This window comes from Nonomuraea maritima, assembly GCF_900100395.1.
Taxonomy (GTDB): domain Bacteria; phylum Actinomycetota; class Actinomycetes; order Streptosporangiales; family Streptosporangiaceae; genus Nonomuraea; species Nonomuraea maritima.
In genome coordinates this window covers 115913-172535 of sequence record NZ_FNFB01000010.1, presented here as the reverse complement: position 1 = coordinate 172535, position 56623 = coordinate 115913, and the positions used below count along the sequence as shown (strand labels likewise).

Annotated in this window: 53 protein-coding genes and 1 riboswitch (2 of these 54 cut by a window edge); of the genes, 30 read left to right on the top strand and 23 right to left on the bottom strand. The window is 70.3% G+C overall.

Going from position 1 to position 56623, the window contains the following annotated elements; translation table 11 throughout:
* A protein-coding gene (locus BLR04_RS18730) for a cytochrome P450 (protein ID WP_090766551.1) crosses the window boundary here: on the top strand, positions 1-698 show its 3' portion. 496 nt of this gene lie to the left of the window's left edge; 698 of the gene's 1194 nt are visible here — the last part of the coding sequence; the start codon falls outside the window, past its left edge; the stop codon is at positions 696-698.
* Here the strand turns inward: BLR04_RS18730 and BLR04_RS18725 are convergent.
* On the bottom strand, positions 682-1644 hold the full coding sequence (locus BLR04_RS18725) for an SAM-dependent methyltransferase (protein ID WP_090766548.1): 963 nt from the start codon (positions 1642-1644) through the stop codon (positions 682-684). The genes BLR04_RS18730 and BLR04_RS18725 overlap by 17 nt on opposite strands.
* Positions 1645-1828: 184 nt before the next feature.
* On the opposite strand from BLR04_RS18725, the gene BLR04_RS18720 reads away from it, so the two are divergent.
* The 5 genes from BLR04_RS18720 (at position 1829) to BLR04_RS18700 (ending at position 7570) form a co-directional block, all read left to right on the top strand.
* Entirely contained in the window at positions 1829-2059 is a 231-nt protein-coding gene (locus tag BLR04_RS18720) for a chaplin (protein ID WP_245740328.1), read from the top strand.
* A 380-nt stretch (positions 2060-2439) separates the two neighbouring features.
* Entirely contained in the window at positions 2440-3330 is an 891-nt protein-coding gene (locus BLR04_RS18715; RefSeq protein ID WP_090766545.1) for a Rossmann-like and DUF2520 domain-containing protein, read from the top strand.
* A 21-nt stretch (positions 3331-3351) separates the two neighbouring features.
* Positions 3352-4179 carry a pantoate--beta-alanine ligase gene (gene panC / locus BLR04_RS18710; RefSeq protein ID WP_090766542.1) on the top strand — a complete coding sequence of 276 codons (828 nt, stop codon included), beginning with the start codon at positions 3352-3354 and terminating at the stop codon, positions 4177-4179.
* A gap of 79 nt (positions 4180-4258) precedes the next feature.
* Positions 4259-6784: an L-aspartate oxidase gene (locus tag BLR04_RS18705; RefSeq protein WP_090766539.1), complete on the top strand. Its 2526-nt coding sequence runs from the start codon at positions 4259-4261 to the stop codon at positions 6782-6784.
* Between the two features lie 3 nt (positions 6785-6787).
* Entirely contained in the window at positions 6788-7570 is a 783-nt protein-coding gene (locus BLR04_RS18700; protein WP_090766537.1) for a type III pantothenate kinase, read from the top strand.
* Between the two features lie 49 nt (positions 7571-7619).
* Here the strand turns inward: BLR04_RS18700 and BLR04_RS18695 are convergent, their stop codons facing one another.
* On the bottom strand, positions 7620-8078 hold the full coding sequence (locus BLR04_RS18695; RefSeq protein ID WP_143022096.1) for a hypothetical protein: 459 nt from the start codon (positions 8076-8078) through the stop codon (positions 7620-7622).
* A gap of 156 nt (positions 8079-8234) precedes the next feature.
* On the opposite strand from BLR04_RS18695, the gene lysX reads away from it, so the two are divergent.
* Positions 8235-9716, top strand: a complete 1482-nt coding sequence (gene lysX, locus BLR04_RS18690) for a bifunctional lysylphosphatidylglycerol synthetase/lysine--tRNA ligase LysX (RefSeq protein WP_090766531.1) — start codon at positions 8235-8237, stop codon at positions 9714-9716.
* A 3-nt stretch (positions 9717-9719) separates the two neighbouring features.
* On the opposite strand, the gene BLR04_RS18685 is transcribed toward lysX, so the two are convergent.
* Positions 9720-10910: a cytochrome P450 gene (locus BLR04_RS18685; protein WP_176903163.1), complete on the bottom strand. Its 1191-nt coding sequence runs from the start codon at positions 10908-10910 to the stop codon at positions 9720-9722.
* A 172-nt stretch (positions 10911-11082) separates the two neighbouring features.
* Here BLR04_RS18685 and BLR04_RS18680 point away from each other — a divergent pair, with 172 nt between their 5' ends.
* A complete protein-coding gene (locus tag BLR04_RS18680) occupies positions 11083-11295 on the top strand; it encodes a LuxR C-terminal-related transcriptional regulator (protein ID WP_090766528.1) in 213 nt (70 codons plus the stop codon).
* Between the two features lie 2 nt (positions 11296-11297).
* On the opposite strand, the gene BLR04_RS42380 is transcribed toward BLR04_RS18680, so the two are convergent.
* Complete coding sequence (locus BLR04_RS42380) at positions 11298-12314, bottom strand: C40 family peptidase (protein WP_090766722.1); 1017 nt, start codon at positions 12312-12314, stop codon at positions 11298-11300.
* A gap of 15 nt (positions 12315-12329) precedes the next feature.
* A riboswitch (cyclic di-AMP (ydaO/yuaA leader) is annotated at positions 12330-12482 on the bottom strand.
* Positions 12483-12760: 278 nt separating this feature from the next.
* Between BLR04_RS42380 and BLR04_RS18670 the strand changes: the two genes are divergently transcribed.
* From BLR04_RS18670 to BLR04_RS18625, 8 genes are all read left to right on the top strand, one after another.
* Positions 12761-13330 carry an amino-acid N-acetyltransferase gene (locus BLR04_RS18670; RefSeq protein ID WP_090766526.1) on the top strand — a complete coding sequence of 190 codons (570 nt, stop codon included), beginning with the start codon at positions 12761-12763 and terminating at the stop codon, positions 13328-13330.
* An 85-nt stretch (positions 13331-13415) separates the two neighbouring features.
* Entirely contained in the window at positions 13416-14885 is a 1470-nt protein-coding gene (locus tag BLR04_RS18665; RefSeq protein WP_143022095.1) for an RDD family protein, read from the top strand.
* Between the two features lie 118 nt (positions 14886-15003).
* A complete protein-coding gene (locus BLR04_RS18660; RefSeq protein ID WP_090766521.1) occupies positions 15004-15489 on the top strand; it encodes an RDD family protein in 486 nt (161 codons plus the stop codon).
* Between the two features lie 508 nt (positions 15490-15997).
* Positions 15998-16330, top strand: coding sequence for a histone-like nucleoid-structuring protein Lsr2 (locus tag BLR04_RS18655; RefSeq protein ID WP_090766518.1), 333 nt, complete (start codon positions 15998-16000; stop codon positions 16328-16330).
* A gap of 1035 nt (positions 16331-17365) precedes the next feature.
* On the top strand, positions 17366-19867 hold the full coding sequence (locus tag BLR04_RS18650; protein ID WP_090766515.1) for an ATP-dependent Clp protease ATP-binding subunit: 2502 nt from the start codon (positions 17366-17368) through the stop codon (positions 19865-19867).
* Positions 19868-20394: 527 nt separating this feature from the next.
* Positions 20395-21297, top strand: coding sequence for a DUF6011 domain-containing protein (locus tag BLR04_RS42785; protein WP_425413442.1), 903 nt, complete (start codon positions 20395-20397; stop codon positions 21295-21297).
* Positions 21294-21599, top strand: a complete 306-nt coding sequence (locus BLR04_RS18635) for a hypothetical protein (RefSeq protein WP_090766507.1) — start codon at positions 21294-21296, stop codon at positions 21597-21599. Before BLR04_RS42785 ends, BLR04_RS18635 begins: the two co-directional genes overlap by 4 nt.
* A 1384-nt stretch (positions 21600-22983) precedes the next feature.
* Positions 22984-23922 (top strand): TIM barrel protein, encoded by a 939-nt coding sequence (locus tag BLR04_RS18625; RefSeq protein WP_090766500.1) that lies wholly within the window; start codon positions 22984-22986, stop codon positions 23920-23922.
* Positions 23923-24498: 576 nt separating this feature from the next.
* Here the strand turns inward: BLR04_RS18625 and BLR04_RS18620 are convergent.
* Positions 24499-24963 carry a MarR family winged helix-turn-helix transcriptional regulator gene (locus BLR04_RS18620; protein ID WP_090766498.1) on the bottom strand — a complete coding sequence of 155 codons (465 nt, stop codon included), beginning with the start codon at positions 24961-24963 and terminating at the stop codon, positions 24499-24501.
* A gap of 59 nt (positions 24964-25022) precedes the next feature.
* Between BLR04_RS18620 and BLR04_RS18615 the strand changes: the two genes are divergently transcribed.
* Positions 25023-25400: a cupin domain-containing protein gene (locus tag BLR04_RS18615; RefSeq protein WP_090766495.1), complete on the top strand. Its 378-nt coding sequence runs from the start codon at positions 25023-25025 to the stop codon at positions 25398-25400.
* Positions 25401-25574: 174 nt separating this feature from the next.
* Here the strand turns inward: BLR04_RS18615 and BLR04_RS18610 are convergent, their stop codons facing one another.
* Positions 25575-26450, bottom strand: coding sequence for an HhH-GPD family protein (locus BLR04_RS18610; protein WP_176903162.1), 876 nt, complete (start codon positions 26448-26450; stop codon positions 25575-25577).
* A 79-nt stretch (positions 26451-26529) separates the two neighbouring features.
* Here BLR04_RS18610 and BLR04_RS18605 point away from each other — a divergent pair, with 79 nt between their 5' ends.
* Positions 26530-27225: a hypothetical protein gene (locus BLR04_RS18605; RefSeq protein WP_090766493.1), complete on the top strand. Its 696-nt coding sequence runs from the start codon at positions 26530-26532 to the stop codon at positions 27223-27225.
* An 83-nt stretch (positions 27226-27308) separates the two neighbouring features.
* Here BLR04_RS18605 and disA read toward each other — a convergent pair whose 3' ends face one another.
* From disA to BLR04_RS18580, 5 genes are all read right to left on the bottom strand, one after another.
* A complete protein-coding gene (gene disA / locus BLR04_RS18600; protein WP_245740327.1) occupies positions 27309-28385 on the bottom strand; it encodes a DNA integrity scanning diadenylate cyclase DisA in 1077 nt (358 codons plus the stop codon).
* Positions 28386-28425: 40 nt separating this feature from the next.
* Positions 28426-29832 carry a DNA repair protein RadA gene (gene radA / locus BLR04_RS18595; protein WP_090766490.1) on the bottom strand — a complete coding sequence of 469 codons (1407 nt, stop codon included), beginning with the start codon at positions 29830-29832 and terminating at the stop codon, positions 28426-28428.
* A 91-nt stretch (positions 29833-29923) separates the two neighbouring features.
* Complete coding sequence (trxA, locus tag BLR04_RS18590) at positions 29924-30229, bottom strand: thioredoxin (RefSeq protein ID WP_090766486.1); 306 nt, start codon at positions 30227-30229, stop codon at positions 29924-29926.
* 3 nt (positions 30230-30232) lie between these two features.
* Positions 30233-30601, bottom strand: a complete 369-nt coding sequence (locus BLR04_RS18585; protein ID WP_090766483.1) for a MerR family transcriptional regulator — start codon at positions 30599-30601, stop codon at positions 30233-30235.
* 40 nt (positions 30602-30641) lie between these two features.
* Entirely contained in the window at positions 30642-31340 is a 699-nt protein-coding gene (locus BLR04_RS18580; RefSeq protein ID WP_176903161.1) for a class I SAM-dependent methyltransferase, read from the bottom strand.
* Positions 31341-31447: 107 nt separating this feature from the next.
* On the opposite strand from BLR04_RS18580, the gene BLR04_RS18575 reads away from it, so the two are divergent.
* The 6 genes from BLR04_RS18575 to BLR04_RS18550 all read left to right on the top strand — a co-directional run bounded on the left by BLR04_RS18575 (position 31448) and on the right by BLR04_RS18550 (position 37491).
* Positions 31448-32257, top strand: a complete 810-nt coding sequence (locus BLR04_RS18575; protein ID WP_090766477.1) for a sugar phosphate isomerase/epimerase family protein — start codon at positions 31448-31450, stop codon at positions 32255-32257.
* Positions 32258-32270: 13 nt separating this feature from the next.
* Positions 32271-32870: a TetR/AcrR family transcriptional regulator gene (locus BLR04_RS18570; protein ID WP_090766474.1), complete on the top strand. Its 600-nt coding sequence runs from the start codon at positions 32271-32273 to the stop codon at positions 32868-32870.
* Between the two features lie 138 nt (positions 32871-33008).
* Positions 33009-35114, top strand: a complete 2106-nt coding sequence (locus tag BLR04_RS18565; RefSeq protein ID WP_176903160.1) for a (Fe-S)-binding protein — start codon at positions 33009-33011, stop codon at positions 35112-35114.
* A gap of 129 nt (positions 35115-35243) precedes the next feature.
* A complete protein-coding gene (locus BLR04_RS18560) occupies positions 35244-36068 on the top strand; it encodes a hypothetical protein (protein WP_245740326.1) in 825 nt (274 codons plus the stop codon).
* Entirely contained in the window at positions 36065-37129 is a 1065-nt protein-coding gene (locus tag BLR04_RS18555) for a glycosyltransferase (protein ID WP_090766471.1), read from the top strand. The genes BLR04_RS18560 and BLR04_RS18555 overlap by 4 nt, the downstream gene beginning before the upstream one ends.
* Before the next feature lie 80 nt (positions 37130-37209).
* Positions 37210-37491: a metal-sensitive transcriptional regulator gene (locus BLR04_RS18550; protein WP_090766468.1), complete on the top strand. Its 282-nt coding sequence runs from the start codon at positions 37210-37212 to the stop codon at positions 37489-37491.
* Between the two features lie 480 nt (positions 37492-37971).
* Here BLR04_RS18550 and BLR04_RS18545 read toward each other — a convergent pair whose 3' ends face one another.
* Positions 37972-39282: a hypothetical protein gene (locus tag BLR04_RS18545; RefSeq protein WP_090766465.1), complete on the bottom strand. Its 1311-nt coding sequence runs from the start codon at positions 39280-39282 to the stop codon at positions 37972-37974.
* Positions 39283-39335: 53 nt separating this feature from the next.
* Here BLR04_RS18545 and BLR04_RS18540 point away from each other — a divergent pair, with 53 nt between their 5' ends.
* Positions 39336-40238 (top strand): DUF1349 domain-containing protein, encoded by a 903-nt coding sequence (locus tag BLR04_RS18540; RefSeq protein WP_176903159.1) that lies wholly within the window; start codon positions 39336-39338, stop codon positions 40236-40238.
* Here the strand turns inward: BLR04_RS18540 and BLR04_RS18535 are convergent.
* Positions 40210-40731, bottom strand: coding sequence for a gamma carbonic anhydrase family protein (locus BLR04_RS18535; protein WP_090766459.1), 522 nt, complete (start codon positions 40729-40731; stop codon positions 40210-40212). The genes BLR04_RS18540 and BLR04_RS18535 overlap by 29 nt on opposite strands.
* Positions 40732-40878: 147 nt before the next feature.
* Here BLR04_RS18535 and BLR04_RS40730 point away from each other — a divergent pair, with 147 nt between their 5' ends.
* Positions 40879-41976, top strand: coding sequence for a hypothetical protein (locus BLR04_RS40730; protein ID WP_090766457.1), 1098 nt, complete (start codon positions 40879-40881; stop codon positions 41974-41976).
* Positions 41977-42136: 160 nt separating this feature from the next.
* Here the strand turns inward: BLR04_RS40730 and BLR04_RS18525 are convergent, their stop codons facing one another.
* From BLR04_RS18525 to BLR04_RS18515, 3 genes are all read right to left on the bottom strand, one after another.
* Positions 42137-42379, bottom strand: a complete 243-nt coding sequence (locus tag BLR04_RS18525; protein ID WP_090766708.1) for a hypothetical protein — start codon at positions 42377-42379, stop codon at positions 42137-42139.
* A gap of 118 nt (positions 42380-42497) precedes the next feature.
* Complete coding sequence (locus BLR04_RS18520; protein WP_090766454.1) at positions 42498-43250, bottom strand: GntR family transcriptional regulator; 753 nt, start codon at positions 43248-43250, stop codon at positions 42498-42500.
* A 152-nt stretch (positions 43251-43402) separates the two neighbouring features.
* Positions 43403-43945, bottom strand: a complete 543-nt coding sequence (locus tag BLR04_RS18515; RefSeq protein ID WP_090766451.1) for a VanZ family protein — start codon at positions 43943-43945, stop codon at positions 43403-43405.
* 153 nt (positions 43946-44098) lie between these two features.
* Between BLR04_RS18515 and BLR04_RS18510 the strand changes: the two genes are divergently transcribed.
* Both BLR04_RS18510 and kynU read left to right on the top strand, forming a co-directional pair.
* On the top strand, positions 44099-44896 hold the full coding sequence (locus tag BLR04_RS18510; RefSeq protein ID WP_090766447.1) for a 2-keto-4-pentenoate hydratase: 798 nt from the start codon (positions 44099-44101) through the stop codon (positions 44894-44896).
* A gap of 52 nt (positions 44897-44948) precedes the next feature.
* A complete protein-coding gene (gene kynU / locus BLR04_RS18505; protein ID WP_090766444.1) occupies positions 44949-46145 on the top strand; it encodes a kynureninase in 1197 nt (398 codons plus the stop codon).
* Here the strand turns inward: kynU and BLR04_RS18500 are convergent.
* Both BLR04_RS18500 and BLR04_RS18495 read right to left on the bottom strand, forming a co-directional pair.
* Complete coding sequence (locus BLR04_RS18500; protein WP_090766441.1) at positions 46138-46368, bottom strand: hypothetical protein; 231 nt, start codon at positions 46366-46368, stop codon at positions 46138-46140. The genes kynU and BLR04_RS18500 overlap by 8 nt on opposite strands.
* Positions 46369-46378: 10 nt before the next feature.
* Positions 46379-47425 carry a DUF2293 domain-containing protein gene (locus BLR04_RS18495; protein ID WP_090766438.1) on the bottom strand — a complete coding sequence of 349 codons (1047 nt, stop codon included), beginning with the start codon at positions 47423-47425 and terminating at the stop codon, positions 46379-46381.
* 83 nt (positions 47426-47508) lie between these two features.
* Here BLR04_RS18495 and BLR04_RS18490 point away from each other — a divergent pair, with 83 nt between their 5' ends.
* Entirely contained in the window at positions 47509-48315 is an 807-nt protein-coding gene (locus BLR04_RS18490; protein WP_090766435.1) for an FKBP-type peptidyl-prolyl cis-trans isomerase, read from the top strand.
* Here BLR04_RS18490 and BLR04_RS18485 read toward each other — a convergent pair.
* From BLR04_RS18485 to BLR04_RS40725, 3 genes are all read right to left on the bottom strand, one after another.
* The gene (locus tag BLR04_RS18485; RefSeq protein ID WP_176903157.1) at positions 48302-48700 is read right to left on the bottom strand and encodes an ATP-binding protein; all 399 of its coding nucleotides are present in this window, start codon (positions 48698-48700) and stop codon (positions 48302-48304) included. The two genes, BLR04_RS18490 and BLR04_RS18485, sit on opposite strands and share 14 nt — an antisense overlap.
* 105 nt (positions 48701-48805) lie before the next feature.
* Positions 48806-50152 carry a methylation-associated defense system protein kinase MAD6 gene (gene mads6, locus BLR04_RS18480; RefSeq protein ID WP_090766428.1) on the bottom strand — a complete coding sequence of 449 codons (1347 nt, stop codon included), beginning with the start codon at positions 50150-50152 and terminating at the stop codon, positions 48806-48808.
* Between the two features lie 316 nt (positions 50153-50468).
* A complete protein-coding gene (locus tag BLR04_RS40725) occupies positions 50469-50882 on the bottom strand; it encodes a C40 family peptidase (RefSeq protein ID WP_176903156.1) in 414 nt (137 codons plus the stop codon).
* A gap of 2159 nt (positions 50883-53041) precedes the next feature.
* On the opposite strand from BLR04_RS40725, the gene BLR04_RS18465 reads away from it, so the two are divergent.
* A complete protein-coding gene (locus BLR04_RS18465; RefSeq protein ID WP_090766418.1) occupies positions 53042-53383 on the top strand; it encodes an STAS domain-containing protein in 342 nt (113 codons plus the stop codon).
* Here BLR04_RS18465 and BLR04_RS40720 read toward each other — a convergent pair.
* Both BLR04_RS40720 and BLR04_RS18455 read right to left on the bottom strand, forming a co-directional pair.
* The gene (locus tag BLR04_RS40720; protein WP_245740325.1) at positions 53307-55547 is read right to left on the bottom strand and encodes a terpene synthase family protein; all 2241 of its coding nucleotides are present in this window, start codon (positions 55545-55547) and stop codon (positions 53307-53309) included. The genes BLR04_RS18465 and BLR04_RS40720 overlap by 77 nt on opposite strands.
* Positions 55548-55549: 2 nt before the next feature.
* Positions 55550-56623, bottom strand: partial view of a family 2B encapsulin nanocompartment shell protein gene (locus BLR04_RS18455; protein ID WP_090766415.1) — the 3' portion only. Its footprint extends 315 nt past the window's final position; 1074 of the gene's 1389 nt are visible here — the last part of the coding sequence; its start codon lies off the right edge, out of view; its stop codon occupies positions 55550-55552.

Below are 56623 nucleotides of genomic sequence, written 5' to 3'. Positions count from 1 at the left end.
GGTCGTCCGACATCTGCGGCATGTACGAGCTCAACCCGACGCCGGAGGTCCAGCACACCGCGGTCCGCGCGGCGAGCGAGTTCTCCGCCTACCTCAGCGACCTCGCCGCGGCCCGCCGGCGCGCCCCCGGCGACGACCTGATCAGCGCGCTCACGCAGGTCGAGGAGCTGACGGAGGACGAGCTCGTCGGCACGTGCGTGCTGCTGCTCAACGCCGGCCACGAGGCCACGGTGAACGTCACCGGCAACGGCTGGTGGGCGCTGTTCAGGAACCCGGCCGAGCTGGAACGGCTGCGCCACGACCGCTCGCTGCTGCCCACGGCGGTCGAGGAGCTGATGCGCTGGGACACGCCGCTGCAGATGTTCGAGCGCTGGGTGCTCGAGGACATCGAGGTGCACGGCGTACGCATCCCGCGCGGCTCGGAGGTGGCCCTGCTGTTCGGGTCGGCCAACCGCGACCCGGCCGTCTTCGCCGACCCCGACCGGCTCGACGTCGGACGCGCGGACAACCCGCACATCTCGTTCGGCGCCGGCATCCACTTCTGCCTGGGCGCGCCCCTGGCCAGGATCGAGCTCATCGAGTCGTTCGGCGCGCTGCTCGACCGGTCGGTCACGCTGGAGCTGACCGAGGAGCCGGCGTGGAAGCCCGGCTACGTCATCCGCGGCCTGCGGGCGCTGGAGCTCACCGCCACTGGCTGAGCCAGCCGAAGCCGCCGAGCCCCCGCGGGCTGATCAGCTCGGCCTCCTCCGACGCGCGGGCGAGCGCCCTGAGGTAGCCGCTCGGATCGGTACGGGCCAGCTCCAGCGGCGGACGGGCACCCGTGACGCCCAGCGCGCGCAGCGCCTCGCGCTGTGTGGACAAGGTTGTGGATATCGCGCCGGCCCGCCGCCCGGCCTCGGCGCACGCGTCGAGCGCGACGTGCGCGGTGATGTCGCAGCTCCCGTCGGGTACGGGCGTGACGAGCGCGCCGTCGCGGTAGCCGGTCAGCGTGCCGCACGGAGGACGGTTGTCCACAGGGTGTGCATAATCGACGGCGATCGCCTGGCCCCTGGTGAGGCGGGTCACGACCGAGGCCCACGCCTCGTCGCGCGGGCGGCCGATCTCGGCCCGCGCGCCCACGCGGGGCAGCGGCCACCACCGTTCGAGCCAGGCGAGGTCGTCGGGGCACGGCGGCCCGTCGACGCGCTCCTCGCCCGTGCGTACGTTGACCATGACCAGCCGCGGCCCGTCGGGGGTCTGCTCCACGACGTCGACCGGCACGTTGTCGAGCCACTCGTTGGCGACGGCCAGCCCGGAGATCCCGGCGGGCAGGCGCGGTGACCAGTGGACGCGTTCCGGCAGGGCGTGCGGGCGCGGTGAGAGGTCGACGGCGGTGACGCACAGCCGGTCGCGCAGCTCGGGCTCGGCGGCGGCCAGCACCTGGGTGACGAGCTCACCCTCGCCGGCGCCGATGTCGACCAGGTCGAGCGTGCCGGGGTGGCCGAGCTTCGCGTCCACCTCCGTGAGGAGCCGGAGGACCGCGCCGGCGAACGCCGTGGACGCGCTGACCGAGGTGCGGAAATGGCCCGAAGGGCGTTCGCGGAGGTAGAAGCCGTTCTCGCCGTAGAGCGCGTGTTCGGTCGCGGCGCGCCAGGTGAGCCACATGTCCTGGACTATCTCATGACTCGCCACGGATACGCACGGTCATCGTGTGACTACTCCGTGCCGCTTCCTTGCGCTATCGTTTACCCGTTGTCGCCAGGCGCACGCGCTGGGTGAGCATCGGCGCGTCCGTTTCGAGCATGCACTCTCGCGGTCCTGTACGGCCGCGCAACCTTAAGGAGCCCTCGTGCTGAAGAAGGTCCTGGTCGTCGCCGGAGCCGTGGCCGCGATGTCCCTGGCGGGCGTCCCCGCGCACGCAGACGTCACGAACGGCTCCGGCGGCGTGCTCTCGGGCAACCAGATCAGCATCCCGATCATCGCCCCCGTCAACGTGTGCGGCAACGGCATCGCGGTCGTCGGTCTCGCGATCGCAGGCTGCGAAGGCGGTGCCCAGGCCTTCTTGGGCCCCCGCCGCTGACCCCTCCGCCGGGGGTGCGTGAGTGCTGAGCCGTGAAAGAGCCCGGATCGGTCATGCCGGTCCGGGCTCTCCTTTCGGCAGGTCGGTCGGCGGATGACCAGCCGGCGCACCTCCAAGAGGTCCCGTCCGCCGCGGGCGTCGGTCCCAAACGGACCAGGCGCCCGCTAGCCGTGCGATGAACCCCTCTCCTCATCTCTTCCGACAGGGGGTGCACCATTTGTATGCCCTTGTCGCTTTTGTCGATAACTCATCCCGGGGCAAAGCCCCAGTCACGTGGGCACGCCCGCGCATCCGCGGGCGGTCGACGTGGCTTACCGTGGGCACGACGAGAGGCCACCACTACGCTGACGGTGCCTTCGGCTCTACAGGGGTGAGACGTCATGGACGCAGGGGATCGGCCGGCACGGCTGACTGTCGGCGTACTCGGGGCGGGCAAGGTCGGATCCGCCCTCGGGGCCGCGCTCGCGCAGGCCGGCCACCGCGTCGTCGCAGCGAGCGGCCTGTCCGACGACTCGCAGCGCTGGATGGCCGAGCGGCTCGGCGTCACGCCGTCCCGGCCCGACAAGGTGGTGGCGGCGGCCCAGCTGGTCCTGCTGGCCGTGCCCGACGACGTGCTGCCCTCGCTGGTCAGCGGGCTGGCCGCCACGGGGGCCAGCCTGCGGGGCAAGATGCTCGTGCACACGAGCGGGGCTCACGGCCTGTCGGTGCTCGACCCGGCCACGGCCATGGGTGCGCTGCCGTTCGCGCTGCACCCGGTGATGACGTTCACCGGACGTGACGACGACCTCAACAAGCTGACCGGCATCTCCTACGGCGTGACCGCGCCCGAGGCGCTGCGACCGGTGGCGGAGGCCCTGGTGATCGAGATGGGCGGCGAGCCGGTCTGGATCGCCGACGCCGATCGCCCGCTCTACCACGCGGCCCTGGCCGGGGCGGCCAACCACATGGTCACGCTCATCGCCGAGTCGGGCGACCTGCTCCGCCGCATCGGCGTCGAGCATCCGGGCCGCATGCTCGGGCCGCTGCTCGGCGCGGCGCTCGACAACGTGCTGCGGCTCGGCATCGCGGGGCTGACAGGACCGGTGGTCCGCGGCGACGCCAACACCGTGCGCAAGCACGTGGATGCCCTGATCCTGGCGGCCCCCGAGGCCGCCGACGCCTACGTCGCGCTGGCCAGGCTCACCGCCGACCGCGCGCTGGCGGCCGGGCTGCTCAAACCGGAGGAGGCGGAGCGGCTGCTCGACGCGCTGGGAGGCAATATATGGACGTAACCGTCGCGTGAAAGGGCAGCCATGGATCTGATCGTCGCCAGGAACCGGGAAGACCTGGTCGCGGCCCGCCGTCCCGGAACCGTCGCTCTGGTGCCGACCATGGGCGCCCTCCACGAGGGGCACCGCTCGCTGATCAGGCAGGCTCGCGAGCGCGCGGATCAGGTCGTGGTCAGCATCTTCGTCAATCCCCTCCAATTCGGCCCTAACGAGGATTTTTCGCGTTATCCGCGTACGTTTGATGATGATCTCGACGTGTGCCGGGCCGAAGGGGTGGACGTGGTGTTCCATCCTGGCGTCGACGACATGTATCCGCCCGGCCGGCAGGTGAGCGTCTCCGCCGGTCAGATGGGCGACGTCGTCGAGGGCGAGTTCCGGCCGGGCCACTTCGACGGCGTGCTCACGGTGGTGCTCAAGCTGTTCAACCTCGTCCGTCCCGACCTCGCGGTCTTCGGCGAGAAGGACGCCCAACAGCTCGCGCTCATCCGCCGCATGGTCGCCGACCTCGACGTGCCGGTCGAGATCCTGGGCGCTCCCACCGTACGCGAGCCCGACGGGCTGGCCATGTCCAGCCGCAACCGCTACCTGTCGGCCGAGGAGAGGAAGGTGGCGCTCGGGCTCTCGCGGGCGCTGCGGGCGGGCGCGGGCCGGCGCACCCCCGACGAGATCCGTACGGCCGCGCGCGAGGAGCTCGACCGGAACCCCGAGCTCAAGGTGGAATACCTGGTCCTGGTCGACCCGCGCACCTTCACCGAGGTGAAGGAGCCGTACGAGGGCGTGGCCGTGCTCGCGGTGGCCGCCCGGGTGGGCGGCACCCGGCTGATCGACAACGTCACCGTCACCCTCACCTGAACAACCCCCGGGGCATGGATGCGGCTCCTCGCGCGTTATCGTCATATTGACGAAATCGCCGTCAGTGAGGAGACCCCCAATGAGCGCACCGGCGATCCCCATGCGGCTGACCGCCCCCGACCCGGGCTGGACCGTCGAGGCCGACGTGGTCGTGGTGGGCTCCGGCATCGCGGGCCTGACCGTCGCCCTGCGGCACGCCGAGCTCGACCCGGCGGCCAGGATCCTGGTCGTCACCAAGGACGAGCTGTCGTCCGGCTCCACGCGCTGGGCCCAGGGCGGCATCGCGGCCGTGCTCGACCCGCGCGACACGCCGGAGGAGCACCTGAGCGACACGCTGCTCGCCGGGGTCGGGCTCTGCGACGTCGGCGCCGTACGCACGCTGGTGACCGAGGGCCCCGGCGCGGTGCGGAGGCTCATCGCCCGCGGCGCCCGCTTCGACCGCACCGCGGACGGCGAGCTCCAGCTCACGCGCGAGGGCGGCCACCGGCGGCGCAGGATCGTGCACGCCGGTGGCGACGCCACGGGAGCCGAGGTGCAGCGCGCGCTCGCCGAGGCCGTACGCGCCGCCTCCATCGAGGTGATCGAGCACGCCCTCGTACTCGACCTGCTGAAGGACGCCCGCGGCCGGGCGAGGGGCATCACCCTGCACGTGATGGGCGAGGGCGCGCGCGACGGCGTCGGGGCGGTGCACGCCAGGGCGGTGGTGCTGGCCACCGGCGGCATGGGACAGGTCTACGCGGCCACCACCAACCCAGCCGTCTCGACGGGCGACGGCGTGGCGCTCGCGCTGCGCGCCGGCGCGGTGGTGCGCGACCTGGAGTTCGTCCAGTTCCACCCGACCGTGCTCTGGCTCGGGGAAGGTTCGACGGGCCAGCAGCCGCTGATCTCGGAGGCGGTCAGGGGCGAGGGCGCCTTCCTCGTCGACCACGAGAACCGGCGGTTCATGGCGGGCGTCCACGAGCTGGCCGACCTCGCGCCGCGCGACGTCGTGGCCAAGGCCATCACGCGCACGATGCGGGAGGCCGGCCGCGACCACGTGTACCTCGACGGCCGCCACTTCGGCCGCGAGAAGTGGGAGTCGCGCTTCCCGACCATCTACGCCGTCTGCCGCGACCACGGGATCGACCCGGCCACCGACCTCGTCCCCGTGGCGCCCGCCGCCCACTACGCGAGCGGCGGCGTCCGTACGGACCTGCGGGGCCGTACCTCCATCGAAGGGCTGTACGCGTGCGGCGAGGTGGCGTGCACGGGCGTGCACGGCGCCAACCGGCTGGCCTCCAACTCCCTGCTGGAAGGGCTGGTGTTCGCCGAGCGCATCGCCGAGGACATCCACGCCACCCGGCCGGAGCCGGGCGAACCCGTCACGGGTGAGGCCGCGTCCGGGCTGGTGGACCCGCGCACCAGGCTCCGGGTCCAGGGTCACATGAGCGCAGGGGCGGGCGTGCTGCGCAGCCGCGCGTCGCTGCACTCCACCGCACGGGCCCTGCGCGACGCCCGCTGGACGCCGGTCGCCGTGCCGCCGTGCACGGAGTCGTGGGAGGCGACGAACCTGATCACGGTCGCCACCGTGCTGACCGGCGTGGCGGCGGCGCGGCTGGAGACCCGCGGCTCGCACTGGCGCGAGGACCACGCGAACCGCGACGACGACGAATGGCTGGGCCACCTGGACGTGACCCTGAGTGAGGAAGGGCTTCGCATGACGTACGTGCCGCACGGGGACGCGATGCCGGAGCGGCTCGCGCAGGAGCTGACCTCGGCCGGGCTCGACCCGTCCGAGGTGGACGCGCTGATCGACCGGGCGCTGGCCGAGGACCTCCAGGAGGAGGGCGACGTCACCAGCCTGGCCACCATTCCCGCCGGGCAGCGGGCGGTCGCCGACGTGGTGGCCCGCAAGGACGGCGTCGTGGCCGGGCTGGCGGTGGCCGAGGCGGTGTTCGTCCGGCTGGGGGCCGCCCGCGCCGAACGCGGGGTCAAGGACGGCGAGCGCGTCCGGGCGGGCGATGTGCTCATGACCGTGGAGGGCCCGGTCCGTGGCCTGCTGACGGCCGAGCGCACGGCGCTCAACCTGCTCACGCACCTGTCCGGGGTGGCCACGCTGACCGGCAGGTGGGTCGAGGCGGTCAGCGGCACCGGCGCCCGTGTCCGTGACAGCCGCAAGACCCTGCCCGGTCTGCGCGCCCTGGAGAAGTACGCCGTGCGCTGCGGCGGCGGCGTCAACCACCGGATGTCGCTGTCCGACGCCGCGCTCATCAAGGACAACCACGTCGTGGCCGCGGGAGGCGTGGCGGAGGCGTTCAGGCTGGTCAGGGAGCGCTACCCGGACCTGCCTATCGAGGTCGAGATCGACCGGCTCGACCAGCTCGAACCTGTGCTGGACGAGGGCGCCGAGCTGGTGCTGCTCGACAACTTCACGGTCGAGGCCACAGCCCGAGCAGTGAATATCGTGAAAAAGCGCCAGGTAAACAGGGTTGCGCTTGAGGCAAGTGGGGGATTGACCTTGGAATCAGCCCGTGATGTGGCGGAAACTGGCGTCGACTACCTTGCGGTGGGAGCGCTGACGCATTCAGCGCCGGCCCTTGACATCGCGCTTGATCTGCGGGGGTAATGGATGCTGCTCACGATCGACGTCGGCAATACGCACACGGTGCTCGGTCTTTTCGAGGGCGAAGAGGTCATCGAGCACTGGCGGCTGGCCACCGACGCCCGCCGTACCGCCGACGAGATCGCGGTCGTCCTGCAGGGGTTGCTGGCGCAGTCGCCGCTGCTCAAGGGCGCCGACATCCACGGCATCGCCATTTGCTCCACCGTGCCGAGCGTGCTCAACGAGATGCGTGAGATGTGCCGCCGCTACTACGGCGACGTGCCGGCGGTGATCGTCGAGCCGGGCATCCGCACCGGGGTGCCCGTCCGCATGGACAACCCCAAAGAGGTCGGGAGCGACCGCATCGTGAACGCGCTGGCCGCCATCGACCAGTACGGCGGCCCGTGCATCATCGTCGACTTCGGCACGGCCACCTCGTTCGACGCGGTGTCGGCCAAGGGCGAGTACGTCGGCGCGGTCACCGCCCCCGGCATCGAGATCTCCGTGGACGCCCTCGCCGCGGCCGGCGCGCAGCTGCACAAGGTCGAGCTCGTCAGGCCGCGCTCGGTGATCGCCAAGAACACCGTCGAGGCGCTGCAGGCCGGCATCATCTACGGCTTCGCGGGCCAGGTCGACGGCATCGTCGAGCGCATGACCGCCGAGCTCGCCGACGACCCCGACGAGGTGACCGTGGTGGCCACCGGCGGCCACGCCGGACTCGTCGTGGGCGAGTCCCGCTCGATCGACGTGCACGAGCCGTGGCTGACGCTCATCGGCCTGCGGCTGATCTACCACCGCAACGCCGTCTGACCCGAAGCGGGAGAGCGGCCCGCTCGGCAGGGCCGCTCTCACGTACGGGCTACTCGTTCTCGGCCGTGTAGATGTAGCGCCACTGGCCGCACTTCACCGGGAACGTGCCGTGCTGGTTGATCTGGCAGACCTTCACCCGCACGCTGCTGACGTCGTGCTCGACGAAGCGGAACGACTGGTAGCGGGGGAAGCCGCAGTATTTCCTGTTGTAGACGGGCGACCAGTCGTGGTCGAAGTCGCTCGCCTCGAACTTCACGTACGCGCACTTGCCGCCCTGGCTGTACGTACGCCGGTCGAGGTCGTAGAGCCTGCCGTTGACGCGGACCTCGTTGGAGTCGTGGTCCCAGTCGACGCCGACGACGCCCTTGGCCATGGCGAGGTGGTTCTTGGAGTGGACGGGCCCCCAGGAGTCCGCGTACCCGGAAGCGCTGGCGGCGGCCGGGAACGACAGGGCGACGGCGCTGGTGGCGGCGATGGCGACTAAGCCGGTCGCGATCTTCTTGAACATGATCTCTCCCTTGAGCTCCCTGGGCCGGCTCCGTACCGGCTCCCCCCTGAGCTCCTGGGACATTGGTAAATGACGCCGCTTGCGGCGATCCTGCAGGTTTCATGCAGTCAACCGGCGAGTCCTTGCAGTTCGCCGTATCCCCTACCCTTTGATGTTGTGAGCGACGAACTTCCCGAGCAGATGCGCATCCGGAGGGAGAAGCTCGACCGCCTTCGCCACGAGGGCGTCGACCCTTACCCGGTGAACTTCCCACGTACCGCGACGAACGCGGAGGTCAGGGAGAAATACCAGGGCCTGGAGCCCGACACCACCACCGGCGACACGGTGGGCGTGGCCGGGCGCGTCATGCTCAACCGCGTGGGCGGCAAGCTCTGCTTCGCCACCCTCCGCGACGGCAGTGGTGACCTGCAGGTCATGATCTCGCTCGACAAGGTCGGCGAGGAGTCCCTGGCCGCCTGGAAGCGCGACGTCGACCTGGGCGACCACGTGGGCATCACCGGCGAGGTCATCACCTCGCGGCGCGGCGAGCTGTCGATCCTTGCCGACAGCTGGCAGATCACCGCCAAGTGCCTGCGCCCGCTGCCCGAGAAGCACGTCGGGCTCACCGATCCCGAGGCGCGGGTACGCCAGCGCTACGTCGACCTCATCGTCAACGACGAGGCCAGGAAGATGGCCCGGCTGCGCAGCGACACCGTGCGCGCCGTACGCGACTTCTGGCACGAGGAGGGTTACCTCGAGGTCGAGACGCCGATGCTGCAGCCGATCCACGGCGGCGCCTCGGCCAGGCCGTTCAAGACCCACATCAACGCCTACGACATGGATCTCTACCTTCGCATCGCGATCGAGCTCTACCTCAAGCGGCTCGTCGTGGGCGGCATCGAGAAGGTCTTCGAGATCAACCGCAACTTCCGCAACGAGGGCGCCGACTCGACGCACAACCCCGAGTTCACCATGCTCGAGGCGTACGGCACCTACCTCGACTACAACGACATGGCCGACCTGACCCAGCGGATGTACCAGAAGGCCGTCGTGGCCGCCCTGGGCACCACGGTCGTCGTCCACGACGGCGTCGAGGTCGACCTCGGCATCTCCGAGTGGCCGCGTATCACGCTCTACGGCGCGGTGTCGGAGGCCGTCGGCGAAGAGATCACGACCGCCACCTCTCTCGAAGAGCTGCGCAAGCTGGCCGACCAGCGCGAGATCCACTGGGACCCGAAGTGGGGCGCCGGCAAGCTCGTCCAGGAGCTGTTCGAGGCGCTCGTCGAGCACACGCTCGTGCAGCCCACCTTCGTCATGGACTACCCGCTCGAGACTTCGCCGCTGACCCGTCAGCACCGCGACAACCCGCTGCTCACGGAGAAGTGGGACCTCATCGGCTTCGGCACCGAGCTCGGCACCGCCTACTCCGAGCTGGTCGACCCGATCGAGCAGCGCCGCCGCCTGACCGAGCAGTCGCTCCTCGCCGCGGGTGGCGACCTCGAGGCGATGCAGCTCGACGAGGACTTCCTGCAGGCACTCGAGTACGCGATGCCGCCCACGGGTGGCATGGGCGCCGGCATCGACCGGATGATCATGGCCTTCACCGGCAAGAACATCCGCGACACCATCCTGTTCCCGCTGGTCAAGCCCACCCACTGAGGCTCAGCCGCGGCCTCGCCGCACGCGCAGTTCGGCGAGGCCGCGCAGCACCAGGTTCCCCTTGTACGGCGGGTGCTCGTCGACGAGCGCGAGGCCGGGCGCGGCCGCGGCCAGTGCCGACAGGGCGATCTCGCCCTCCATCCGGGCCAGCGTCGCGCCGAGGCAGAAGTGGATGCCGAGCCCGAAGGCCAGATGACGGCCGGGCTCGCGGGTGACGTCGAAGCGGTCCGGGTCGGAGAAGACCGCCGGGTCGCGGTTGGCCGCGCCTATCAGCGCCATCACCTTCGCGCCCTTGGGCACGGCGACGCCGCCCAGCTCCACGTCCACGAGCGCCTGGCGGGAGGTGAGCTGCACCGGCGGGTCGTACCTCAGGACCTCCTCGACCACCTGCTTGGGTCGTACGGCGGCGTGCTTGAGCAGGCCGTGACGGGTCAGGTTGAGGACGCCGTTGGCGATGAGGTTGACGGTCGTCTCGTGCCCGGCGACGAGCAGCAGCACGCACGTGGCGAGCAGCTCACCCTCGGTCAGTTCGCTGACCTGCGTCAGAGCGCTCAGGAGGTCGTCGCCCGGGTCGGCGCGCCGGATCGCGATGAGCTCACTGAAGTAGGCACGAAACTCCATTCCGGCCCGACCGCTTTCCGCCGCAAGGTCGTCAGTCAAGATCGGGTCAAGCCCCCGGGCGAGGCTCTCGCTCCAGTCGCGGAAGCGGGTGTAGTCCTCCGCCGGAACCCCGAGCATCTCGCTGATCACCATCACGGGCAGCGGATAGGCGAGCCCTGACACGAGGTCGGCCTCCTCGGGCAGGGCATCCACCAGTTCCGCGGTGAGCGCCTCGACGCGCGGGCGGAGGCGTTCCAGCATGCGAGGGGTGAAGGCGCGGCTGACGAGGCCACGCAGCCTGGTGTGGTCGGGCGGGTCCATCCACAGGAACGACTGCACGGGTTCACCTGCGGCTCTGCCGTTCACCGGGCCGCCGCCCCGGCCGAACCTGGGGTCGCGCAGGAGCGCCGCGCACAGTTCGTACGTGGTTGCGACGAACAGGCCGCCGGGCGTACGGAAAAGTGCGCCCTGGTCGCTCATCTCCCGATAACGGACATAGGGATCGCGCCGAAATTCCGGGTCGAACGGATCGAAACCCAGGACGTCCGCGGCGCTGGTGGCCGGGGTGGCGGAAGTGGCGTCGTCACCGTTCATCGCGGGCCAAGCTGTGCCGACATATCGCGAGTACGTCACATATATCGGATCATGTCAATACCACTCGTCAAGTGCGGTGATTGTTATGCTTGACGACCTTTCCTCGATGCGTTTACCTTCTGCGAGAGTGACCTTGGCCCGGTCGAGAGGACTGTTTGGGGGAGGGCTCCCTGTGGATGTGCTCACGGAAGGCGTCGAGCTGAGCGACGCGGACCTCGCTCTGCTGGCCGAGCTTGCCAAGGGAGTCACGGTCGACCGGGTGGGCAGGCGCCTCGACATCAGCGGCCGGACCGTACGCCGACGACTACGGGTCATCTGCGACCGCATCGGGGTGGCCACGGCGATCGAGGCCGTGGCCTGGGCGGCCCGCCGTCAGCTGATCTGACCTCAGTCGGCGACGCGCACGGCGCCCGCGAACGGGCGGTTCGCGATCGAGGCGATCCGGACGACGTCACCGGTGCGCGGCGCGTGGATCATCATGCCGCCGCCGAGGTAGAGCCCGACGTGGTGCAGGTCGTTGTAGAAGAAGACCAGGTCGCCGGGACGCAGGTCGGAACGGTCGATGTGGGTGCCCGCCGTCCACTGGCTTCCCGTGTAGTGCGGGAGCGAGATGCCCACCTGCCGGTACGCCGCCATCACCAGGCCGGAGCAGTCGTACGAGCTGGGCCCGGCGGCACCCCACACGTACGGCTTGAGCTGCTGCGACAGCGCCCAGCGCACGGCCGCGGCCGCCTTGCCGTCGCCGGGGACCGGCAGGTTGACCCGGGTGGCCCGGGTGCCCGGCTGGCCCGCCTCGCCGAGCGCCCGCCGGAACAGGTTGCTCTCGACCTTGGTGACCAGCTTGGTGATCTTGTCGCGCTTCGCGTCGAGGTCGGAGACGATGGTCTGGACCTCGTCGATGCGCGACTTGGCGCCGGCTCGCGCGCGCTTGGCCGCGTCCATGGCCTTGGCGAGCTGGACGACCTCCTGGCCCTGCTGCTGCTCCAGTGCGAAGGTCGTGGCCGCGCGGTTGAGGAAGTCCTCGGGGTTCCTGGACGCCGTGAAGGCGAGGGCCTTGCTGAAACCACCCGTGATGTAGGCGTTCTGGGCGAGGGCGGCGGCCTTGGCCCGCTTGGCGGCGAGGTCCGACTCGCTCGTGGACAGCGTCTTCTGCGCCGCGTCGGCGGCCTTCTTCGCGGTCTTGAGCTTCTCGCGCTGACCGTTGTACTGCTCGCTCAGCGTCTCGATGTCGTTGTGCATCTTCTCGACCTGCTTGGCCAGGTCCTGAAGGGAGGGCTTGGGGTCGGCGGATGCGGAACCGACGGGGGCGGCGAGCAGCGTGGCGGCCACTGTGAGACTCACCACACCCAGCAGCCCGGACCGGCGGGTGCGTGCGTGCCTGCCCGCCCCGCGATGGCCGCGCATGCGCATCACCAACCAAGCTCCTCTCGTAGGCGCCTACCGGGTCAGCTGACGGGTCCGGGCCGGAGCAGCCCTGCCGACGTCGTCGGGTCGACCCTGTTGGGTGGCCGTTGGGGGGAGGCCACCTGCGGTTCCCCGGCTCCCCTCGCGGGGATTGGGCGTGTCGCCCGTGTGTGGGGACACACGGGGAACATCGTCGCTGGACACTAGTGCACCGCCGGTTCCTGCTCAACCGGAACTGCCGAGTCTGTAGCGCTTTCACGACGGGAGTGTCACGAGAGGAACTCGTACACTCCTGTGCCCAAGAGGTTTTTTATCACTTTTGTGGTGATTTCGCGGCCCTGGTGGAAGGTTCGCATGCGTGTCCGCCTGACAACGGGATGTAACGAGATAGGCCAAGACGTGAGAGTTAAGGCTGAGCCGTAATGACATCTGTACGCTGGGGAGCCATGGAGCAGGTGGCCGAACCGACGATTTCCGAGACCGCTGTGGTGGTCCGGCGTGCGCGCATCCCCGACGTGCGGACGATCAGGCGGCTCGTCGACACCTACGCGGGCGCGGGGCCGCGGCTCCTGGAGAAGGCCACGGTGACGCTGTACGAGGACGTACAGGAGTTCTGGGTGGCCGAGCGAGGCGGGCAGGTCGTCGGCTGCGGCGCGCTCCACGTGCTGTGGGAGGACCTCGCCGAAGTGCGCACGGTCGCGGTGGCGCCCGAGTGCCGCGGCCTGGGCATCGGGCATCGCGTCGTCGCGGCACTGATCCAGCAGGCGAAGGATCTGGGGCTGCGACGTGTATTCTGTCTGACTTTTGAGGTGGAGTTCTTCACCCGGCACGGCTTTCGCCCGATCCAGGGCACGCCGGTCTCGCCCGAGGTGTACGCCGAACTCCTGGCCTCGTACGACGAGGGTGTGGCGGAGTTCCTCGACCTGGAACATGTGAAACCCAACACCCTGGGCAACACCCGCATGCTGCTGCATCTGACATCGGATGACGGCGACCCTGACCGCATGGAAAGGTGATTGTTGATACCTATGTCGATACTTTGGGCAGCACAGGCATGTGTCCTGACACGTGCCACATGCGCACTTGAAGCGAGGTGACACGGTGAGCACCGGACAGCCGCCGTATCCGCAGGACGATTCCGGCGACAATTCTGTGCCCAACCCCTATGGGCCGCAGAACGCGGGCCGCCACCCCGGCGAGCCCGACCCGGACGCCACGGTGATCGGCTACCGGGTGGACGATGCCTACGGGCAGCAACCCCCGTACGGACAACAGGGCCACGGCCAGCCCCAGCAGGGCCAGCCCCCCTACGGCCAGCAGCAGCAGTACGGCCAGCAGCAGGGCTACGGCCAGCAGCAGTACGGTCAGCCCGACTACGGCCAGCAGCCCCAGTACGGTCAGCCGGGTCAGCCCGACTACGGCCAGCAGCCCCAGTACGGCCAGCCCGGTCAGCCCGACTACGGCCAGCAGCCTCAGTACGGTCAGCAGCAGCCTTACGGCCAGCAGTCGCAGTCCCAGCCGGGCTACGGTCAGCAGGGCTACGGCCAGCCCGACTACGGTCAGCAGCAGCCTTACGGCCAGCAGCCGCAGTCGCAGCCCGGCTACGGCCAGCAGCCCCAGTACGGTCAGCAGCCGCAGTCTCAGCCCGGGTACGACCAGCAGCCGCAGTCTCAGCCGGGTTATGGCCAGGGCTACGGCCAGCAGCCGCAGTCCGACTACAACCAGGTGAGCTACGGCCAGCAGCCGCAGTCCGCCCCCGACTACGGTCAGCAGGGCTACGGTCAGCAGCCCCCCTCCCAGGACTACGGCCAGGGCTACGGCCAGCAGGCCCCCTCGCAGGACTACGGTCAGCAGGGCTACGGCCAGCCGCAGTTCCAGCAGGGCTACGGTCAGCAGGCGCAGTCGCAGCCCGACTACGCCCAGCCCGGCTACCAGCAGGGTTACGACCAGCAGCAGTACGCGCAGGGCTACGGCCAGCCGCAGCAGGCACCCTACGGAGCGCCTCCGTACGGCCAGACCCCCTACGGCCAGCCCGGCTACGGCCCGGTGGGTGTGCAGCCCCCCGGGGCCCCGGCGCCGCTGGCGGAGTGGTGGCAGCGCCTGGTCGCCCGCATCGTCGACGGCGTGCTGTTCGGTGTCGTGATGTTCGTGGTCTCGCTTGTTCTCGGCGCCATCCTGCTCGCCACTTACGACTCGACCACCGGAATCTCCAGTGGAGTAGCGAGCTCGTTCGCCGTGAACGTCATCTTCGGGATCGTCATCGCCGTCCTCTACGCCGGCTACGACACCCTCATGCACAAGATGAGGGGCCAGACGCTCGGCAAGATGGTCATGGGGATCAAGGTGGTGCAGGTCGGCCAGCAGATGTCGCCCGGTGGGCTGCCCATGGACGCCGCGCTCAAGCGGGCCTCCATCTGGGGCAGCTACATCCTCTACGGGATCCCGGTCCTGGGTCAGCTCGCCGTCGCGGCGATCGTCGGCCTGAACGGGCTTTCCCTGTTGTGGGACAAGCCGCTGCAGCAGACGTTCGGCGACAAGTTCGGCAAGACTGTCGTGGTGAAGATCAAGTAGTCACGCGCGTCCAGAGCGAAACACATAGGGGCCGGCTTCGTGCCGGCCCCTATGTTTTGTCCGGACGGACGTACCAGAATGGGGAGATCCACGCCACCGACGACGCGAGGTGGGAGTTATGGCCCGCACGCCGCCGCCCGGGCCCGTCCCCGCGGAATGGTGGGAACGCCTGGCCGCCCGACTCATTGAAGCGCTCGTCTTCGGGGTCTTCTATTACATTCTGTTCATCGCGCTATGGGGCATCTTCCGGACTGTAGGGATGTTGGAGATGTTCGGCGGGAGACTCCCCGGTGTGTTCTCATGGTCCGCGGCGGGGGCGGCTTATGCCGGCTACGACTGGTGGGCGCATTCCCGGTACGGACGGACCTTCGGTAAGGCGATCATGCGGATTCGCCTGGAGCCTCGGCGACTTCCGGCCCGGGCGCTGCTCAAACGGGCGACCGTCTATCCGGCTCCGCTCATGCTGATGGGCATTCCAGTCGTCAATCTGGCGGCGGGAATGCTGCTGTTCGGGTTGGGGTTGCTCATCTTGATCGACAAGCCGCTGGAGCGGGGACCGCACGACCGGCTGGCCGGAACGCGCGCCGTGAAAGATCTTCGGTGAGGGCTTCCGCACCTGCGCGGATGCCTTTTCGCAAAATTTTCGCTTGATCCGGTAAGAAGCCTGGAGAGACTGGCATTAAGCTATGGGGCGTCCGGGTTGCCGGATGTCGGCCCCCCTGCACGCGCAGGGCAAGTGTTGTGCCGCTATGGTCGGGTGCGGGTGGTCGCCGCCCGCATGTCACGGGGGAGTCGCTCTCGTGATCGCGCCGACGGCGCTTTAAGCGCCCAGAAACCCCGCTAGCCGTGGAGGCCGAGGTCGAATGGAAGCCCTAACAGACGTATTGTCTGCGCTCATCCCGCCGCTGGTCGTGGGTGGTGCCTTCATCTTTGCCGTGTGGAAGTTGGTCCGCTCCGAGGGCAGCCCGGCCCGGCGAAACCGCGAGGATCGGCCCGAGGCCCAGAACTGATCCGTCAGTCAGCGATTCGGTAGCGCTGAATTGTCTCATCGCCTTTTCGGGTATATGTTTGGGCAGGCGAATGAAACAATGCTCCGCGAAAGGATTGCGTAGATGGCCAAGCAGATCCAGGAGATTCTCATCGATGACCTCGATGGGGGCGAGGCCAATGAGACCGTCAGCTTCGCTATTGACGGCTCCTCCTATGAGATTGACCTCAGCGATCTAAACGCGAAGAAGCTGAGGGACGCGCTCACGCCTTTCGTGCAACACGCGCGCAGGGCGGGCACCGTTCCCACGCGTCGTCGTGGCAGGGGCGGGAGTCGTGCGATGACCCGCGAGAAGAGCTCGGAGATCAGGCAGTGGGCCAAGGCTCACGGTCTGCAGGTCAGCGAGCGCGGCCGCATCGCCTCCACGATCGTGGAGAAGTACGAAGCCGCTCACTGAAGGAGCCGGTCGGCTGACCGTGCGCTTATGATGCTCGCCTCGGACCCCGGCGACCGCCATAAGCGCATGATCTTTCCTTGGCGTTCGGATAGCGAGCGCCAAGGATGACGATCTCCTGACCCCTATATGCGGGTCTTTGGGCGTGCGCCACGTGTTTGGGCCGCGTTTCCCTCCCGCATATGCGATGGGTTGCACCCCGTGCACCGAATGTCGCTGAGTCTTCACGCCGCATTCGCGTACACGCGGGGTTGTCGGGTCACCCTTTGCCTCCGCCGAGGGCATCGGGCGCAACGCAGGCGGGTGCCGCGCCATTGGAACGGGCCATCGCGGAAAACCGGCGCGGCCACCCCTGCTGCTGCTTCACTCGGCGCTCGACCGGCGCGGTGTGCGCAAGATCACTGCATGCCGGACAATACCGGCGGTGAGTATGAGCGAGGCTGATATCGCCCGCAATGCGGAAGTGTTTGGCCGCCGGCCACCGACGTCATGACGGTAGCGAAAGTCGCGACCCTGGGGACAAGCGTCTCATCATACGGACGAGTTCGGTAACCACGCTGACCGGATGGTCCTTTGTGGGATCCCTACGGGTGCGGCAATGCGGAGTCGCGATCAGCGGCCGGTGATCTGTTGTGCTCAGGGCGTACACGTGACCGCTTGGCCAACCATTGCAACCGGACATAGGATGATTCCGTAACAGATACGGGCGCACCATCTGAGTTGCGCGGGGCGGGCGTCCCCACGTCGGCTACGCGCCAGGCGTCCGGTGGACGATCCGTGTGGATCTGTGTACGCCGCGGGTGGCAATTCATCGCCGCTTCCGCGAAGTGTCCTAAACATCGTTCGCTTGCGGCGTATCGGGAACACGTCACCCCCGAACAGTAGTTGGATGGAGGGTGAACGCCCTGCTCTCGGGGAACGTGTCTGCTATAGAGCGTGTCAGCGGCAGTGGGCACGGTTCGCCGAGCCAGGGCTAGCATGCGGGAGGACGGGACCGGATTTACCGGCCTGACTGACCGCTCTGTGAGGAGCGACGAGATGTTCGAGAGGTTCACCGACCGAGCGAGGCGTGTTGTCGTCTTGGCCCAAGAAGAGGCCAGGATGCTCAACCACAACTACATCGGCACTGAGCACATTCTTCTTGGTTTGATCCATGAAGGTGAGGGCGTGGCGGCCAAGGCTCTGGAGAGCCTCGGCATCAGCCTTGAGGGTGTGCGCCAGCAGGTCGAGGAGATCATCGGCCAGGGCCAGTCGGCTCCGTCGGGGCACATTCCGTTCACCCCGCGGGCCAAGAAGGTCCTCGAGCTGTCGCTCCGTGAGGCTTTGCAGCTGGGTCACAACTACATCGGCACCGAGCACATCCTGCTCGGGCTCATCCGTGAGGGTGAAGGTGTGGCGGCCCAGGTGCTGGTCAAGCTTGGAGCTGATCTCAACCGTGTCAGGCAGCAGGTCATCCAGCTGCTCCACGGTTACCAGGGCAAGGAGCCGGCCGCGGCGGGCGGCCCGCAGGAGTCGGCCCCGTCGACGTCCCTGGTGCTCGACCAGTTCGGCCGCAACCTGACCCAGGCGGCCCGTGAGGGCAAGCTGGATCCGGTCATCGGCCGTGAGAAGGAGATCGAGCGGGTCATGCAGGTCCTCTCCCGGAGGACCAAGAACAACCCCGTTCTCATCGGCGAGCCCGGCGTCGGCAAGACCGCCGTCGTCGAGGGCCTGTCGCAGAAGATCGTCAGGGGCGAGGTGCCCGAGACGCTGAAGGACAAGCAGCTCTACACGCTTGACCTCGGCGCGCTGGTCGCCGGTTCCCGCTACCGCGGTGACTTCGAGGAGCGCCTGAAGAAGGTCCTCAAGGAGATCCGCACGCGCGGCGACATCATCCTGTTCATCGACGAGCTGCACACGCTCGTGGGTGCGGGCGCCGCCGAGGGCGCGATCGACGCCGCCAGCATCCTCAAGCCCATGCTGGCCCGCGGCGAGCTGCAGACGATCGGCGCGACCACGCTCGACGAGTACCGCAAGTACCTCGAGAAGGACGCCGCGCTGGAGCGCCGTTTCCAGCCGATCCAGGTGGCCGAGCCCTCGCTCAGCCACACGATCGAAATCCTCAAGGGTCTGCGTGACCGCTACGAGGCGCACCACCGCGTGTCGATCACCGACGACGCGCTGGTCGCCGCCGCGCAGCTGGCCGACCGCTACATCAGCGACCGCTACCTGCCCGACAAGGCGATCGACCTCATCGATGAGGCCGGTTCCCGGATGCGCATCCGCCGGATGACCGCTCCGCCCGACCTGCGCGAGTACGACGAGAAGATCGCCAACGTCCGCCGCGACAAGGAGTCCGCGATCGACGCGCAGGACTTCGAGAAGGCGGCTGCCCTCCGCGACCAGGAGAAGCAGCTCCAGCTCAAGCGCGAGCGGCGGGAGAAGGAGTGGAAGGCCGGCGACATGGACGTCGTGGCCGAGGTCACTCAGGAGCTCATCGCCGAGGTCCTGGCGACCGCCACCGGCATCCCGGTCTTCAAGCTGACCGAGGAGGAGTCGCAGCGCCTGCTCCGCATGGAGGACGAGCTCCACAAGCGGATCATCGGCCAGGACGACGCCATCAAGGGCCTGTCGCGGTCCATCCGGCGTACCCGCGCCGGTCTGAAGGACCCGCGCCGTCCCGGTGGCTCGTTCATCTTCGCGGGTCCGTCCGGTGTCGGTAAGACCGAGCTGTCCAAGGCTCTGGCGGAGTTCCTCTTCGGCGACGAAGACGCTCTGATCAGCCTCGACATGTCGGAGTTCATGGAGAAGCACACCGTCTCCCGGCTGTTCGGCTCGCCTCCCGGCTACGTCGGCTACGAGGAGGGCGGTCAGCTCACCGAGAAGGTGCGGCGCAAGCCGTTCTCCGTGGTCCTGTTCGACGAGATCGAGAAGGCCCACCCCGACATCTTCAACTCGCTCCTGCAGATCCTGGAAGACGGTCGCCTGACCGACGCCCAGGGCCGCGTGGTCGACTTCAAGAACACCGTCATCATCATGACGACCAACCTCGGCACCCGCGACATCTCCAAGGGCATCGGGGTCGGGTTCGCGAAGTCCAACGACACCGAGTCCAACTACGAGCGGATGAAGGGCAAGGTCCAGGAAGAGCTCAAGCAGCACTTCCGGCCCGAGTTCCTCAACCGTGTCGACGACATCGTGGTCTTCCACCAGCTGACGCCGGCCGAGATCATCAAGATCGTGGATCTGATGCTCGCCCAGGTCGACGCCCGCCTGAAGGACCGCGACATGGGGCTCGAGGTCTCGCCTGACGCCAAGCAGCTGCTCGCCGACCGCGGCTACGACCCGGTCATGGGCGCGCGGCCGCTGCGCCGCACGATCCAGCGCGAGCTGGAGGACTCTCTGTCGGAGAAGATCCTGTACGGCGAGCTCCGGCCCGGCCAGGTCGTCAAGGTGACCATCGAGGGCGAAGGCGACGAGGCCAAGTTCGTCTTCCACGGCGAGACCGCCTCGCAGGTTCCCGACTCGGCCGCAGCCATCGCCGCCCCGATCCAGAACTGACGACGCCCTAGGACGTCGCCAAGGTTCTCCGGCAAGCCCCCGCGTGACAGGTTCACGCGGGGGCTTTCCGCTGTCCGAACAGGGGTTGTTCTGCCGGCCCGGGCCGCGTGTCCAGAAGGGTGGCTTCCGCGGCGGGGGCGCGTGTTCAGAGGTGGTTCTGCGGTGTCAGTGCCGAGGGTGCTTCGTCCCGCAGGTAGTAGCGCGCGGCTCCGCTCGGCCCGGCGCACCGCGCGGCCGGCTGATCATCGCGGGCCCGTTCGCCGCGCGGGCGAGTCCCACGCGGGGGGCCATCCGCGCCTCGGATGTACGGGGGCGACGGGGGCCGCGTGTCCGTAGGTGATTCCGCGGTGGGGGCCGCGTGTCCAGGGGTTGTTCCGCTGGGCGGGGCCGCGTGACCAGAGGCGGTTCTGCGGTGGGGGCCGCCCGTCCAGACGAGTTTGTTCTGCGGCCGTAGTTCGTGTGCTTGGTGGGTTGTTCGGCGGCGCGAGTTCGCGTGCGTGTGGGGTCGTTCAGGAGCGGTAGTTCACATGCTGGGGGGCAACCCACCACCCCGCCGCCACCTGCTCCCCGCACTGCTCTGCTCGCGCACCGCACTGCACCGCACCGCACTGCTCGCGCACCGCACTGCACCGCACCGCACTGCTCGCGCACCGCACTGCACCGCACCGCACCGCACTGCTCGCGCATGCACCTGCTCCCGCGCACTGCTCGCGCAGGCACCTGCTCCCGCGCACTGCTCGCGCACCGCCACCGCTCGCCGAAGCCCCCGCTGCTGCACCGCTCCCAGCTCCTGCACCACCGTCTGCTCTGCACCGCCACTTGCTCGCCGCACCGCCACCAGCCGCATCGTCCTCTTCTGCCTCCAACCACAGCGACACCGTCGGGCGCTGGGAGGGGTTGCTGAGCGGTGGAAGGCGGCGTTGGAAGGTGGGCCGGCGGTGATGTGTGTCGCGGCCTTCGAGCGCGTGTCCTGGTCGATGTCGCGGGCGCCGTTCCCGCACTCAGGGGCGTGCGGGCGGGTGCTGCCTGCTTCGGGGGGACCGTGGTCTTCGGATATCGCGGTCTTCTTCCTCGTCCTCGGCGTGGATGCCCTGGCTTTTGGGCCGTCCTTGGAAGCGGCGCTTCGGTGCTTGGAGGAGTGGGCGGGGCCGCCCGCTGGTCGGGAGGCTTGGGCGCGGCTAGCCTGCGAGCTGATGAACGAGCTGCCTCTCGACCTGGACGAGCCCGCCGCTGAAGATCACATTGCTCGGTGTGCGGCGTGCAAGCATCGGCTGCGTACCCCGGGGTCCCAGGCGTTGGGGCTCGGCCCGGACTGCGCGTCCAAGCTGGGGCTCTCGCCTCGCAAGCCGGTCCGCATCACCGGTGTGGCGAAGTGGCGCGACTGCGCAGGACAGACGGACCTGCTGGACCCGTCCGAAGGATCCTGTTGACCGACCACCGCTGTGACCTCCCGGACCTGGCCAGGGAGGCCGAGCCGTGGCGTTGCCCCGAGTGCGGCATGCGCTGGGAGCTTCTCCCGGCATCGCAGGACACGAAGCTGCGGGGACGGCGCGCGCTCGACAAGCAATCCATGACCGTCATAGCCGCCATCGCAGGGGTGCTCGTCGGCGGTGGAGCGCTCAATTGGGCCGTGGCCGTGTTGCGGGCGAAGGCGGTGTCCGTCGGGATGGTTGGGTTCGTGGCGCTCACTGTGGCGGCCGCGTACTGGCAGAACGCGCGCTCCCGGCGCTGACGGCGGGCGACCTCCCCACCTGGGCCCAGCCGGGCCTGCGCAGGCTGGGTGGCGGTCGGGCCTGCTCAGGCGGGCAGCCGGGGGGCTGGGTGGGGTTCTCCCGACGCTCCTCACCGCGGCTCGCGCGCCTCCGGGAGTCGTCGCCAGGGCGGAAGTGTCGTCCTCATCGCCGGCGCAGGACGCGGCATCGGGCGGGAAGAGGCGCTGTTCTTCACCGCCGAAGGCACCAAGGTCGCCGTCAACAACCCCGGACCCCGGCGACCCCGGACCCCGGCGACCCCGGCGACGGCCCTGGCGTTGCTGTCAACGACCTCGGCGACGACCCCGGCGACGCCGTCAACGACCCTGGCGCCCCGCGACGTCGTCAACGACCTCGGCGTTGCCATCGGCGGCCCCGGGATTGCGTTGTCGCCGCCGTGAGTGGCTCGTTGGGCCTGTGAGCGGTGTTCTGCGTCGGTGCCTCACGCAGGGGCGTGGCGACGCCTTCGGCGTGGCAGGAGGCGGTTCACGGCCGCGTGGCCAACTGATGGCCGCTCGCCGTACAGGCGGCTGACCTTCGCGAGGGGTGGGGGAGTGACGAGGGCTGTGTAGCTGTGGCAAGGGGTGGCGAGCGTCGTGCAAGGCGAGCGTCTGTGCAGGGGGTGGTGAGCGTGAGAGGCGTGGTGAATGCTCGCGAGCCGTCGGTGACGGCGCCGCCGCCGAGCGCATCCGCGCGATCGTGGCCGCTGGGACCGTCGCCGCCGCTCCGCCGGAGGTCCTGCCCGAGGTGCTCGTCAGCCCGCCCTGGACCCGCCCGCGCAGGCGCGGAAGGTCGTGAGCGGGGTGGTGACGTGAGAGGGGGCGGTGAGCGTGAGCGGGGTAATGCGTGAGCGGGGTGGTGACCGTGAGCGGGATGGTGACCTTGAGCGGATGGTGAGCGTATGTAAGAGGGTGATGCGGCGTTGAGCAGGGGTGGGGCGGTGGGTGTTTGCGGTGTGTGATGGGGGATAACCTTGCGGTGCTCGTCTTCGCGGGTACGGGGAGAGGTTCGGTGCCTGGGGCGAGCGGGTGGTGGTGCGTGTGATGCATGTCACGGTCCCGCCACGACTGCGGTGCCGGCTGGCGCACGCGCAGGTGGTGGCCCGAGGGGTCGAGCGTCGTTGCGTAATTGTTGGGTGAGCGGGTATACCGCCACGGCGAGTAGTACTACACTGCGTAGAGCTTCGCCAGTCTCATCCATGTGAGCTACAAGGGCGTGATTCCACGCTGAGGCCTCCTCCCGGAGGAGTAGCCGTACATCAACTCAGGGCGGACGCGCACACGACCCGCGAGCAGGCATGCTCGCATGGCCCGCGCGTCCCGAGGCGGGCGACGGAACACACAAGCCGAGCCGTGGAGGAAACCGATGCGCCTGCGTCACGATGACGGAACGCTCGTGCACCTCGCCTACAACGCGGGGGTTCACCCCGCCGAGGACCTGGAGAACCTCATCGCCCACCTGACCCGCTACGCGGTGCCGGTGCGCAAGCGGCTGGGCGTGGAGCGGATGGGCATCGGGCTGTGGCTGTCGCCGAGCGTCGCCGACCACCTCACCGCCGACCGCATCGAGCTCGTACGGCTGCGCCGCTCCCTGGAGGAGCGCGGTCTCGAGGTCGTCAGCCTGAACGGCACCGGCGGGCGCAACCAGGAGGTCCCCGGCCCCGACTGGGCCAAGCCCGAGCGGTACCGCTACACGATGGCGCTGGCCAAGATCCTGGCGTTCCTGCTGCCGGAGGACGTACGGTTCGGCAGCATCTCGACGATCCCGATCGGCTGGCGGCGCGACTGGCCGGCCGACCTGCACGCGATCGCCACGCGACGGCTGGAGCGGCTCGCCCGCGAGCTGCGCGGCATCTACAGCGTCACGGGCAAGACGATCCGCGTGGGCTTCGAGCCGTGGCCGGGTTGCGTCCTGGAGACGACGGAGCAGGCGCTCGAGCGCGTCGGCGGCATCGACTCCGAGCACCTGGGCGTCTGTCTCGACGCCTGCCACCTCGCCGGTGGTGACGAGGAGGCCGGTACGGCGCTGAAGGGGCTCGCCAAGGCCGGCGCCCCAGTGGTCAAGCTCGGTCACGTCCACAACCACACCGGCGAGACGTCCGACACGGGGGCGGTGCTGCACGACACGCTGACCGCCATGCTGTCGGGGGCGGTGAGCGGGAGCGCGCACATCGAGGTCGAGACGCACAACCTGATGGTCCCGGGGCGGACGAAGGGTCCGGGCGCCCTCGTGTCCCTCCTGGCCCAGGAACTCGACTGGGCCCGTACGAACCTGACCAGCCTGGGCCTCCAGCTGGCTGCCTAGCCGGCCGCGCCGATCGGGGGAACACCGTGCCTCGCCGGGTGCTGTGGCGCGTCCCGGCAGGCGGTATCGGGTCGCCTCACCCGCCACTGAGCACCTGACCGGCGGGTGGTGTCGCGGTGGGCGGCACCGGATCACTTCATCCACCGCCTGCCTGAAGGGTGACCACCCGACCGGCAGGTGGTGTCGCCTGCCGCGCTGGTGGTATTCATGTCGTTCCCCGCCGTCGTGGTGAGCCTGGTGCCGGCGCACCGCCTGGTGGTGGCTCCCAGCGCGCGGCAGCCGCCTTCTGGCGCCGGGGTACGGCACATTGAGCCTCGTCCAACTCCTGCCTGAGGCGAGCGGAGGGCGTGGCCGGTGCCCCGAAGCATTGAGATGAATGCCGTGCGGAAGAGGCCGACGGGCCGCTGGAGGGGCGGCGGTATCGGATCGTTGGTGAGGTGGCTGGGATGCCGGCGGGCGCGGGTCGAGGTGGCCTGTCGGTCGGGCGATCGTAGGGTGCTGCTCGGCATCGGCCTCGAGGTCGGGGTGCGCGAGGCGGTCAGCCTCGTCGGGGCCTCCGGTTCCGCATCGGTGTGGTCAGAGGGTGCCGAACCAGCCGGGGGTGTCGAGGCGCCAGGGGTTGCCGGGAGTCATGCGGCGTAGGTCTGACTCCAGGGCTTGGAGGCGTTCCTCGCCGAGTTCGGCGGCCCAGCGGGCGCGCAGGGCGTCGAAGATGCGGGCCGAGCGGTCGAGGGCGTCCATGCCGCGCGGGGTGATGCGGACGATCTTGCGTCTGCTGTCGCGAGGGTCGGTCGTGCGTTCGGCGTAGCCGATGCGTTCCAGGGTGTCGATGGTCTTGCCGGCGGCCTGTTTGGTGACGCCGAGAGTGCGTCCGAGCTCGACGGCGGTGGTGCCGTCGGGGCCGATGGCCTGAAGGACGAACCCGTACATGGGTCTGATGTCGGGGTGTCCCTGGCGGGCCAGTTCGGTGTGCAGCTCGTCGATGAGCGTCCGGAACGCGAGCAGCAGGCGAAGCGGGAGTTCGAAGCCGTTGCTTGACACGATAGACAACCTGGTTAACTATATAGGAAACGTGGTTGTCTATCTTAGGGGATGGAAGCATGTCGGTCATTCGTGGAGCGCAGGCGCGGCTGTCGGAGACTCCGGGCGGGGTCATGACGACGTTCGCCTCGCCGACGCAGGGAGGAGCGTCTCAGTCCCTGTGGAAGGTGCAGGCGAAGCCGGGGGCGGAGGGGCCCGTGCACGACTTCGACGTCGAGCAGGTGTGGCACTGGGTGGACGGGGCGGCCACCGTGGAACTGGGCGGTGAGACGCACTCCGTGGCTGCCGGAGACACGGTCGTGATGCCGGCGAGGACCATCCGCCGCGTGCTCGCCGACCCCGAGCACGGCTACACCGCCGTGGTGACGGCCTCCGGCCAGGCACGGGCCACGGGCTCGGACGGCGCCGAGTTCGGCGTCCCCCCGTGGATCGCCTGAGGCCCACCCACCCTTGACCGCCCGAACCCCGTACGGGGAAGCGCCCGGGCTTCGGCTTGGTGGCGACATCCGGCCGTCTGTGTGGGACTCAGGGGCGGTAGCGGTTACGAGGCGGCGGCGCACGCCCGCACCCGCTCCGGTGACCAGGGAACGGGGTGAGGCGGGGTGGTCGGGTCAGGTTTGGGGGAGACGGTAGGTGTTGTCGTCGAGGACTTCGGCGAGGCCGTCCGCTACCAGGCCGTCGAGGGCGCGTTCGCGTTGGACGGCGTCGTCCCAGACCACGTCGAGCGCCGCCTTCGGGACGGGGCCGTGAGCTGAACGGAGCACCGCCAGCAGGCGGCCCCGGCACTGGCGGTCGGTGCCGGCGTACGTCTGGCCCTTGCGGGCGGGGCCGGCGTGCGGCGGCTTGCCGGCCAGCCGCCAGGCGCACGTGTGGCTGATCGGGCAGTCGGCGCAGCGCGGAGCGCGCGCCGTGCAGACCAGGGCGCCGAGCTCCATCACCGCGACGCCCCAGCGGGCCGCGCCGAGCTCGGGCAGCAGTGCCTCCGCGAGCCGCCGCTCGGCGGCGGAGGTGGCGGTCGGCGGGTATTCCTCGGCGCGGATCGCGCGGGCGAACACTCGCCGCACGTTGGTGTCGAGGATGGCGTGCCGGCCGCCGTAGGCGAAGCTCGCGACCGCGGCGGCGGTGTACTCGCCGATGCCGGGCAGCGTCAGCAGCGTCGCGTGGTCGGACGGCACCTCGCCGCCGTGCTCGTCGGTGATGGCCCGGGCGCACGCGTGCAGGCGCAGCGCGCGGCGTGGGTAGCCGAGGCGGCCCCAGTGGCGTACGGCCTCGCCGGGCGGTTCGGCGGCCAGCGCCTTGGGGGCGGGCCAGCGTTCCATCCACTCGTGCCAGACGGGCAGGACGCGGACGACAGGGGTCTGCTGCAGCATGATCTCGCTGACGAGCACACCCCAGGGGGTGGCGTCGGGGGCGCGCCAGGGGAGGTCACGGGCATTGTGCGCGTACCAGTCCAGAACGGGGGCGTGCAGGAGGTTCGGCTCGACCACGCGGTCAAGCGTATTCGCAGAACGGCCCGGCTCGGCGTGTCGTCACTCTGCGTACGCGACCGGTTACCATGCTGGGCCTATGGATCCGGATACGATGCGTGGCGACGGCGGTGACATCTACTGGCGGCGTCGCATGAGTGTGCTCGTGGCAGTGCTCGTCGTGGTGGCCGTTGTGGCGTGGGCCTGCTCCAGCGGGGGCAGTGGGCCGGAGCGCGCCTCCAGCGCGCAGTCCTCACCGAGCGTCACGCCGACGACCGACCAGTTGCTGGCCGGGCTGCGTACGCTCGCCATGGGCACGGGATCGCCGTCGCCCAGCCCCAGCCCCAGCGCCAGCCCTTCTGCCGGTGCGGCGGCCACGCCGTCCCCGCGTCGGCGGCCGGGTGAGCCGTGCGCGGACGACGACCTCGTGCTCAGCCTCCAGAGCGGCGGCAAGGAGCAGATCTACTCCGGCGACCAGCGGCCCACCTTCATCGTGACGCTGGTGAACACCGGGTCGGTGATGTGCACGGTCGACGTGGGGCCGCGGGCGATGGAGGTCCGCATCACCTCGGGCGCCGACCGCATCTGGTCGACCGTCGACTGTGTGAGCGGACCCGGCGCGGAGGTGCAGAAGCTGCGGCGCGGCGTGCCGTACGTACGGACGCTGGAGTGGGACCGCAGGCGGTCAAGCGTCGACTGCCGCGCCGAACGGTCGGCTGCGCTGCCCGGCACGTACGTGGCCACGGTGCGCATGGGTGCGCTGCGCGGCGGCAAGGGCGTCTTCCACCTTCGCTAGCCCGCACGCAGGACGGCAGTGGTGGGGGCGGCCCTGGCCATGGCCCGGCTTCCAGGTGTCCGGCCCCGCCACTGCGGACGGCGTCAGACGTAGCGTTCGAGGATGGACGACTCGGCCAGGCGCGACAGCCCCTCGCGGACGCTGCGGGCGCGCGCCTCGCCGACACCGCCGACCGCCTGCAGGTCGTCGGTGCTGGCCGCGAGCAGCTTCTGCAGGCTGCCGAAGTGGTCGACCAGCCGGTCGACCACGGTGGCCGGCAGCCGGGGCACCTTGGCGAGCAGCCGGAAGCCCCGGGGGCTCACCGCGTTCTCCAGCTGGTCGGAGCCGCTGTGGCCGAGGACGCGGGCGACCGCCGACAGGTCGAGGAGCTCGGTGCCGGACAGCTGGTCGAGGTCGTGCATGGCTTCGGGCAGGCGTCGCTGGCGGCGGCCGGACGGGGCGGGCAGGTAGTCGCGGACGACGAGCTCGCGCTCGGAGTCGACGCCGGCCACCAGCTCGTCGAGCTGGAGCGACAGCAGGCGGCCGTCGGTGCCGAGCTCGACCACGTAGCCCTTGATCTCGTCGGCGATGCGGCGGACCATCTCGAGGCGCTGCGCGACGGCGGCGACGTCTCTGACGGTGACCAGGTCTTCGATCTCGACGGCCGACAGCGTGCCGGACACCTCGTCGAGGCGGTGCTTGTAACGTTCGAGCGTGGCCAGGGCCTGGTTGGCCTTGGACAGGATGACCGCCGACTCTTCGAGGACGTAGCGGATGCCGTCGAGGTAGAGCGCGATGGTGCGCATCGACTTGCTGATCGCGATGATGGGCAGGCCGGTCTGCCGGGCGACGCGCTGCGCGGTGCGGTGGCGGGTGCCGGACTCGTCGGTGGGGATCGAGGGGTCGGGCACGAGGTGGACGGCGGCGCGCACGATCTTGTCGTTGCCGCTCACGACGATGGCGCCGTCCATCTTGGCGAGCTCGCGCAGGCGGGTGGGTGAGAAGTCGACGTCGAGCTCGAAGCCGCCGCTGCACAGGCTCTCGACCGTCTTGCTGTAGCCGAGCACGATCAGCCCGCCGGTCTGCCCGCGCAGGATGCGCTCGAGGCCGTCGCGTAGCGGTGTGCCCGGCGCCACGGCTGCCAGAGCCTCACGGCGACGGTCGTCCAGACTCCTATCCACCTGACCCCCGTGTCGATCGGTCAGGCTCAGCTTAGCCTCGCTATGTGACGTGCGTGAGGGCGTCCCAGACGTTCTCGGCCTGGACGACATCGAACCCGGGCGCGAACGCCACCGGCCCCACGGGCACCAGAGCTCGCTGTCCGTCACGCCTGCGGCCGGTTTCTTCCAGGGAGCCGGCGGGCACGAGAGCGCGCTTGAAACCGAGCCGGGCGGCTTCGGTCAGCCGGCGGCGAACGTCTTTGACCGGGCGCAGCTCGCCCGCCAGGCCGACCTCGCCCAGCGCGACCAGACCGGCCGGCAGCGGCTTGTCGCCGGCGGCGCTGGCGACCGCCAGCATGACCGACAGGTCGACGGCCGGGTCGGCGAGCTTGATGCCGCCGACCGTCGCGGTGAAGACGTCGCAACCGCCGAGACGGGCGTTGAGCCGGCGCTCGAGGACGGCGAGGATCATCTGCACGCGGTAGGTGTCGAGGCCCGAGGACGTGCGCCGGGGCTGCTGGGCCTCGGTGCGCGCGACGAGGGCCTGCACCTCGGCGGGCAGCGGGCGGGTGCCCTCGACCGTGACGGTGACGCAGGTGCCGGGGACGGGCTCGCTGCGGCGGGAGACGAACAGCCCGCTCGGGTCGGTGATGCCCTCGATGCCGCGTTCGTGCAGGTCGAAGCAGCCGATCTCGTCGGTGGGGCCGAACCGGTTCTTGATCGCGCGGACCATGCGCAGCCGGGAATGGCGGTCGCCCTCGAAGTGGAGCACGACGTCGACGACGTGTTCGAGCGTGCGGGGGCCCGCTATGGAGCCCTCCTTGGTGACGTGGCCCACGAGGACCGTGGCCATGTTGCGCTCCTTCGCCAGCCGTACGAGGTTGGCGGCGACCTCGCGGACCTGCGTGACCCCGCCCGGGACGCCGGTGGTCTGGGCCGAGCCGATCGTCTGGACGGAGTCGACCACCAGCAGCCGGGGCTGGACCTTCTCCACGTGGGCGACGAGAGCCGACAGTTCGGTCTCGGCGGCGAGGTAGAGGTTGTCCTGGATGGCGCCGATGCGGTCGGCGCGCAGCCGCACCTGGGCCGCGGACTCCTCGCCCGTCACGTAGAGGACCGTGGTGCGCTCGGCGATGCGGGCGGCGGCCTCGAGCAGCAGGGTGGACTTGCCGATGCCGGGCTCGCCGGCGAGCAGCACCACGGCGCCGGGCACCAGGCCGCCGCCGAGCACCCGGTCGAGCTCGCCCACGCCGGTGGTGCGCGCGGTCGCCACCTCGGCCCTGACCTGGCCGATGGGCTGCGCGGGCGCGGTGACCGCTCCGGCCTGGACGACGCTGACGCCGGCGCGGGAGCCCTCTTCGTCGACCGTGCCCCACGCCTGGCACTCGCCGCACCGGCCGACCCACTTGGTGGTGCGCCAGCCGCACTCGGCGCAGCGGTATCCGGGCTTCTGGGCAGACTTGGCCATGCGGAGCAGGCTAGCGGGTGCCGGCGACAAATCCCGCGACGAATCCCGCGGCGGATCTCACGGCGGATCTGGCGGCGAGATCAGAGACCGGTCAGGTCAGGCCGAGCTCGGCCTCGAGGAGCCGCTTCGGCTTGGCGCCGATGATCTGCTTGACGGGCTCGCCGTTCTCGAACAGCAGCAGGGTGGGCACGGCCATCACGCCGTAGCGGGCCATGATGGCCGGGTTCTCGTCGGTGTTCAGCTTGCCGATCGTCAGGCCGCGCTCGGCCTCGATCTGCTCCAGCACCGGGGCGACCATCTTGCACGGGCCGCACCATTCGGCCCAGAAGTCGACGAGTACGGGCTCGTCCCGCTTGAGTACCTGCTCCTCGAAGTTCTCGGTGGTCAACGTGATCATTTCTCATCCCCTTACGAAGCAACCCGGGCAGGACTGCGCGAGCTGGGCGGCCACCTCGGCGCGGCGTGCGAGCAGCACACGGATCTGCTGGTCGATGTCGCTGAGCTTGCGCTCGTAGACCTCGACCGACTCCGCGCACGAACCGCCGGAGCTGTGGCCCCGGCGCAGGCAGTCGACGAACGGGCGGGTCTCCTCCAGGCTGAACCCGATGCCGAGCAGGGCCCGGATCTCGGAGACCAGGCGTACGGACTCCTCGCCGTAGTCGCGGTAGCCGTTGGAGGAGCGGAGAGAGTGCAGAAGCCCCTGCTCCTCGTAGTAACGAAGGGAGCGTGTGCTCACTCCGGTGCGTTCCGCCAGCTCACCGATGCGCATGTCCTCACGGTAAACCTTGACATCAGCGTCAATGTCAAGCTCAGTACCAGCGCCAGCGCAGCACGTTCGGGTACGCCAGCTCCAGCCCCCGCGTCTCGGCGATGGCCTGCTCGGCGACCTCGGGGGTGAACTCGATGCGCAGCACGGCCTCCAGGTCGGCCCGCCGCTCGAAGACCATCCTCAGGTCGAGCGGCCGCCGCTGCCAGCCCTGCCGGACCCAGAACGCCTCGACCTCGGGGGCCGAGTAGCTGGGCACGGTGCGCGAGAACCACCGGCCGAACGGGCCGCGCGTGGCGTCGAGGTCGAGCACGAAGGCCGCGCCGCCGCGGCGTACGACCCTCGACAGCTCGCGCAGCCCCGGCTCGCAGCCAGGCCCGAAGAAGTACGCCCAGCGCGCGACGGCCACGTCGACGGACGCGTCCGGCAGCGGGAGGTCCTGGGCCGCGGCGGCGTGCACGGTCACGCCGGGCAGGCCGGCGCAGCGGCGGCGGGCCAGCGCGGCGAGGTCTGCGTGCGGCTCCACGCCGATGACGCGCGCGGCCTCGGACGCCAGCGCCGGAAGGTGGTAGCCCGTGCCGCAGCCGATGTCGAGCACGGTGGCGCCGTCCCAGGGCCGCAGGGCGCGCATGGCGGCGTCGGCCGCGCCCTCGGGGTCGACGGCGCGGTTCTCCAGCTCGTAGACCTGGGGCGTGTTCCAGATGTTGGGGCTCGGGATGGCGCCTTTGGCTATCCGTGACATGGCCATAACCGTACGACGAGGTGTGATGGGGCCGTTTCGCCGGTGACGGGACACGGCTCACAAAGGGCTGGCGCGCCGCATGGCCTTCGCCCGCTTAGGCTGGCAGCGTGGCTGATGTCATCCGCGTGCCCAATGCGAAGATCGCATTGTCCACCGCCTCGGTATATCCGGAACGCACTCCCGACGCGTTCGAGCTGGCCGCGCGTCTGGGTTACGACGGCGTCGAGATCATGGTGGGCGCCGACCCGGTGAGCCAGGACATCGACGTGATCGAACGGCTCTCCGACCACTACCACGTGCCCGTCCTGGCCATCCACGCCCCTTGCCTGCTGGTCACCCAGCGCGTCTGGGGGCGCGACCCGTGGGCCAAGCTGGTCAGGGCCCGCAAGGCGGCGGAACGCCTCGGCGCCTCGACGGTCGTGGTGCACCCGCCGTTCCGCTGGCAGCGCGAGTACGCCCGCGACTTCGAGACCGGCCTGGCGAGGATGCGCGAGGAGACGGACATCGCGTTCGCGGTCGAGAACATGTTCCCGCTGCGGGCCAGGGGCAACGACGTGGTGCCGTACGCGCCCGACTGGAACCCGACCGACCACGACTTCCCGCAGGTCACGCTCGACCTGTCGCACACCGCGGTGTCGGGTTCCGACGCCATGGAGATGGCCGGCAAGCTCGGCGACCGGCTCGCCCACGTCCACCTTGCCGACGGCCTCGGCGTGACCAACAAGGACGAGCACCTGGTGCCCGGCCGGGGCAACCAGCCGTGCGCGCCGCTGCTGGAGCGCCTCGCGGGCAACGGCTACTCGGGTCTGGTCGTCCTTGAGGTCAATACCCGCAAGGCGGCCAGCCGCACCGAGCGGATCGACGACCTGGCCGAGGGACTGGCTTTTGCGCGCCTGCACCTGGCGGCCTCCACGTGAGCGCGGTGGGGCGGTGACCGAGCCGTCGCAGGGCGGCGGGAGGCGGCGTCCAGGACGCAGGCCGGGCTCGGCCGACACGCGCGGCGAGATCCTCGCGGCGGCCAGGAAGGTGTTCGCGGAGAAGGGCTTCGACAAGGCCACCGTGCGCGGCATCGCCAGGGAGGCCCAGGTCGACCCGGCGCTCGTGCACCACTACTTCGACACCAAGGAAGGCATGTTCGCGGCGGCGATGCGGCTGCCGTTCACGCCGCAGGACATCGTCCCCGTGCTGCTGGAGGGGCCGCGCGAGGAGGTCGGCGAGCGGATCGTACGCTTGATCCTGGGGGTCACGTCCGAGCCGGGCACGCGCGAGCCGCTGGTGGCGCTGATCCGCTCGGCCATGACGAACGAGCGGGCCGCCGTGATGTTCCGTGAGTTCATCTCGAACGCCGTGCTCTTCCAGGTGGCCGACCGGATCGGGGTGCCGCACCTGCGGATCGAGGCGGCGTTCGGGCAGATGCTCGGCGTGATCCTCGGACGTTACGTGCTCGGGCTCGAACCGCTGGCGAGCGCGGATGAAGAAGAGCTGGTCGAACTGCTGGCACCGACGATCCAGAGGTACTTCGCCGGCTAGAGCATTGTTCTGCACAGGGCGGTGACCTTAGGGTATGTCGTATACCCCGGTAATGTTACTCATAAGTATGATCTCCGGGGCGGTCTGGCGAAGCGGGTGACCGCACGCCGGCAGCCAACGTCGTCTGTGGGAGGACCCGTGCTCTGGGTAGCGATCATCGCGCTGGTCATGACCGTTCTGACGGTGGCCGTGGCCGGCCGCAGAGCGCTGTTCCTGTACAAGCTCGCGACCGTGGGGCCGCCCGCGCCCGAACGGGTCGAGTACGCCAAGACCAACCTGGGCGCTGAGATCAAGGCCCAGCTCGTCGAGGTGTTCGGGCAGAAGAAACTGCTCAAGTGGACGCCCTCGGGCACCGCGCACTTCTTCGTCATGTGGGCGTTCTTCATCTTGCTGACCGTCTACATCGAGGCCTACGGCGCGATCGTCCAGGGGGCGATCACCGGTAGGCCGAACTTCCACATCCCGCTCATCGGGACGTGGGCCGTGCTCGGCTTCCTCCAGGACTTCATCGCGGTCGCGTGTCTGGTCGGCCTGGTCGTGTTCGCGGCCATCCGGGTCAAGAACTCGCCGAAGACGCTCGGCCGCGACTCGCGCTTCTCCGGCTCCCACCTCGGGGGCGCGTGGCTCGTCCTGTTCATGATCTTCAACATCATCTGGACGCTCTTCCTCGCCCGCGGCGCCGCCGCGGCCAACGACAACCTGCCCTACGACTCGGGCGCGTTCGTCTCGCGAGCGCTGGGCGACGTGCTGCCGCAGAGCGCGCTCCTGGAGGAGATCGCGCTGCTCCTGCACATCGGCTTCATGCTGGTGTTCCTGGTCATCGTGCTGAACTCCAAGCACCTGCACATCTTCACCGCGCCGCTCAACGTGGCCTTCTCACGCCGTCCCGACGGCCTCGGCGCCGCGCCCGAGATGCGCGTCGGCGGCAAGCCGGTCGACTTCGAGGACGAGGACCTCGACCCCGAGAAGCTCGGCCGCGGCACGATCGCCGACACCACGTGGAAGGGCTTCCTCGACTTCTACTCCTGTACGGAGTGCGGACGCTGCCAGTCGCAGTGCCCGGCGTGGAACACCGACAAGCCGCTGTCGCCGAAGATGCTCATCATCGACCAGCGCGACCACGCCTTCCAGGTGGCCCCCTACCTGATGGCCGCCCAGCAGGGCGTCGAGCACAAGGACACCGACGTCCTCGCGCTGCTGGAGAAGCCGCTGGTCGGCGAGGACGGCGTGATCCACCCCGACGTGCTGTGGTCGTGCACCAACTGCGGCGCCTGCGTCGAGCAGTGCCCGGTCGACATCGAGCACATCGACCACATCCTCGACATGCGCCGCTACCAGGTGATGGTCGAGTCGTCGTTCCCGTCCGAGGCGGGAGTGATGGTGAAGAATCTGGAGAACAAGGGCAACCCGTGGGGCATGTCCGAGATGAAGCGGGCCGAGTGGATCGAGGAACTCGATTTCGAGGTCGAGATCGTCGAGGACAAGATGCCCGAGGGCACCGAATACCTCTTCTGGGTCGGCTGCGCGGGCGCGCTGGAGGACCGGGCCAAGAAGACCACCAAGGCCGTCGCGGAACTCCTGCACATCGCGGGCGTGAAATTCGCCGTGCTCGGCCCGATGGAGGCCTGCACCGGTGACCCGGCGCGCCGGCTCGGCATGGAATACCTGTTCAACATGCTGGCGCAGCAGAACATCGAGACGCTCAACGAAGCGGGCGTCAAGAAGATCGTCGCCACCTGCCCCCACTGCTTCAACACGCTCGCCAACGAGTATCCGCAACTCGGTGGCATGTTCGAGGTCGTGCACCACACGCAGCTGCTGTCGAAGCTGGTGGACGAGGGCCTGCTCACCCCGATCACGCCGATCGAGCAGAAGATCACCTACCACGACCCGTGCTTCCTCGGCCGCCACAACAAGGTTTACTCCCAGCCCCGCGACATCATGGCGAAGGTGCCGGGCGTGCAGACCCAGGAGATGCACCGCCACAAGGACCGCGGCTTCTGCTGCGGCGCGGGCGGCGCGCGCATGTGGATGGAGGAGCGCATCGGCAAGCGCATCAACACCGAGCGGGTCGACGAGGCGCTGACCACCGATCCCGACACGGTTTCGACCGCCTGCCCGTTCTGCATGGTGATGCTCGGAGACGCGATCAACGAGAAGAAGAACAACGGCGAGGCGAAGGAATCGCTCGAAGTCGTCGACGTGGCGCAGCTGTTGATCAAATCGGTCAAGGGCGCTTCCTGACCGGGGTCATCCGTATTCCGCAATGGGCCGTGTCCGGCGGCCCATTGCGGCGGCGGTACCCGTAACTGGCATGATCAGCCGCAAACCGGCATCCACATAACGGGAAAATCACGGTAACCTCAACGACGCATGGCCTTATTCGACGGGGAGGGGTTCGTGATGGGCGTCGTCGTGACGGACGCCGAAGTCACCCTTGCCGACATCCTGTCCCTGAGACTCGCCATCGACGAACCCCTGGAAGCCGGAACCGAACTCCTGCTGCGGCACCGTGCCACCGGCGTGGAACGCCACGTGCTGATCGGCTCCCCTGGCGCGCGGGCGCAGGAGGCCACCCTCGCCGTCTCGCTGGCGCCGCTGGAGCTCACCGCCGGACGCTGGGACGCCTACCTGCGCCGCGACGGCGCACGCAGCCGGCTGCGCAGCATCGACCCCGGGTTCTCGCTCGACCACCTCGACGCCTACGCGCTGTGTCAGCGCACGCTCGCCTACCGCTCCTACCGCACCCGCAACGGATACCTCGCGCTGAAGATCTCCGAGGCCGGGCCGGCGGCCGAGGTGCGGGCCATCTGGTTCCGTGAGGGCCGCTTCGAGGTGACCGGCCTGCTCGCCTACACCGGCCTGGAGGACGACGACTCCCGCCACGAGGCCGTGCTGACGCTCGACCGGCGCATGACGGCCGCCCGGGTCTCGGCCACGGCCACCGTGCAGGGGGTGCGCTTCCACGCCGCCGTGTCGCTCGTCGACGTGCTGGCCGCCGACCCCGACGAGGCGGGCACCTGGGAGCCCGCGCTGGAGGTCGCGGGCGTGCCCACGCCGCTGCGGCTCGGCACGTGGCTCGACGACGTCGACGGCAAACGCCGCCGGCTGCACTATCCGTCGGCCGTGGTCGACGGGGTGCTGATCAGGCCCTGCTACACCGCCGATGACGAGCTGCGCATCGAGGTGGGCGGATGATGATCAGCCTGGTGCTCGCCTCCGCGTACGGCATGCGGGGCGACGTACGCGCTGCCCTCAACCTCGCCACCGCGCTGTCGGAACGGCACGACGTCGAGGTGATCAGCGTCAGGCGGCACAAGGAGCACCCGTTCTTTCCCGTCGGGCCCAAGGTGTCGATGCGCAGCGTCGTCGACGTCCGGCCCGGGGTCAGGCACCTGCTGCCGCGCGGACAGGTGCGCACCGACGTGGCGCTCTGGCGGATGCTGCGCAACCTGAAGAGCGACGTGCTGATCACGACCCGGCCGGGTGTCGGCGTCCAGGCCGCGCGGCACGCGCCCCGCGAGACCATCAGGATCGCCAGGGAGTGGGGACGTCCGTCCGTGCCGGGGCCGGTGAAGCGCTACTACCCGCGCCTCGACGCGGTCGTGACCGCCACGCGGTCGGCCCAGCAGGACTGGGCGAAGCTCCTCGGCACGGACGCCGCCGTGCACAGCGTGCCGGACGCGCTGCCGGACGGCCCGTGGCCGCGTTCGCGGATGGACAACCGGATCGTGGCCGCCGGCGGGCGGTGGGTGGCGGTGAAGGCGTACGACCGGCTCATCAGGGCGTTCGCGATCGTGGCGGGCAAGCGGCCCGACTGGCGGCTGCGGCTGTACGGCGCGGGCCCCGAGGAGCGCCTGCTGCGCGCACTCGTACGCGAACTCAACCTGCACAACCACGTCTACTTCATGGGCACCACGCCCGATCTGGCGGGCGAGTTCGCCAAGGCGTCGATCGTGGCCAACACCTCGCGCAGCGAGGACCACGGGATGACGGTGCTGGAGGCCATGGGCTGCGGCGTGCCCGTGGTGGCGTCCGACGGGGCTCGCGGGCCTCGGGAGTTCGTGGCGCCGGGCCGTAACGGCGTGCTCGTGCCCGACGAGGACGACCCGCAGACGTTCGCGGCGGCGCTGCTCGCGCTGATCGACGACGAGCGGGGGCGGCGCTCCCTGGCGGCCGGCGCGCTCGGCACCGCCGTACGCCACTCGGCCGGTGACGTGGCCCGGCAGTGGGAGAAGCTGATCGACGGCCTGCGCTGACCGCCACAGGCGCAAACTCCGCTGCCTGTGGCAGTCCGCTGGACGCGGACAGCCATACCGGTTACGGGTACCTTAGGAGCATGCATGGGTACAGCGGAGACAAGCAGGCCTATCTGACGCGTCTCAGGCGAATCGAAGGTCAGATCCGTGGCCTGCAGCGCATGGTCGATGACGACGCCTACTGCATCGACGTGCTCACCCAGGTCTCCGCGGCGACGCGGGCCCTGCAGGCGGTGGCACTGGGGCTGCTGGAGGAGCACATCTCCCACTGTGTGGCCGAGGCCATCACCACCGGCGGGCCGGAGGCCGAGGCGAAGGTGAAGGAGGCCTCGGCGGCTATTGCCCGCCTCGTACGTTCCTAGTCCCATTCGAGAAGGGTGACTAGTTAGGGGGAATCCCCGGAAACCGCCGTTCCCGACCCCTCAGGAGCCGGGAACTAGGTTCCCGGGGCTAGTAATCTTCTGGTCCTTCAGCGGCTCGCCGAAGTCCGCAATCCGAGCGCGTCGTCGAGTTCGTCCAAGGTCAGCCGCCGCTCGCTGACAGCCACGGCCGTGAGCACCTCGGCGTAGAGCGCAATCTCGTCCAACGCGACACGGTCGTGGACCCGAGAGTCCAGGTCATCGTGCCCCACCGCGTCGTCCTTCCTTCCGCAGCCCACACCCTCTACGAGGTTACGGCGCGGGCCCCTCCGGGCGACATGGCCCATCGGAGTCATTCCTTTCCGAGCCTCGGGGCTCCTCCGGGTCATTTCCCCAATCCGAGATCACAATTCGGCGAAAGAGCTGAAACCGGAGTGTTATATCGATATAGAAGGAGTAAGGGGAAATTACGCTAATTGTGGTTCAGTAGAGTCCGGTGTGGTCGTCGCGCTCGTGGACGAGTCGTGCGACCAGAGCCGACTGGCTCGCCAGCCCCCGCTCGGGCACCTTCGCCCCCGTGAGCCGCTGCCAGGCGAGCCCTGTCGCGTACGCCGCCCCCAGCACGGCCGCCGCGCTCGTCCGGTCAGGGGGCGCCACCTTCAGCGCCGTCGAGACCCCTCCGGCGCGCACCGGGAAGCCGTCGGGGTGGGTGCGCTCCGCCGCCGAGGTGCCGGTGAGCCCGGCCCTTCGCAACTCCTCGTACGCCCGCCGCAGCCGGTGGTCGAGCCGCGCAGGCAGTGTGCCGCCCGAGTCGGACAGGTCGGCCAGGAAGGAGGCGGCCGCCGCCCTCGGGTCGGGCATGAAGGCCAGCGCCTCGACGAGGTCGTACACGGTGTGCGCGAACTGCGCCTCCGGGTCGTTCTCGACCAGCAGGGCCCGGCACAGGCGCGGCGGGCAGCGCTCGAGCCACAGCCGGCGCAGCGCCGCGTCGTCGTCGGGGTCGGTCATGTGGGAGGCGCGCAGCATGGGCTCGATCATGGTGAGCAGGGCGAGCGCGCGCGGCCTGAACCGGGAGTCGCGCAGCAGGATCTGCGCCGTGTCGGCCATCGTCGCGGCGAGCCGCAGCGCCTCGCGCCGGCGTCCGGCGCGCATCCGCTCGCTCACCAGCGTGACCAGGTCGGCCAGCGGCGGGCCGGGGAGCCAGCGCACCCAGTCGTCGCCCGGCAGCGAGCGGCGCAGGTACTCGCCGAACACGGTGATCAGCCGCTCGTTGCCGTCGAACGCGGGCGCGTACGCGCACCACATGATCGCGCCCCACACGGCGGCGACCGTGCTCGGCACGTCGGAGCCGAAGATCTCGCCGAACGCCGTCAGCGGGTAGTCGAGCTCGGACTTGCGCCCGCCGGCCCGCAGCAGCACCCTGAGCTCCTCGGTGAGGCTCTCGGGGACGTCGGGGCCGATGAACGCCTGCGTCGAGCCGGGCTCGGCGTGGAAGTCGTAGCCGTCGGGCACCACGGCGTCGGTCAGCGCCGCCGCGGGATGCCCCACCCGGCGGGCCCGCGTGCCCTGCGGCGGGCAGGCGAGGATCCAGCGGCCGTCGGCCGGGTCGAGCAGGTGCCAGCGGGCGTGCGTGCCGAACAGCCAGCGGTCGCCGTCGGGGGTCACGAGGGTCCTGGCAGCCAGGACGTAGGCCCGGTCGGGGGTCGGGAGGCCCTGCCAGCGCGGGTCCGCGACCATGGCGCGGACCTCCGCCTCGGTGGCGGTGAAGGCATCCCACGGTGGCACGGCCGTCATCGTACTGGCCGTCGGTCGATCATCGGCCACCGTCGCACGGCAGAATGTCAGCCATGAAGGCGAAGCTCGCGGGACCGTTGGCAGTCGTGTGCATGCTCGCCGGATGCGGTACGGCGACGCCGGAGCAGCCGGCCCTCACCGGCCCCGGCGTGCTCACCATGCAGAACGCCGAGCCGCCCACCCCGGGCGGCGAGGTGGGGGGCGCGTCCGCCGAGTTCGACGACGCAGCCGACCTGTCGATGTGGACCAAGCTCAGCGACACCGAGAAGGACGTCGACCGCATCGCCAAGCTCGACGTGAACACGACGGCCAAGGGCGCGATGTACCTGGAGCCGCGCACCTCGACCTGGTTCGACGCCTTCCGCGGGCCGTTCGTCTACCAGGACCTCGCCGGCGACATCGTCATGCACGCCCGCGTCAAGGTCACCGGCCGGGCGGGGGGCAGGCCCAAGCGCAAGTTCTCCCTGGGCGGCCTGATGGCCCGCCGGCCGGGTTCGTACGCCACCCCCAACTGGGTGTCGGTCACCGTCGGCACGGGCGAGGAGCCCGGCCGGGTCGAGGTGAAGTACACCCAGGACGGCAGCTCGCAACCGGCGGAACTGGCCGTCAAGGACGGCTGGGTCGAGCTGGTGCTGGGCCGGGTGGGCCGGGCGTTCGTCGCGCTGTACAAGGAGGAGGGGGGGCAGTGGAAGGTGGCGCGGCGCTGGGCGTCCACCCTTCCCGACGTGCTGCAGTGGGGCGTCACCGCCTACACCGACTGGGACAGCTACGGAGAGCTGAAGAACGACGCCGGCAAGGGCAACGCCCAGCAGGTCAAGGGCACGCCCGACCTGAAGCTCGCCGTCGACTACGTCCGCTTCCTGCGGCCCGAGCTTCCCGACTACGCCGATCCGCTGAACGACGCCTCGGTGTCGGACCAGGTGCTCGTCAAAGCGATGACGCCCGCCGGTGCCTGAGCGCCTTGGCCACGTAGTTGCCGGGGGTGCGGGCGAAGGAGTCGCGGTCGGCGTCGGTGAGCTCGCGTACGATCTTGCCGGGCACGCCGGCCACCAGGACGCCCGCCGGGATCCGCTTGCCGGGCGGCACGAGCGCCCCGGCCGCGACCAGTGTGCCCGCCCCCACGCGGGCGCCGCCGAGGACGATCGCGCCGATGCCGATCAGGGCGCCCGACTCGACGTGGGCGCCGTGCACCATCGCCTTGTGGCCCAGGCTGACGCGGTCTTCGAGGATCGCGGGCTCGCCGGGGTCGGAGTGCAGGCACGACAGGTCCTGGACGTTGCACTCCTCGCCGATCTCGATCCGCTCGTCGTCGGCGCGGAGCACGGAGCCGTACCAGATGCTGGACGCGCGCCCGATGCGGACGCTGCCGACCACCACGGCCCCGGGCGCGATGTACGCCTCAGGGTGAATGTCCGGTACCGCCCCGTTGTCCAGCGCTGCTATGTACATTCGACACATCGTAATTCCAGCTCGGGGTATGGCGTTCGGGTTGCGGACGTGGGCAGATGGCAGGAAAGTCGTTTCCTGACGTCTCGTCGGCAGACCCTCACAACCTGCAGTTTTCCCCCGCCTCACGCAAACGCTTAGGTAACCCCCATGACGAACCAGCACGAGAACTTCCCCGATCTGATGCAAGAGGACACCTTCGAGGTCGTGATGCGCGGCTACAACCGCCGCCAGGTGCACGACTACATGATCCGTACCCGCAACCAGATCCGGGATCTGGAGGAGCGGCTGGCGCGGGCGATCGACCAGGCCGAGCAGGGCCGGCTCGAGCTGGCGGAGGCCAGACGGCGCATGGTCGAGACCCCGCAGAGTTACGAGGACCTCAGCCCGAGGCTCGCGCAGATCCTGCGGCTCGGCGAGGAGGAGGCCCAGGCCAAGCGAGAGGACGCCGAGGCCGAGGCCGCCGCCGTGCGGGAGGCCGCCCACGCCGAGGCCGAGCACGTGCTCACGTCCTCGCGGGAGACGGCCGACAAGATCCTCACGTCCGCCCAGGCCGAGGCCGAGCGGCGGGTGGGCGAGGCGACGCAGGCGGCCGAGCGCATGCTCGCCCAGGCCGGCGCCGACGCCGAGGAGCAGCGCACCGCCGCCCGCGCCGAGGCGGAAGAGGTACGGCGCGACTCCCGTGCCGAGGCCGAGCACACGGTGACGTCCGCCCGTGCGGAGGCCGAGCACACGGTGACGTCGGCCCGTGCGGAGGCCGAGCAGCTCGTCACGACCGCCCAGGCCGAGGCCGAGCAGACGGTCACGGCCGCCCGTGCCGAGGCCGAGCAGATGCTGGCCGCGGCGCAGCAGCGCACCGCGGTGCTGGACGAGCAGGCAGGGCGGCGGGTCGAGTACCTGACGAACACGCACACCGAGGTCGTGCGGCGGCTGTCGGAGATCGGCTCGGTGCTCGGCGACCTCATGCACGCCGAGGCCGCCGCGGGCCAGCTGGTGCCCGACGCCGTCACGCCGCCCCCCGCCCCGGCGCGCCAGGTGCCCCCGCAGCAGGCCCCCCAGCAGGCCCCCCAGCAGGCACAGCAGGAAGCCCCCCAGGAGCAGCCGGTCGAGGAGCCGGCCGAGCAGGGCGGGCCGCAGGACGACGTACGGGTGATCGTCGAGGAGGACGAGCAGGGCGAGGAGCAGCGCCCGCAGGCCGTCTCGGACGACACCGACGTGCACATCCGGCTGTCGGAGGCGCGCAACTAGGAGCGCCACGGGCGGAAGCCCCCGCCCCCGATCGGGTCGGGGGCTTCCGCGTTCGTGGCCCCTCCTGCATTGGGGGCCCGGTGCCGGGGCCGCCCGAAACGCTGGACCAGGCACCGGGCTGCTCGTGTACGCCGGTCGCAGAACGTTCCAAGACCACGGCTCACGGAGGTGCGGGGCCGGATCGCCGCGGGGGCCGCGTGCCGGTCCGCCTCTCCTGGTCCTGGAGGAGGTCGCGCAGTCCCTCCGCGTCGTCCGCGTCAATGGTCATCGCGCATCCGGCACCGCGCTGCGCCGCGCTGAGCGGATGGTGTCTGGTGGCCCACCAGCGGCCGGCGTCGCTCCGCCAGATGGTCCACTGGGGGTAGTCGCGGGCGATCTCGGCAAGATGCCGATCAAAGGACATCTTTGCCATCCTTCCCGGCCGACCCCCAAGCGAGGTTTCCGTCTTCCTCTTCGAAGATGCGGCACCTCTCTAGAGAATTCAAGTGATCGTGACGGGTAGGTCAACCTACCCGCTTGACCTACGCGTCGAAGTCGTACTGGAGTACGTATGCCGCCGAGTCCATGATCATCTCGTTGAGCTCGACCGGCACCCCTCCGGCCGTGTACGCGGTCCGCGAGACCGCGATCACCGGGGTGCCGCCGGGCAGGTCGAGCAGCACGCCCTCCCGCGGTTGCGGCATGCGGGCGCGTACCTCCTCGGTGAAGTGGGCCGGCGGGGTGCCGAGGTCGCCGAGCCGCGCGTAGACGCCGCCGGGGCCGGTCTCCGGCAGGGTGATGGCGCTGCCCTCGACCAGATGGGCGGGGAAGTAAGAGGTGGCCAGCTGGACAGGTCGCCCGTCGATGCAGTAGCGGCGGCGACGCACCCATACCTCGGCGCTCTCCAGGACCGCCGCCACGTCCTCGCCGGCCCGCTCCCGCGTCACCTCCACCCGGTCCACGGTGTACGCACGCCCGCGGGTGTCGGCGTCCCAGATGGATCTTCCTTGTCCCCATTGCTCCCGTGACAGGCGGCGTGAGCCGTGTCTGCGAATCGGTTTGAACAGCCGCACGTAAACCCCCGAGCCTCGTCTGGGCACCGCCAGGCCTTCGTTGACGAGCACGGCAAGCGCCTGTCTGGCGGTGGCTCGCGCGATCGCGTGTTCGGCCATCAGTGCGTTCTCGCCCGGCAGTCGGTCCCCGTCGCGCAGTTCGCCGGACAGGATCCGGGCGCGGAGGCCGTCGGCGATGCGTCGATAGATGGGGGACTCATGGGTTACCGGGGATTCAGACAACTTTGATCACCCTCTGTCACCAACCGGGTAGTGGCGTCTCCAGAGAACTTGCCCCGTCTTGTCCACGATCGCACAGATACAGAGGTTGGTCGCGAGCTTCTTTTGAGCGGATCGTGCCTGTGTGATGAACCACGGAGGGTTTCAGCCGGCCGTTACCGTGAAGCGGTCACGCCCGGATCGCGGCCCGCCCACCAGCGGCGCGTGACCAAGGAGAAGATCGCGGCGCCCGCCGTGTTGAGCAGGACGTCGTCCACGGACGAGACCCGGCCCAGGTCGAGCACGTACTGCAGGGCCTCCGCGGTGATCGAGCACGCGGCGGCGACGGCCGCGACGCGGGCCGTCGAGGACATCGCGCGGCTGCGTAAGGGAAGCAGTGCGCCCAGCGCGGCGAAGACCAGCAGATTGCCTCCGACCTGCACGAACACCGTCTCCCACGGCGCTCCCACGAGGTCGGCGAGGTCGCCGGAAGGGACGAGCCCGACGTCCGACGGGCCGCCGGAAGGGGTCAGGATCATCCAGGCCCACGGGGCGGTGCCGACCGCGATGCCGACGTCGGCGAGAGCCGTGCGCAGGGGTGCGGCGTGCCCGGCGCGGGCGCGGCGGCGGGAGAGCGCCATGATCGCCGGCACCGCCAGGAGGGCGGCAAAAGTACCAGCAATAATGACATTTCCCCACAATTCCCATGTGTCCGCCATCGAGCCATGATCCCGATGATCAAGGGATACCGGAAGCTGTCCACCAGGACAGGTCTCCAGCGCGTGACCGTTTCCTCCCGGGTGGCCGGAGTTCGGTCGTGGTGGGAAGCTGGGGGACGGGACGCTCGGACGCCACGAGACGGGAGCACGCTGATGCAGGACGAATGGTCCCAGGCGGTGGACGTACACGCGCAGGCCGCCGACCGGCTCGCCGAGGCGGTGCGTTCTGGCAAGCCGTGCGCGCCGGTCAGGGACCTGGTCGGCACCGAGGCCGACGCGTACGCCGTACAGGAGATCTCCACGAGACGCGCGCTCGACGCGGGCAGGAGACCGGTCGGCCGGAAGATCGGCATGACGAACCCGCTGATCCAGCGGCAGATGGGCGTCGACCAGCCCGACCACGGCATGCTGTTCGCCGACATGTGCCACGGCGACGGGCTGCCCATCCCGATCGAGGGGTTCCTGCAGCCGCGCGCCGAGGCCGAGGTCGCCCTGGTTCTCGGCCGCGACCTGGTGGGCGGCCCCTTCACCATGGCCGACATGGTCAGGGCCGTGGAGTTCGCCCTGCCCGCCATCGAGATCGCCGACTCGCGCGTCGCCGACTGGGACATCACCCTGGCCGACACGGTCGCCGACAACGCCTCCGCCGGGGCGTTCGTGCTGGGCGGCACGCCGATGCCGCTCTCCGGGCTCGACCTGCGGGCCGCGACGATGACGATGACGCGCGACGGCGAGCGGGTCTCGGCCGGGTCGGGCGAGGCGTGCCTGGGCAACCCGCTGAACGCCGCCGTCTGGCTGGCCACCAGGCTGGGGCGTACCGACCGTCCGCTGCGGGCCGGCGACGTGGTGCTGACCGGGGCGCTCGGGCCCGTCGTGCCGGTCGGGCCTGGCGAGGTGTTCGAGGCGCGCGTCGAGGGGCTCGGCACGGTACGGGCGGTGTTCGCCGCGTGACCCGGCGCGGGACAATGGGGTTAAAAGGGACAAAGCCACGGGAGTAGCTCAGGTGCCAGATCGCGACCACTGCCTCGCCCTCGACGCCGCCGACCCGCTGCGGGCCTTCAGGGACGAGTTCGTACTGCCCGAAGGCGTCGTCTACCTGGTCGGCAACTCGCTGGGCGCGCTGCCACGGCGTACCGCGGAACGGGTGAGGCGCACCGTCGAGGACGAATGGGGCAAGAAACTCGTCGGCGGCTGGAACGCCTCCGGCTGGTACGCGCAGCCGCTGACCGTCGGCGACCGGATCGCCCCGCTGATCGGCGTGGGCCCCGGCCAGGTCGTGGCGGGCAACACCACCTCGATCGCCATCTTCCAGGCGCTCGCGGCGGCGCTGAAGCTGCGCCCCGACCGCCGCGTGATCGTCTCCGACGCCGACAACTTCCCCACCGACCACTACATCGTCCAGGGTCTCGCCGGGCTGCTCGGCGAGTACGAGGTGCGCGACCTCGCCGAACGCCGTTTCGACGACGCCGCCGTGGTGCTGCTGTCGGAGGTCGACTACCGTACGGGCGCCAGGCAGGACGTCGCGGCCGTCACCGCCGAGGCGCACGCGGCCGGCGCGCTCATCATCTGGGACCTGTGCCACAGCGCCGGCGTCATGGAGGTGGACGTCTCGGCGGCCGACTTCGCGGTCGGCTGCACGTACAAGTACCTGAACGCCGGGCCGGGCGCGCCCGCGTACCTCTACGTCAACCCGCGCCACCACGAGACCGCCGAGAACGTGCTGTCCGGCTGGTTCGGCCACGCCGAGCCGTTCGCGTTCGAGACCGATTTCCGCCCGGCCGAGGGCATCAGGCGGTTCGCGGTGAGCACGCCGCACGTGGTGTCGTTCGCCGCCCTTGACGCGGCGCTCGACATCTGGGAACGCGTGCCCATGGCGCAGGTCAGGGCCAAGAGCAAGGCCCTGACGTCGCTGTTCGTCGAGCTGGTCGGCGACGCGCTCGAACTCGTCTCGCCCGCCGACCCCGAGGCGCGGGGCAGCCAGGTGAGCTACCGCCACCCCGACGGCTACCCCGTGATGCGGGCGCTCATCGACCACGGCGTGCACGGCGACTTCCGCGCGCCCGACATCCTCAGGTTCGGCTTCGCGCCGCTCTACACCAGCTACACCGACGTCCACGACGCCGCCGCCACGGTGCTGGAGGTGCTCGGCAAGGAGCTCTGGCGCGACGAGAAGTACGCCCGGCGCCTCGCCGTCACCTGACCTCGTCGAGCCGGGCGATCGCTCGTTTCCGGGCGATCGTCCGGTAGCTCTCCTCGACCCGGTCGAGCAGGACGCCGAGCTCGGGCAGCTCCGTCTCGAACGGCACCGTGACCCAGCCCGACCTGCCCAGGCCGTAGCGGCTGGGCGCGGCGCCCGCGACGCTGAGCGCGTGCCCGTGCGCGAACGCGCGCATCTGCTCACGTACGTCCTGCCAGCCGCTCATGCTTTCGACATCAACGGGGCGGTGTCCGGAACTCGGTGAGTTTGTCGTCGATGGCCTGCCTGATGCGGTCGCGGGCCTCCGCCCGGGGCACACCGGCCATGAGCAGGCGGTCGTAGTCGGTGTCGAGGTGGCGGACCGAGGCGACGACGGCGAGGGTGATGGCGTTCTCGTCGAGCGCCTTCGCCGCCGCCGTACGGCCCACCCGGCCGCTGCCGCGCTGGGCGGCGTGCCCGGCGATCTCCAGTGCCCGCTCCGGCGGGCAGCCGGGGAAGAGCCGCGCGATCTCGGCGGCCATCCGGCCCTGGAACTCGACGTCCTGCTCCTCCCTGCGGACCCGGTCGCGCTCACGGCGGCGCAGCCGCGCCTCCTCGTCGGCGAGACAGCGCTCCTCGGCGGCTGCGAGAGCCGCCTCCTCTACCAGGACGCCGACCCGCTGGTAGACCTTGCGCCGCCGGTTGAACCGCACGACCACCGCCGACAGCCCGCTCTCCTGCTTGGCCCGGCGGCTCAGTGCCGCGTTCCCGGACGGCAGGAACACCAGATGGTCGAGATCGGCGCAGGTCAGGCAGTGCGGCCGGTCGTCCTCCATGATCAGGTAGGGGCCGGTGTCGGCGCAGGAGGCGCACGTCCAGGCGTCGAGCGAGGCCACCGCCACCAGGTCGGGCGCCTTGCTCTGCGCCTCGGCCAGCCGGCGGACCCGTGCCTCGCCGAGATCGGGCGAGAGCCAGTGCACCCGGAACGGCTCCTGCGCGGGCCCGGAGGTGAAACGCAGCTCCTTCCTGTCGCGGGTGCCCGCGACGTACGGCGTCTCCATCGGCTTGAGGCCCTTGGCCACGGCCCACTCGCGCAGCAGCTGCGCCGTGGTGAGCAGGCGGTCCTCGTCGACGGCGGCCAGCTCGGCCAGCGTGGTCACCCGGCCCTGCCGCCAGGTGTCGACGTGCCGCGAGTGCAGCCAGCGCAGCCCCGTGACCACGTCGATGAACGTCACGTACTTGCGGGCGGTCAGCGCGATCTCGGCCGCCTCGGCGACCCGGCGCGCCAGGTTCGGCTTGCTCACGGAGACAGTTTGCCGGGTGATGGCGCCGGACGCGGCTTCCCTTGCACCGACCCAGGCAACAGAAACGGATCAGGAGGTCAATCGTGCGTCTGTACTGGCCCGCCCTCCTCATGCTCGCCGCCTCGTGCGGCGTGCCGCAGGGCGGCACGCAACCCGTCGTCATCGGCGCCTTCGGCAGCAGGCCGAAGGTCACCATCCCCAGCGGCGCTCCCGGACGTACGCCGCGCATCACCGTGCTGTCGGTCGGCGGCGGGCGGCCCACGGCCGCGGGAGACGTGGTGCTCGCCGACGTCGACGTCCGCCGCTGGGCCGGCAACGAGCCGTACATGAGCACGTACGACAGCCGGCCCGCCACCGTGGTCCTCGACGGCAGGCAGGTGCCGGAGACCTGGCGGCGGTCGCTCATCGGCCGTCCGGCGGGCAGCCGGGTCCTGCTCGTCAGCCCGGCCGCCGAGGCGCTCGGGCCGGACGTGCCGCGCACCGGCGTCACGCGTGCCGACACGCTCGTGGTCGTCTTCGACATCCTCGGCGGCTACCCGGCGGACGCCCGGCTCGTCGGGCGCACCCTGCCGGTCGTCCCGTCCGACCTCGCGCCGGGGGAGCCGGGGCGCATCCTCATCGACGGCTCGGGCCGGACGATCGCCCCTGGCTCGAAGGTGATCGTCCAGTACGTGGCCGCGTCGTGGCCCGGCAGGACCGTCGTCGACTCCTCCTACAGGCGCGGCGGGCCCAGCGCGTTCACACTGAAGGAAGGCGCGGTGCCCGCGGCCTGGCTCGACGCCCTCACGGGGCAGCGGGTGGGGTGCCGCGTGGCCGTGGCCGTGGCGGTCGCGGGAGAGAGCCCGGCGCTGTACGTGATCGACGTCCTCGACACGATCAACCCGGTCTAGTGCTCCACACGATGCGGCACGCGGCCGTACGAACGGTCGGTTCGACGGTCTCCTCGTAGGAGTCGGCGAGATTCCGTACGATCAGCAGGCCCCAGCCGCCCTCGTCGGTCAGCCGCGGCGCCGAGGCGGCCGCCGCGCCGCGGTCGGTCACGGAGATCGTCACCTCGCCGGGGGCGAGGTCGAGGCGTACACGGAAGGTGGCGCACCGATGCCCGCTCGCGGAGTGCAGCACGGCGTTGGTGGCGAGCTCGCTCACGACGACGGCGACGTCGTCGGCCCGGGAGCAGCCGGCGGGAAGACGCGACACCGCCCACGCGCGGGCGTCGCCGACGGCGGCAGCGGTGCCGTCGAACTCCTCGACAACGTGTGTCCTCGTCGCCTTCATCGCCTGCTGCTGCTCTTCGTGAGATCTCTCCAGGTCATCCGGACGTTTTTCGGGTGCGTTGCCGACCATATACGGTCAACCTGACTGCCGGGCCACGGACGTCCGTCAGGGCTTGGAGACGATGCGGCGGACGAGACGCATCAGCCGCGACTCCTGCGCGGGGATGCCCTCCAGCGCCTCAAGCGCCTCGGCCGCGCCCGGCCGCTTGCCCGGGGAGTGGTCGAGCATCCGGCGGACGATCTCGGGCACGTCGGGGCCCTGGGCGTCGGAGCTGGTCGGCAGGTGGCCCGTGAGGAGCTGGTAGGCGATCACGCCGGCCGCGTACACGTCGGAGGCGGTGCTCATCTGGTCGGGCCGCTCGTGACACTCGGGGGCGACGTAGTGGGCGTCGAGCACGTTGCCCAGCTCGTGGACCAGCGTGTAGTTGCGCGGCCCCGGCTTGGCGTAGTCGAAGCCGGTCAGCACCGCGTGCCCGTCGTCGGTGACGAGCACCGCGGCGGGGGTCAGCGCCCGGTGGATGACGCCGTTGGCGTGCGCGTGCGCGAGCCCGCGCAGGAGGTCCTGGATGACGCCCAGCCGGGCGCCCTGACCCAGCGACAGGTGCAGCGCCTGGCCGTGGACGTCGTCGAGCACCAGCACGAACCGGCTCTCGTCGTCGATCGCGAAGAAGTCGCGCGAGCGCACCACGCACGGGTGGGGCGGGATCTGGGCCAGCGTCTGGTAGGCGTTGGCGATGCGCTGACGCTCGGCCGCGCGCGACTCGTTGTCGGCCAGCGGGTCGGCCTGGTAGACCCGCAGCAGCACGGTCTCGCTGCCGGGGAGCGTGGCGTTGAAGGCTCGGTATTCGGTGACCTTCGAGTCGCCGCCCAGCTGCTCCTCGACCTCCCAGTTGCCGAACCTGGGCGGCGCGGTGCTGCGCCGGACGCTCTGGTTGAGCGCGTCGAGAACCGCCGTCATGTACGGCCGGATCTCGGGGCTGCAGCCGCGCCTGACCCGGGAGACGTCGCTCAGGGTGTCGATCAGCCGGGGCATGTCGGTGACGTTGACCGCGTCGCGCCCGACCTGGTCGACCAGCTCGGCGTCGGGGGAGGTGAGCACCACCAGGCTGTCGACGTAGACGCGTTCGAGCTGCGTGGCCTTCGAGACGAGCAGGCCCTTGAGCGCCTTGGCCGTGCCGCGCAGCTTCGTCACCGGCGAGCCGAACGCCTCGCGGCGCGGCGGGAACCAGCGCGAGCCCGACACCTCGATGCGGCCGCGGGTGCCCTTGACGTCGACCACCACGAGCGAGTGGCCGGTCAGCACGATGAGGTCGACCTCGAACACGTCGTGCCCGCGCGGCACCTCGATGTTGTGGAGCAGCAGCCAGTCGGCCGGGGCGTGGTCGCGCAGGTAGGCGATCACACGCCGCTCCGCGTCGTTGACCGGACGTCCTCCGCCGACGATCTCTGCCATGCCGCCTATCCTCGCACGGGAATCTGTGGACAGCCTGTTGTCAGGTAGACAGCATGCTGTCAAGTAACGAACCGTTCACCACGCCGCACACCCCGCTGTCCGCGCCCTGCCCTCCGACCGCGAGACCGGGCACGTCACCGTACGCCTGCGTCTCGAGCACACCGGCACGACCCGGGCCCGCAGGCGCGGCCGTCACCGTGGGCGGACTGCGCGTCCCCGGTTTCGGCGCCCGGCCGCCTTGCGGCGGGCGGCAGCGTTCCCTTCATCCTTCCCGGCACCGACCTGCGGGACACCGGTGACACGCTGGCTCGGCCGGTCAGCCTCGGGTGAGGTCGGTGGCTCTTCCGGTGGGACGGACCACGCCCATGAGCGTCCGTCGTTCCAGGGCCTCGATCCGGACGACCTCGCCGGTGTGCGGGGCGTGCACGATCCGGGCGGTGTCCAGGGCGATCCCCACGTGCTCGGGGCCGCGGCTCTTCGGGTTGCTGTCGTAGAAGACGAGATCTCCCGGCTGGACGTGCTCCTTCGGGACGCGTACGCCGGAACGCCACTGCTCGTGCGTGGTGGTGCCGATCTCGGCCCCTGCCCGCGCCCAGGCGTACTCGGCGAGGCCGGAGCAGTCGAAGCCCCACGTCCTCGCTCCCTTGCCGATCCCGAAGCCAGGCCCGCGCACACCACCGCCACCCCACGAGTACGGAACCCCGATCATCTCCACCGCAGCCCGCGCCACAACGGCACCCGCCGACGACCCCGCAGCGGTCTCGGGGACGAACCCCCCGTCCGGCGCGGGCACAGCGCCCGACCCTGTGGCGGATGCCGTGGCGGGGCCTGCGTCGGATTCCGCGCCGGATCCCGTGGCGGGCTCCGTGGCGGGCTCTGCGGCGGGGTTTGCAGCGGACCCTGCGCCGGACTCCGGGGCAGACCCTGCGTCCGGCTGCGCGGCGGAGCCCGTGTCGGACTCCGGGGCAGACCCTGCGTCCGGCTGCGCGGCGGAGCCCGTGTCGGACTCCGGGGTGGACCCTGCGTCCGGCCGCGCCCCGGACCCCGTGTCGGAGTAGGGGGCGGACGCTGTGTCGGGCTCTGTGGCGGATTCCGAGGTGGGTTCTGTGCCCGTATGGCAGCCGACGGCCGCGGGGCAGCTGTCCTCGGCCGCCGCGGCGGTGGTGTGCGTGGCGAAGAGGATCGCCAGCGCGATCGCCGGCAGCGGGGTCAGTAGCGGGTGCATGGCATCTTCAGCGCTCCGTCAGTCGTCCGGGCCGGTTGGGACGGCGCCGGGGTCAAAGGTCGTTCGCCGGTACATTCCGCCATTTCTATGGCGATAAAACGCCCTTTGGTTGCTTGAGATGCACATATGGCTATAAGCGGAAAAATTATCGCGTATGAGTTTCCGGACAAAGCCCCGCGAGTCGTGATATTTCCTGACGAATAGCAGCTCATCAGCGATGTCACGGCGACCTCATCAGCCGCCGCCCCCCGCGCCCGCCTCGCCGCGCGCAGGCGGTGCCGCGCCCTCAACCGCGAACAACCGCCCGTGCGCGCGCACGGACAGCCGACGCCACCGGCCCTACCAACCGCGACGGGCCGACCGTGACGGGCCGACCGTGACGGGCCGACCGTGATGGGCGGCGGCCCATCTGCCGGCGGCGATGAGCGCAGGACTACTGGCGGCCGGCCGAGCAGGTCCCCGCCCGGCGGGGCGACGGATGGGTTCCGCCCGCCCAGGCAGCGCCGAACGAGTGACGTTCGCCCAGGTGGGGCGGCACTCCATGGTTTCCGTCGAGGTGAGGGGCGGCGATTCGACCGAGCCTGCTGAGGGGCGCGGTGATGCCCGTCGAGGCAAGGCTGGCGGCACGGTGGTGGTGGCCGTCGAGGCGGGCATCGGGTGGGTTGTCTCCACCCAGGTGGAGCGACGAGCGGGGTAGTCCGTCGGGGGTTGAAGTGGCGGCCCGACCGGGCATGTCGAGGGGTCCGCAGCTCGTCGGGGTGGATGCCGACCGGTCCTGTCCCCAAGCGGTGGGGGTGGCGCGGTAGCGTCCGCCGAGTCGGGACCGGCGACATAAGGCCCGCCGGAGGTCTTCGCCCAGGTGGAGCCGTGAGTGGGTAGCCCGCCGAGGTGGGGGCCGCGACCCCAGAGAGGCTGCCGAGAGCCCTGCTGGCCCTGTCGGGCGGACGTCGACCGGGTAACGGTCGCCGAGGCAGGGGCACCGGTAGGAACAGCGAGAGGCGGGGGCCACCGTGGCAGGGGCGCCGTGGCGGGGGCGGCGAGAGGCAGGAGCGGTCAGGCAACGGCGGCCAGGCAACGGCGGCAAGGTAGGGGCGGTGGGCGGGTTGCGTCTCGCCCTGGTGAGGGTCCGGTTGTGTTCGGCGGGGTGGGCGACCTGGAGCGTCCCGCCGAGGTGGGGCGCCGACCGGGTCGCGGTCGTTAAGACGGCCCTGCCACCGTGGCGGGGGTGCCGTGGCGGGGTGGCGAGAGGTAGGGGGCGGCCAGGCAGGGGGCGGTGGGCGGGTTGGGTCTGCTTGGTGGTGGGGCGGTAGCTTTCGTCGCGGTGGGTGGGTGGTTGTTGGGGTGGGTTGGGCGGTCGGTGGTGCCTTGGCGTTGGTGGTTTGCTGGGTTATGGGGCTGGGTGTGCTTCTCGGGGCGTAGATCGTTCGTGGGGGGCGGGGGGAATGCGTCACGGGGGGCGTACGACTTGGTGGGGGTGGGTTATCGGGAAAGCGCTGTTCGTCAGTGTTCTCCAGGGGTCGGGTCAGATTCCGGCGAAAAAGACATAGCGTCATATACCTCGTGTAGCCTGGATTCGGACTAATCACCGGAATTCGGTGGTCGTCCCCTGCCGCAGGCAGTGCCACAACAACCCCCAGAGCGTGTGTCAGGGGGTGCGATAAAGGGTGAACGTCCAGGAACGACTGCTCTACCGGGACGAGCAACTGTCGATCACGGTGACGGAGACGCCGGGCATACCGGCCGTCACGTTGTCCGGCGAGGTCGACGCCACCAACAGCGTGGCGCTCGCCGGCGCGCTGGCGAGCTGCCGCAGGGGGCGCCACGTCGTCGTCGACACCAGCAGACTGACCTTCATCGACGTCTCGGGCCTGCGCGTGCTCGCCATGCCCGCCCTCGAACCGTCGCAGCGGTGGATCCGGCTGCACAACGTCACGCCGTACCAGCAACGGCTCCTTCACCTGATGGGATGGTCGTACCAGCCCACGGAACCGCACCCGGCGCCCTAGACGCGAGCACCCGGGGCAGCACCGCCGCCGACGTGCCGAGCCCCGTCGGACCGCCCAGCCGGAACGGTTGCGGCTCGTGGTGGCGGCGGAGCGTCGGCTCGTCGTAGCGCTTGCAGTGGCGGTGCCAGTTGAGGATCGCCGCCAGCCAGGCGCGCAGCTCGGCCACGAACGCGTCGAGGTCGCGTCGCGCCTCGTCGCCGAGGCCGAAGTCGGCGCAGACGAGCGGCAGCTCGTGCTCGACGATGTGCTCGAACTGCCGCACCCGCGCGGCCATCAGGTCGTCGACGATCGCGAGGGCCGTCGGGTAGTCGCAGTCGAAGAAGTTCTGCACCACCAGGACGCAGTTGTGCACCTCGCCCTCGAACTCGATCTCCTTCTGGTAGGAGAAGACGTCGTTGAGCAGCGTGCCGGCGTCCATCATCGCGTTCACGGCGGCCACCATCGGCCCGCTCGCGTAGAACTCCTCCGGGAGGCTCTTGGAGTGGCGCAGCCTGCTCAGGCTCATCGTCAGCTCGGAGCCGAACGTCAGCCTGCGCATCTCGAGGTAGTCGACCGGGTCGGGGACGCGGTGGATGATCTCGTTGGACAGTTCCCACAGCCAGCCCTCGCACATCTCCTCGACCGCGGCCCGCAGCTTGCGCCGGTCGGCAGGCGGCATCGGCCCGGCCGTACGCGCCCACACGTCGGCCAGCCCGCATTCGAGCGGATTCGTCGGCGGTGGTGCGGGCGTGCCGTCGAGCGGCATGTAGTGGCCGAACCGCTCGACCATCACCTTGGCCGCCGCGAGGTTGCGCGTACGGCCGAAGACGACGGGGAAGTAGTCGTCGCCGTACGTGCCCCAGGCCAGCCAGAACGAGGCCAGGTCGAGCTCCTCAGGAGTGGCGTCGGGGTGCAGGCCGGCCGCGCACAGCGGCAGGTCGTAGTCGAGGAGCTTGCGTTCGTCCCACACCGCCGCGGTGCCCGGGGGTTCGAGCATGCCCGTCTCCGCGCACCAGACCGTCAGGTTGCGCCGTGCGCCGTCGAGGTGGGACGACAGCCGCAGCTCGTACGGGACGTACAGGTCGGGGATCTGCGACGGCCCCACCCGCCGGTACGGCTCGTGCGTGAACGAGCGCACCCGCTTGGCGCCCAGCACGTTGACCAGCGACATGCCGAACGGCCGGTGGGTGCGCGCGCCCTTGTTCATGTAGCGGCTGGAGCGCATGTGCCACTCGTGGCCGCCCGACTGCCAGTCCTGCAGCCCCTTGACGTACGCGAGGACGCCCGCCGCGCTGATCGGGTCGATCGCGTACTCGGTGAACAGCGGCCCAAGCTCGGTGAAGACCGTGTGCTCGAACTGCTGGAGCCGCGAGGTGAGCAGGTCGTTGACCGCCTCGGCGGCCTCCTGGGTGCCGCAGCCGAGGAACTTCTCCAGCACCAGCACGCCGTTGCTGAGCTCGCCCTCGTCGCCGACCTCCCGCTGGTAGGAGAACAGGTCGTTGCGCAGGTGGACGGCGTCGGCGAAGGAGTCGCACAGCACCCGCATCGGCCGGGTGCCCGCGATGCGGGCGGGCACGGCGGCGCCCACGGCGTGCTCGACGAGCCCGGCCGACCAGGGCGCGCCGCCGACCTTGCGCCGCATCTCGATGTACTCGACCGGGTTGGACACCCGGCCGCGGTTGATGTTGGCGAGCTCCCACAGCGACTCGTTGAGCAGGTTGCGGGTGCTCTCGGCGAAGCGCGTCCGCCAGTCGGCCGGCATGCCCGGCACCGTACGCGGCCACAGGTCGGCGAGGCCGGCCTCCACCGGGTTGGTCGGTTCGGGCACGGCCACGCCGTCGCCCATCGGCATGAACGCGGCCAGCCGCTCGAGGTACGCCTTGCCGCCCTCGAGGTCGCCGGTGCGCTTGAAGACCTCGAGGAAGTGGTCGTCGAAGAAGAACACCCACACGTACCAGTCGGTGATCAGGCACAGCTCGGCGGCGTCGCAGTCGGGGTGGGTGTAGGAGCACAGCAGCGGATAGTCGTGGGCGTCGAGGTCGGCCTGTTCCCAGACGCCGGAGCCCTCGAGCATGCCCATGTCGCGCGCCCACCGTCTGGAGTGCAGGCGCGCCTCCTCGAGATGCTGGTTGAGCCGGGCGGGGTACGGCACGTAGAAGTCGGGCAGGTCGAACGGCTGGGACAACGTCACTCCTTCACCTGGGCATTCAGTTCCACGCCCTCCAGCACCCCGAGCGCGTCGGGCACCAGCACCGCGGCCGAGTAGTAGGCGCTGACCTGGTACGAGGCGATGGCTCGCGCGTCGATGCCGGTGAACGCCACGCTCAGCCCCGGCTCGACCTGGTCGCGCACGTCGGCGGGGCGCAGGCCCACGACGCCCTGGTCGTCCTGTCCCGTGCGCACGACGATGATCGAGCTGGTGCCCGTACGGCTGATGGGGATCTTGTCGCAGGGCAGGAGGGGCACGCCGCGCCAGGCGGTCAGCCGCGAGCCGTGCAGCTCGACGCTGTCGGGGTAGACGCCCCGGGCGTTGCACTCGCGGTGGAAGGCCGCGATGGCGCGCGGGTGGGCCAGGAAGAACCGCGACTTCTTCCTGCGGCAGAGCAGCTCGTCGAGGTCGTCGGGGGAGGGCGGCCCCGTACGGGTCTGGACGCGCTGGCGCGGGTCGGCCTGGTGCAGCAGCCCGAAGTCGCGGTTGACGACGAGCTCGCGCTCCTGGGCCTCGCGGATCGCCGCGACGGTCAGCCTGATCTGCTCCTGCTTCTGGTCGATCGGTTCGTTGAACAGGTCGCTGACCCGGGTGTGCAGGCGCAGCACCGTCTGCGAGACGCTCATCACGTATTCGCGCGGGCCAGGGTCGTAGTCGGCGAACGTGCCGGGCAGCACCGGCTCGCCCCGGTGCCCGGCGGCCGTCACGATCGCCGCCTCGCCGTACTTGTTGCGCCGCCGGGAGGCCACGGCGCGGTGGCGGTCGAGCGCGGCGCGCAGGGCCGGCGACTGCTCGGCCACGGCGCGCACCTCGGCCCATGGCAGGGCGAGCACCGTGCACGGGGTGCCGGCCCGCAGCGTGTGCGGCCACACCGCGCCCTCGGCCGGGGGCTCCGACCCGGCGTGGTCGCCGTCGGCCAGCGAGCCGAGGACGACGGGGTCGCCGTACGCGCCGGACTGCAGCCGGGTCGCCCGGCCGCGCGCGACGAGCAGCAGCTCACCCGCCGGAATGCCGGCGGCGACGATCGTGTCGCCGCGGTCGTACTCGCGCTG

Excerpts from the sequence above, each read along its gene's own strand:
- BLR04_RS18510 (WP_090766447.1), top strand. The coding sequence starts at position 44,099 with ATGCAGGACGAATGGTCCCAGGCGGTGGACGTACACGCGCAGGCCGCC.
- BLR04_RS18685 (WP_176903163.1), bottom strand. The coding sequence starts at position 10,910 with ATGAACGGTGACGACGCCACTTCCGCCACCCCGGCCACCAGCGCCGCG.
- BLR04_RS18500 (WP_090766441.1), bottom strand. The coding sequence starts at position 46,368 with ATGAGCGGCTGGCAGGACGTACGTGAGCAGATGCGCGCGTTCGCGCAC.
- BLR04_RS18615 (WP_090766495.1), top strand. The coding sequence starts at position 25,023 with ATGTCGGTCATTCGTGGAGCGCAGGCGCGGCTGTCGGAGACTCCGGGC.
- BLR04_RS18580 (WP_176903161.1), bottom strand. The coding sequence starts at position 31,340 with ATGTCACGGATAGCCAAAGGCGCCATCCCGAGCCCCAACATCTGGAAC.
- BLR04_RS18670 (WP_090766526.1), top strand. The coding sequence starts at position 12,761 with ATGGAGCAGGTGGCCGAACCGACGATTTCCGAGACCGCTGTGGTGGTC.
- BLR04_RS18705 (WP_090766539.1), top strand. The coding sequence starts at position 4,259 with ATGAGCGCACCGGCGATCCCCATGCGGCTGACCGCCCCCGACCCGGGC.
- BLR04_RS18485 (WP_176903157.1), bottom strand. The coding sequence starts at position 48,700 with ATGAAGGCGACGAGGACACACGTTGTCGAGGAGTTCGACGGCACCGCT.
- BLR04_RS18695 (WP_143022096.1), bottom strand. The coding sequence starts at position 8,078 with ATGTTCAAGAAGATCGCGACCGGCTTAGTCGCCATCGCCGCCACCAGC.
- panC (WP_090766542.1), top strand. The coding sequence starts at position 3,352 with ATGGATCTGATCGTCGCCAGGAACCGGGAAGACCTGGTCGCGGCCCGC.
- trxA (WP_090766486.1), bottom strand. The coding sequence starts at position 30,229 with ATGATCACGTTGACCACCGAGAACTTCGAGGAGCAGGTACTCAAGCGG.
- BLR04_RS18625 (WP_090766500.1), top strand. The coding sequence starts at position 22,984 with ATGCGCCTGCGTCACGATGACGGAACGCTCGTGCACCTCGCCTACAAC.
- BLR04_RS18700 (WP_090766537.1), top strand. The coding sequence starts at position 6,788 with ATGCTGCTCACGATCGACGTCGGCAATACGCACACGGTGCTCGGTCTT.
- BLR04_RS18545 (WP_090766465.1), bottom strand. The coding sequence starts at position 39,282 with ATGACGGCCGTGCCACCGTGGGATGCCTTCACCGCCACCGAGGCGGAG.
- BLR04_RS18515 (WP_090766451.1), bottom strand. The coding sequence starts at position 43,945 with ATGGCGGACACATGGGAATTGTGGGGAAATGTCATTATTGCTGGTACT.
- BLR04_RS18525 (WP_090766708.1), bottom strand. The coding sequence starts at position 42,379 with ATGTCCTTTGATCGGCATCTTGCCGAGATCGCCCGCGACTACCCCCAG.
- radA (WP_090766490.1), bottom strand. The coding sequence starts at position 29,832 with ATGGCCAAGTCTGCCCAGAAGCCCGGATACCGCTGCGCCGAGTGCGGC.
- BLR04_RS18715 (WP_090766545.1), top strand. The coding sequence starts at position 2,440 with ATGGACGCAGGGGATCGGCCGGCACGGCTGACTGTCGGCGTACTCGGG.
- BLR04_RS18655 (WP_090766518.1), top strand. The coding sequence starts at position 15,998 with ATGGCCAAGCAGATCCAGGAGATTCTCATCGATGACCTCGATGGGGGC.
- BLR04_RS42785 (WP_425413442.1), top strand. The coding sequence starts at position 20,395 with ATGCTGGGGGGCAACCCACCACCCCGCCGCCACCTGCTCCCCGCACTG.
- BLR04_RS18660 (WP_090766521.1), top strand. The coding sequence starts at position 15,004 with ATGGCCCGCACGCCGCCGCCCGGGCCCGTCCCCGCGGAATGGTGGGAA.
- BLR04_RS18555 (WP_090766471.1), top strand. The coding sequence starts at position 36,065 with ATGATGATCAGCCTGGTGCTCGCCTCCGCGTACGGCATGCGGGGCGAC.
- BLR04_RS18650 (WP_090766515.1), top strand. The coding sequence starts at position 17,366 with ATGTTCGAGAGGTTCACCGACCGAGCGAGGCGTGTTGTCGTCTTGGCC.
- BLR04_RS18725 (WP_090766548.1), bottom strand. The coding sequence starts at position 1,644 with ATGTGGCTCACCTGGCGCGCCGCGACCGAACACGCGCTCTACGGCGAG.
- BLR04_RS18605 (WP_090766493.1), top strand. The coding sequence starts at position 26,530 with ATGGATCCGGATACGATGCGTGGCGACGGCGGTGACATCTACTGGCGG.
- BLR04_RS42380 (WP_090766722.1), bottom strand. The coding sequence starts at position 12,314 with ATGCGCGGCCATCGCGGGGCGGGCAGGCACGCACGCACCCGCCGGTCC.
- mads6 (WP_090766428.1), bottom strand. The coding sequence starts at position 50,152 with ATGGCAGAGATCGTCGGCGGAGGACGTCCGGTCAACGACGCGGAGCGG.
- BLR04_RS18585 (WP_090766483.1), bottom strand. The coding sequence starts at position 30,601 with ATGCGCATCGGTGAGCTGGCGGAACGCACCGGAGTGAGCACACGCTCC.
- BLR04_RS18550 (WP_090766468.1), top strand. The coding sequence starts at position 37,210 with ATGCATGGGTACAGCGGAGACAAGCAGGCCTATCTGACGCGTCTCAGG.
- BLR04_RS40730 (WP_090766457.1), top strand. The coding sequence starts at position 40,879 with ATGACGAACCAGCACGAGAACTTCCCCGATCTGATGCAAGAGGACACC.
- BLR04_RS18540 (WP_176903159.1), top strand. The coding sequence starts at position 39,336 with ATGAAGGCGAAGCTCGCGGGACCGTTGGCAGTCGTGTGCATGCTCGCC.
- BLR04_RS18560 (WP_245740326.1), top strand. The coding sequence starts at position 35,244 with ATGGCCTTATTCGACGGGGAGGGGTTCGTGATGGGCGTCGTCGTGACG.
- BLR04_RS18535 (WP_090766459.1), bottom strand. The coding sequence starts at position 40,731 with ATGTACATAGCAGCGCTGGACAACGGGGCGGTACCGGACATTCACCCT.